55 protein-coding genes, 1 tRNA gene and 1 pseudogene (1 of these 57 running past the window's edge) are annotated in these 57,671 nt (G+C 38.7%); 21 read left to right on the top strand and 36 right to left on the bottom strand.

Going from position 1 to position 57,671, the window contains the following annotated elements:
• Window positions 1-586 precede the first annotated feature (586 nt).
• From BM107_RS07410 to BM107_RS07435, 6 genes are all read right to left on the bottom strand, one after another.
• On the bottom strand, window positions 587-1,513 hold the full coding sequence (locus BM107_RS07410) for a hydroxypyruvate isomerase family protein (RefSeq protein ID WP_090981843.1): 927 nt from the start codon (window positions 1,511-1,513) through the stop codon (window positions 587-589).
• Window positions 1,514-1,533: 20 nt separating this feature from the next.
• A complete protein-coding gene (locus tag BM107_RS07415; RefSeq protein WP_090981845.1) occupies window positions 1,534-2,529 on the bottom strand; it encodes an FAD:protein FMN transferase in 996 nt (331 codons plus the stop codon).
• A gap of 10 nt (window positions 2,530-2,539) precedes the next feature.
• Entirely contained in the window at window positions 2,540-3,859 is a 1,320-nt protein-coding gene (locus BM107_RS07420; protein WP_090981846.1) for a Gfo/Idh/MocA family oxidoreductase, read from the bottom strand.
• Window positions 3,860-3,895: 36 nt separating this feature from the next.
• Window positions 3,896-4,861 carry a formylglycine-generating enzyme family protein gene (locus BM107_RS07425; RefSeq protein WP_090981848.1) on the bottom strand — a complete coding sequence of 322 codons (966 nt, stop codon included), beginning with the start codon at window positions 4,859-4,861 and terminating at the stop codon, window positions 3,896-3,898.
• A gap of 639 nt (window positions 4,862-5,500) precedes the next feature.
• Window positions 5,501-6,778 (bottom strand): type IX secretion system plug protein, encoded by a 1,278-nt coding sequence (locus BM107_RS07430; protein ID WP_090981850.1) that lies wholly within the window; start codon window positions 6,776-6,778, stop codon window positions 5,501-5,503.
• Between the two features lie 361 nt (window positions 6,779-7,139).
• Entirely contained in the window at window positions 7,140-9,047 is a 1,908-nt protein-coding gene (locus BM107_RS07435; RefSeq protein WP_090982343.1) for an ABC-F family ATP-binding cassette domain-containing protein, read from the bottom strand.
• Window positions 9,048-9,381: 334 nt separating this feature from the next.
• Between BM107_RS07435 and BM107_RS07440 the strand changes: the two genes are divergently transcribed.
• The 3 genes from BM107_RS07440 (at window position 9,382) to BM107_RS07450 (ending at window position 11,819) form a co-directional block, all read left to right on the top strand.
• The gene (locus BM107_RS07440) at window positions 9,382-9,795 is read left to right on the top strand and encodes an Rrf2 family transcriptional regulator (protein WP_090981852.1); all 414 of its coding nucleotides are present in this window, start codon (window positions 9,382-9,384) and stop codon (window positions 9,793-9,795) included.
• A gap of 71 nt (window positions 9,796-9,866) precedes the next feature.
• The gene (locus BM107_RS07445; RefSeq protein WP_090981854.1) at window positions 9,867-10,517 is read left to right on the top strand and encodes an NAD(P)-dependent oxidoreductase; all 651 of its coding nucleotides are present in this window, start codon (window positions 9,867-9,869) and stop codon (window positions 10,515-10,517) included.
• Window positions 10,518-10,790: 273 nt separating this feature from the next.
• Window positions 10,791-11,819, top strand: coding sequence for a quinone-dependent dihydroorotate dehydrogenase (locus BM107_RS07450; protein ID WP_090981856.1), 1,029 nt, complete (start codon window positions 10,791-10,793; stop codon window positions 11,817-11,819).
• A gap of 327 nt (window positions 11,820-12,146) precedes the next feature.
• Here the strand turns inward: BM107_RS07450 and BM107_RS07455 are convergent, their stop codons facing one another.
• The 3 genes from BM107_RS07455 to BM107_RS07465 all read right to left on the bottom strand — a co-directional run bounded on the left by BM107_RS07455 (window position 12,147) and on the right by BM107_RS07465 (window position 13,242).
• Window positions 12,147-12,317, bottom strand: a complete 171-nt coding sequence (locus BM107_RS07455; protein WP_029275070.1) for a hypothetical protein — start codon at window positions 12,315-12,317, stop codon at window positions 12,147-12,149.
• A 35-nt stretch (window positions 12,318-12,352) separates the two neighbouring features.
• Window positions 12,353-12,426 (bottom strand) — tRNA-Cys (locus BM107_RS07460).
• A 69-nt stretch (window positions 12,427-12,495) separates the two neighbouring features.
• Complete coding sequence (locus BM107_RS07465; protein WP_090981858.1) at window positions 12,496-13,242, bottom strand: TrmH family RNA methyltransferase; 747 nt, start codon at window positions 13,240-13,242, stop codon at window positions 12,496-12,498.
• On the opposite strand from BM107_RS07465, the gene tamL reads away from it, so the two are divergent.
• A complete protein-coding gene (gene tamL / locus BM107_RS07470; protein ID WP_244278758.1) occupies window positions 13,227-15,656 on the top strand; it encodes a translocation and assembly module lipoprotein TamL in 2,430 nt (809 codons plus the stop codon). The two genes, BM107_RS07465 and tamL, sit on opposite strands and share 16 nt — an antisense overlap.
• Here the strand turns inward: tamL and BM107_RS07475 are convergent, their stop codons facing one another.
• The 7 genes from BM107_RS07475 to BM107_RS07505 form a co-directional block, all read right to left on the bottom strand.
• The gene (locus BM107_RS07475; RefSeq protein ID WP_090981860.1) at window positions 15,657-16,223 is read right to left on the bottom strand and encodes a 2'-5' RNA ligase family protein; all 567 of its coding nucleotides are present in this window, start codon (window positions 16,221-16,223) and stop codon (window positions 15,657-15,659) included.
• A gap of 1,104 nt (window positions 16,224-17,327) precedes the next feature.
• Window positions 17,328-17,858 carry a hypothetical protein gene (locus tag BM107_RS07480; protein ID WP_090981862.1) on the bottom strand — a complete coding sequence of 177 codons (531 nt, stop codon included), beginning with the start codon at window positions 17,856-17,858 and terminating at the stop codon, window positions 17,328-17,330.
• Entirely contained in the window at window positions 17,855-20,119 is a 2,265-nt protein-coding gene (locus tag BM107_RS07485; protein ID WP_244278759.1) for a patatin-like phospholipase family protein, read from the bottom strand. The genes BM107_RS07480 and BM107_RS07485 overlap by 4 nt, the downstream gene beginning before the upstream one ends.
• 83 nt (window positions 20,120-20,202) lie before the next feature.
• A complete protein-coding gene (locus BM107_RS07490; protein ID WP_090981864.1) occupies window positions 20,203-20,676 on the bottom strand; it encodes a TspO/MBR family protein in 474 nt (157 codons plus the stop codon).
• 45 nt (window positions 20,677-20,721) lie between these two features.
• Window positions 20,722-22,071: a M28 family metallopeptidase gene (locus BM107_RS07495; protein ID WP_090981865.1), complete on the bottom strand. Its 1,350-nt coding sequence runs from the start codon at window positions 22,069-22,071 to the stop codon at window positions 20,722-20,724.
• 201 nt (window positions 22,072-22,272) lie between these two features.
• Entirely contained in the window at window positions 22,273-22,770 is a 498-nt protein-coding gene (locus BM107_RS07500) for a hypothetical protein (RefSeq protein WP_134203926.1), read from the bottom strand.
• A gap of 252 nt (window positions 22,771-23,022) precedes the next feature.
• Window positions 23,023-23,643: a peptidase M16 family protein gene (locus BM107_RS07505; RefSeq protein WP_090981869.1), complete on the bottom strand. Its 621-nt coding sequence runs from the start codon at window positions 23,641-23,643 to the stop codon at window positions 23,023-23,025.
• A 475-nt stretch (window positions 23,644-24,118) separates the two neighbouring features.
• Between BM107_RS07505 and BM107_RS07510 the strand changes: the two genes are divergently transcribed.
• From BM107_RS07510 to BM107_RS07525, 4 genes are all read left to right on the top strand, one after another.
• Window positions 24,119-24,784, top strand: a complete 666-nt coding sequence (locus BM107_RS07510) for a heme exporter protein CcmB (protein ID WP_090981872.1) — start codon at window positions 24,119-24,121, stop codon at window positions 24,782-24,784.
• Window positions 24,785-24,865: 81 nt separating this feature from the next.
• Window positions 24,866-25,528: a cytochrome c biogenesis protein CcsA gene (gene ccsA, locus BM107_RS07515; protein WP_090981874.1), complete on the top strand. Its 663-nt coding sequence runs from the start codon at window positions 24,866-24,868 to the stop codon at window positions 25,526-25,528.
• Window position 25,529: 1 nt separating this feature from the next.
• Window positions 25,530-25,751, top strand: a complete 222-nt coding sequence (locus BM107_RS07520) for a CcmD family protein (protein WP_166672315.1) — start codon at window positions 25,530-25,532, stop codon at window positions 25,749-25,751.
• A 430-nt stretch (window positions 25,752-26,181) separates the two neighbouring features.
• A complete protein-coding gene (locus BM107_RS07525) occupies window positions 26,182-27,603 on the top strand; it encodes a Glu/Leu/Phe/Val family dehydrogenase (protein ID WP_090981877.1) in 1,422 nt (473 codons plus the stop codon).
• Between the two features lie 142 nt (window positions 27,604-27,745).
• Here the strand turns inward: BM107_RS07525 and BM107_RS07530 are convergent, their stop codons facing one another.
• The 4 genes from BM107_RS07530 to BM107_RS07545 form a co-directional block, all read right to left on the bottom strand.
• A complete protein-coding gene (locus tag BM107_RS07530) occupies window positions 27,746-29,350 on the bottom strand; it encodes a Na+/H+ antiporter (protein ID WP_090981880.1) in 1,605 nt (534 codons plus the stop codon).
• 106 nt (window positions 29,351-29,456) lie between these two features.
• A complete protein-coding gene (locus tag BM107_RS07535; protein ID WP_090981882.1) occupies window positions 29,457-30,851 on the bottom strand; it encodes a hypothetical protein in 1,395 nt (464 codons plus the stop codon).
• 90 nt (window positions 30,852-30,941) lie between these two features.
• Window positions 30,942-32,975 (bottom strand): hypothetical protein, encoded by a 2,034-nt coding sequence (locus BM107_RS24630; RefSeq protein ID WP_090981885.1) that lies wholly within the window; start codon window positions 32,973-32,975, stop codon window positions 30,942-30,944.
• Between the two features lie 60 nt (window positions 32,976-33,035).
• Window positions 33,036-33,716, bottom strand: a complete 681-nt coding sequence (locus BM107_RS07545) for a hypothetical protein (RefSeq protein ID WP_090981887.1) — start codon at window positions 33,714-33,716, stop codon at window positions 33,036-33,038.
• A 254-nt stretch (window positions 33,717-33,970) separates the two neighbouring features.
• On the opposite strand from BM107_RS07545, the gene BM107_RS07550 reads away from it, so the two are divergent.
• From BM107_RS07550 to BM107_RS07590, 9 genes are all read left to right on the top strand, one after another.
• A complete protein-coding gene (locus tag BM107_RS07550) occupies window positions 33,971-34,405 on the top strand; it encodes a cytochrome c maturation protein CcmE domain-containing protein (protein WP_090981889.1) in 435 nt (144 codons plus the stop codon).
• A gap of 5 nt (window positions 34,406-34,410) precedes the next feature.
• Window positions 34,411-36,876 (top strand): heme lyase CcmF/NrfE family subunit, encoded by a 2,466-nt coding sequence (locus BM107_RS07555; RefSeq protein WP_090981891.1) that lies wholly within the window; start codon window positions 34,411-34,413, stop codon window positions 36,874-36,876.
• A 3-nt stretch (window positions 36,877-36,879) separates the two neighbouring features.
• A complete protein-coding gene (locus BM107_RS07560) occupies window positions 36,880-37,644 on the top strand; it encodes a Rossmann-like and DUF2520 domain-containing protein (protein ID WP_090981893.1) in 765 nt (254 codons plus the stop codon).
• 40 nt (window positions 37,645-37,684) lie between these two features.
• The gene (locus tag BM107_RS07565; protein ID WP_025143142.1) at window positions 37,685-38,017 is read left to right on the top strand and encodes a 2Fe-2S iron-sulfur cluster-binding protein; all 333 of its coding nucleotides are present in this window, start codon (window positions 37,685-37,687) and stop codon (window positions 38,015-38,017) included.
• A gap of 97 nt (window positions 38,018-38,114) precedes the next feature.
• Window positions 38,115-38,357 (top strand): Fe-S cluster assembly protein IscX, encoded by a 243-nt coding sequence (iscX, locus tag BM107_RS07570; protein WP_090981895.1) that lies wholly within the window; start codon window positions 38,115-38,117, stop codon window positions 38,355-38,357.
• 77 nt (window positions 38,358-38,434) lie between these two features.
• Window positions 38,435-38,962, top strand: a complete 528-nt coding sequence (locus tag BM107_RS07575) for a KdsC family phosphatase (protein WP_090981898.1) — start codon at window positions 38,435-38,437, stop codon at window positions 38,960-38,962.
• 172 nt (window positions 38,963-39,134) lie between these two features.
• Window positions 39,135-39,965 carry a universal stress protein gene (locus BM107_RS07580; protein ID WP_090981901.1) on the top strand — a complete coding sequence of 277 codons (831 nt, stop codon included), beginning with the start codon at window positions 39,135-39,137 and terminating at the stop codon, window positions 39,963-39,965.
• Window positions 39,966-40,065: 100 nt separating this feature from the next.
• On the top strand, window positions 40,066-40,455 hold the full coding sequence (locus tag BM107_RS07585) for a Spy/CpxP family protein refolding chaperone (protein ID WP_090981903.1): 390 nt from the start codon (window positions 40,066-40,068) through the stop codon (window positions 40,453-40,455).
• Window positions 40,456-40,524: 69 nt separating this feature from the next.
• The gene (locus BM107_RS07590; RefSeq protein ID WP_090981905.1) at window positions 40,525-41,091 is read left to right on the top strand and encodes a Maf family protein; all 567 of its coding nucleotides are present in this window, start codon (window positions 40,525-40,527) and stop codon (window positions 41,089-41,091) included.
• 259 nt (window positions 41,092-41,350) lie between these two features.
• Here BM107_RS07590 and BM107_RS07595 read toward each other — a convergent pair whose 3' ends face one another.
• From BM107_RS07595 to BM107_RS07605, 3 genes are all read right to left on the bottom strand, one after another.
• A complete protein-coding gene (locus tag BM107_RS07595; RefSeq protein WP_090981907.1) occupies window positions 41,351-42,265 on the bottom strand; it encodes a Ppx/GppA phosphatase family protein in 915 nt (304 codons plus the stop codon).
• Window positions 42,266-42,511: 246 nt separating this feature from the next.
• Window positions 42,512-43,225, bottom strand: a complete 714-nt coding sequence (locus BM107_RS07600; protein WP_090981910.1) for a DUF72 domain-containing protein — start codon at window positions 43,223-43,225, stop codon at window positions 42,512-42,514.
• 30 nt (window positions 43,226-43,255) lie between these two features.
• Window positions 43,256-43,558 carry a hypothetical protein gene (locus BM107_RS07605; RefSeq protein WP_139222280.1) on the bottom strand — a complete coding sequence of 101 codons (303 nt, stop codon included), beginning with the start codon at window positions 43,556-43,558 and terminating at the stop codon, window positions 43,256-43,258.
• Window positions 43,559-43,724: 166 nt separating this feature from the next.
• Here BM107_RS07605 and BM107_RS07610 point away from each other — a divergent pair, with 166 nt between their 5' ends.
• Complete coding sequence (locus tag BM107_RS07610; protein WP_159435211.1) at window positions 43,725-44,675, top strand: YiiG family protein; 951 nt, start codon at window positions 43,725-43,727, stop codon at window positions 44,673-44,675.
• A gap of 314 nt (window positions 44,676-44,989) precedes the next feature.
• On the opposite strand, the gene dnaJ is transcribed toward BM107_RS07610, so the two are convergent.
• From dnaJ to BM107_RS07645, 6 genes are all read right to left on the bottom strand, one after another.
• Entirely contained in the window at window positions 44,990-46,153 is a 1,164-nt protein-coding gene (gene dnaJ, locus BM107_RS07620) for a molecular chaperone DnaJ (protein WP_090981919.1), read from the bottom strand.
• An 88-nt stretch (window positions 46,154-46,241) separates the two neighbouring features.
• Window positions 46,242-46,823: a nucleotide exchange factor GrpE gene (locus BM107_RS07625; protein WP_090981921.1), complete on the bottom strand. Its 582-nt coding sequence runs from the start codon at window positions 46,821-46,823 to the stop codon at window positions 46,242-46,244.
• A 127-nt stretch (window positions 46,824-46,950) separates the two neighbouring features.
• Entirely contained in the window at window positions 46,951-47,634 is a 684-nt protein-coding gene (locus BM107_RS07630; protein ID WP_090981923.1) for a cell division ATP-binding protein FtsE, read from the bottom strand.
• Window position 47,635: 1 nt separating this feature from the next.
• Entirely contained in the window at window positions 47,636-47,839 is a 204-nt protein-coding gene (locus BM107_RS07635) for a hypothetical protein (protein ID WP_057932355.1), read from the bottom strand.
• A gap of 51 nt (window positions 47,840-47,890) precedes the next feature.
• Window positions 47,891-49,834 (bottom strand): T9SS type B sorting domain-containing protein, encoded by a 1,944-nt coding sequence (locus BM107_RS07640; RefSeq protein WP_090981925.1) that lies wholly within the window; start codon window positions 49,832-49,834, stop codon window positions 47,891-47,893.
• Window positions 49,835-49,899: 65 nt separating this feature from the next.
• Window positions 49,900-50,916 carry an acyl-CoA reductase gene (locus BM107_RS07645; RefSeq protein WP_090981927.1) on the bottom strand — a complete coding sequence of 339 codons (1,017 nt, stop codon included), beginning with the start codon at window positions 50,914-50,916 and terminating at the stop codon, window positions 49,900-49,902.
• Between the two features lie 79 nt (window positions 50,917-50,995).
• Between BM107_RS07645 and BM107_RS07650 the strand changes: the two genes are divergently transcribed.
• Window positions 50,996-51,346, top strand: a complete 351-nt coding sequence (locus BM107_RS07650; protein WP_090981929.1) for a 4Fe-4S dicluster domain-containing protein — start codon at window positions 50,996-50,998, stop codon at window positions 51,344-51,346.
• Between the two features lie 294 nt (window positions 51,347-51,640).
• Here the strand turns inward: BM107_RS07650 and BM107_RS07655 are convergent, their stop codons facing one another.
• Window positions 51,641-52,093, bottom strand: a complete 453-nt coding sequence (locus BM107_RS07655; RefSeq protein ID WP_090981931.1) for a universal stress protein — start codon at window positions 52,091-52,093, stop codon at window positions 51,641-51,643.
• 107 nt (window positions 52,094-52,200) lie between these two features.
• Between BM107_RS07655 and BM107_RS07660 the strand changes: the two genes are divergently transcribed.
• Window positions 52,201-52,986 (top strand): C40 family peptidase, encoded by a 786-nt coding sequence (locus BM107_RS07660; protein WP_090981933.1) that lies wholly within the window; start codon window positions 52,201-52,203, stop codon window positions 52,984-52,986.
• A gap of 40 nt (window positions 52,987-53,026) precedes the next feature.
• Window positions 53,027-53,749, top strand: a complete 723-nt coding sequence (locus BM107_RS07665) for a carboxypeptidase-like regulatory domain-containing protein (RefSeq protein ID WP_090981935.1) — start codon at window positions 53,027-53,029, stop codon at window positions 53,747-53,749.
• Between the two features lie 6 nt (window positions 53,750-53,755).
• On the opposite strand, the gene BM107_RS07670 is transcribed toward BM107_RS07665, so the two are convergent.
• The 6 genes and pseudogenes from BM107_RS07670 to hisH form a co-directional block, all read right to left on the bottom strand.
• Window positions 53,756-54,652: a WD40 repeat domain-containing protein gene (locus BM107_RS07670; RefSeq protein WP_090981937.1), complete on the bottom strand. Its 897-nt coding sequence runs from the start codon at window positions 54,650-54,652 to the stop codon at window positions 53,756-53,758.
• An 81-nt stretch (window positions 54,653-54,733) separates the two neighbouring features.
• A complete protein-coding gene (gene hisIE / locus BM107_RS07675; RefSeq protein ID WP_090981939.1) occupies window positions 54,734-55,336 on the bottom strand; it encodes a bifunctional phosphoribosyl-AMP cyclohydrolase/phosphoribosyl-ATP diphosphatase HisIE in 603 nt (200 codons plus the stop codon).
• 61 nt (window positions 55,337-55,397) lie between these two features.
• A complete protein-coding gene (gene hisF / locus BM107_RS07680; RefSeq protein WP_244278770.1) occupies window positions 55,398-56,195 on the bottom strand; it encodes an imidazole glycerol phosphate synthase subunit HisF in 798 nt (265 codons plus the stop codon).
• 9 nt (window positions 56,196-56,204) lie between these two features.
• Window positions 56,205-56,594 (bottom strand): annotated as a pseudogene (locus BM107_RS25060) (endonuclease domain-containing protein); the annotation flags it as partial.
• 42 nt (window positions 56,595-56,636) lie between these two features.
• Window positions 56,637-57,386 (bottom strand): 1-(5-phosphoribosyl)-5-[(5-phosphoribosylamino)methylideneamino]imidazole-4-carboxamide isomerase, encoded by a 750-nt coding sequence (gene hisA / locus BM107_RS07685; protein WP_090981944.1) that lies wholly within the window; start codon window positions 57,384-57,386, stop codon window positions 56,637-56,639.
• Between the two features lies 1 nt (window position 57,387).
• Window positions 57,388-57,671, bottom strand: partial view of an imidazole glycerol phosphate synthase subunit HisH gene (hisH, locus tag BM107_RS07690; protein ID WP_090981946.1) — the 3' end only. The gene runs 310 nt beyond the window's last position; only the last 284 of its 594 coding nucleotides appear in the window; the start codon falls outside the window, past its right edge — the gene reads right to left on this strand; it ends in the stop codon at window positions 57,388-57,390.

Genomic DNA, 57,671 nt, shown 5'->3' on the forward strand with positions numbered 1-57,671 from the left:
GTCGAAGATTGGGGAATTCATTAACATTTGTGTTGTCATCCTGAGGGATAATTTATGATATAAAAATCAATATGATTGACGTTTTTTCCTTCGCACAATTCTTGCCTCGGCTCACCGCCGCCGAAGGGCTCTTACTTTTTGGCATCAAAAAGTAACAAAAAATGCCGGCTGAAAATTTTTCTTTTAAAGCCAGTGTTATGGCTAGAACAGTGCAGTCCGAAAAATTTATTAGGCCGGTTTTAAGTAGAACGGTGATACGGTGCTATGGCCTAGCTATACGGAAATGCATGATGCCGCATTCTGCTCATTAATAGGTAATTACAAAATAACGTCAATGGTAGTGCAGCGAAGGATCTTTATAAAATAAATTGTATCATAACAGAGCTCTAAGAATGGCAAAATTGAAGCCCTTATGTTAAGGATTCTTCACTGCGTTCAGAATGACAGATTTTTTAAAAGGTTCTTAAAGAGTACCGAAAGAGATAAATCGTCATTGCGAGGAGGAACGACGAAGCAATCTTACAACGGTCGCTAGTAGCCAGCGCATTAAGATTGCTTCGTGCCTCGCAATGACGAGACGTCGATACTACAAAAAATTATCCTCAACTCTGTAAGCCGAAATAACAGCCATTTCGCCCTCTTTTCCACTTTTAGAATTACCATGCTCCATACCCATTACCCCTTTATAACCTTTGCTATGCAGGTGTTTAAACAGGGTTTTATAATTGATTTCTCCGGTTGTAGGTTCTTTCCGTCCCGGATTATCTCCAATCTGGATGTAGGCAATTTCATCCCAGCAACGGTCGATGGTTTTAATTAAATCGCCTTCCGTACGCTGCATGTGGTAGATATCATATAGAATTTTACAGGAGGGACTGTTCACCGCTTTACAAACGGCATAGGTTTCATTCGTTTTTTGCAGGAAAAGCTCTGGCGTATCGCTCAGGGTTTCCAACACCATAATCAAACCATGGGGTTCAAAAATCTCAGCACCAGCACGCATGGCATCAATTACATTGGCAAACTGATTGCCATAAGGCAGGTTGCGCTCATAAAACCCAGGCACAACGGTAAGCCATTTGGCATTACAGCGTTTGGCAGCTTCTACAGATTTTTTGCAGGTTTCCACAAATTTATCTTTAAACTCTTTTTTCCCGGTTGTTAAAGAAGTTTTCCAGTTATCGCCACCATCTACCACGAAAACGCCCATGCGCATGCCTAGTTTCGCGAGTAAATTTCCGATTTTCTCCTGTTCTTCAACAGAACGGCCCAGGTAACCGTTATCTTCAATAGAGCGGAAACCTTTATCGTACATAAACTGGATCTGATCTAAAAAGCTTTTGCCTGCATGATTTTGGAACATGCCCTGGTGCGGTGCATAATCGAGGTTGAAAGTTTTATCGCTTAATGTATCATTTGTTTTTTCAGCAGCAAAAGTATTGTTCAATCCTGCTCCTGTGGTTATTGCTCCTGCAGTTAACAGGCTATTTCTTATAAACTCACTTCTTTTCATCGGTTTAGTTTTAACAGATATTAGTGTGTAATTAATTTTTTGAGTCCTGTAGTTAGCGTATCAGCTACTGTACCATCTTTTCGGTGGTATACAAAATAAGCTTCGAGGTTTTTTCTGCTTTCTACAAATGCCATGGCATCTTTAAGGTGCATCGCCATTAAGGCATTATCATATCCATCGGCTGTAATGGCATCATTAGCATAAACGGTAACGCTGATCATTTCATTATCTAAAGGGTAGCCTGTTTGAGGATCAATCAGGTGTGAAATTTTTTTCTTTCCACTCTGGTGGAATTTCCGGTAGTTGCCAGAAGTGGTAATGGCACCAGCATTTATCGCGGCGATATGCCTGATTACCGGTGTTCCATCTTTATCCGGACCTTCAATGCCAATTTTCATGGTTTCTCCACTGGGTTTAGGTCCTGAAATGCGGATTTCACCGCCCAGTTCGGCTACATATTGCTTAATTCCTTTTTTCTCAAGATACGCAGCAATTAAATCTACACTATAACCTTGTGCAATTCCATTTAAATCGATTTGAATACAGGGTTTTGATTTAGTCAGTACCCTTTCTTTTAACTTTAGCTTCTGCATACCCACACAAGCCAATATTGATTTAATTATTGCCGGATCGGGTTCATTTTTAGCCTCTTTTGGGCCAAAACCCCAGGCTTGGACCAATGGCGCAACGGTTATATCGAAAATGCCTTTTGTATCTTGATTGATTTCGAAACTTCGTTTAAGCACGTCGTTCATGAAACGATCGGTTTTAATTGCTTTTTCGGCTGCATTAAATTGATTTATCAATGATCCCTTTTTGTAAAGCGACATCGATAAATCAATTTCGTTTAATAAGCTATCTATGCCCGCTTTAGTCGCCACACTATCAATAGCATAGTACATAATGGCATAATCGGTTCCCTGTGCAAAACCATTAATTTTATACTGCTTTAACTCTTTTTTCAGGGAGAAAGCCAATATCAATGGTAAAATAAAAAGCAAAAGCCTATAGCGCATCCATTTAGTTTTAGATCACCTTGGTTTGTCCGGGCATGGCGATAGGATAAAGGCCTTTTTCATCAGGCATTAACTTTGGATTAGCATCCCATGCAAAACGATCTGGCATTAAACTGATGTTCGAAGCTAAAGCCTCATCCCATTTGATCGTCTGGCCAGAGTAAGTAGCATAACGGCCAATAATAGACGAAAATGTGCTGGTTGCAGCATAATCTACATTACTGAATTTATATTCTCCTTTAGAAACCGCATCGAAAAGTTCATCATGTTCAGTTTGGTATGGATTGGCGTTTCCTTTGGTATTGTGGTTATACAATTCTTTGCCGCTGTAATCTTTCATAATGGCCTGGTTACTGCCTGAAAGGTAAATTTTGCCTTTTGTACCCTGAAAAGTTTCATCCACACGGTTACTGATCCCTTCGAAATGGCGACACTGGCTATTGATTACCGCACCATCGGCATAGGTTAATTCGATAGAGTGGTTATCATAAATTTCTCCATAGTCTTTTCCTGTTCTCCAGGCACGGCTACCTGTTCCCTGCACCGAAACCGGATGTCCGTTTTTAATCCAGTTGGCGATATCGATATTATGCACATGTTGCTCCACAATATGATCGCCACATAACCAATTGAAATAATACCAGTTTCTCATCTGGTATTCCATTTCGGTCTGGTTTGCTGTACGCGGACGTACCCAAACGCCACCGCTGTTCCAGTATACCTGGCCCGACATGATATCGCCAATGGCGCCATCGTTAATGCGCTTCATCGATTCGCGATAGTTGGTCTGGTAGCGGCGCTGTAAACCGACTACCACATTCAATTTTTTCTTTTTAGCTTCTTCGGCTGCGGCCAATACTTTTCTGATGCCCGGTGCATCTACAGCAACCGGTTTTTCCATGAAAATTTGTTTATTCTGCTTAACCGCTTCTTCGAAATGGATAGGGCGGAAGCCTGGAGGGGTGGTTAACAGCACCACATCGGCTAATGGAATGGCTTTTAAATAAGCATCGAAGCCTACAAACTGGCGTTCTTTCGGAACATCCATTTTTGCTGCAAATTTAGAACTTAACGATTGATAACTGCCATCTAAGCGATCCTGAAAGGCATCGGCCATGGCCACCAGTTTTAGATTAAATTTAGTGCTTAGCGCCTGGAAAGCTGCTCCGGTACCACGATCGCCACAGCCTATTAAGGCAATTTTAATGGTGTCTGATCCTGAGGCATATGCACCGGCCAGTGGAATACTGCTGATCATGGCCCCGCCGGCCAGCATGGCGGTTGCTTTTAAAAAATCGCGACGATCTTGTTGGTTGATTGGTTTTTTCATGTGTTTAGTTTTTTATTTTGGTTAGATAGTGTAGGGTTAAAAGTCTTTTATAGGTTGTTTGTTATAATAGGCATCTATTTCAGCTTTTGAAGGGGTTTTTACCGGGCGTACCAGGCGCATCCCAACAAAAGGCGCTTCAGGGAACCACCAGTTACTTTTTGGAATCTGCGGATCTAATTGTTTCCATGATGGATCAGAAGCTAATCTTGCTGTAGAGGTTAAATTGTTTGGTGTTTCGTCATAAGAACCACCGCGCACTACATTTGGATATAGTTTTTCGGGTATGGCAACCGGGTTTTCTACTGTTTTATCTTTGCTCTTACTATAAAAATCAGGAAAGTATTGGTCGTAAGTCCATTCGCTCACGTTTCCATACATATCAAATAAACCCCATGGATTTGGTTTTTTTTGGCCAACCTGGTGTGTTTTGTTATCGCTGTTATCTTTATACCAGGCATAATCACCTAACTTAGAAGCATCATCACCGAAAGAATAGTTGCCTTCCGTTCCGGCTTTACAGGCATATTCCCATTCCGCTTCTGTTGGCAAACGATAAAAAACACCTGTACGCATATAAAGCCATTTACAAAACTGGATGGCGTTATATTGTGTCATGGCTACTGCAGGCTGGTTCGCTTTACCCATGCCAAAAGTCATATCGAGATAGGGTTTTGTGGGCCTGGTAACGGCGTCTACTTCAGCCGGAATAGCGCTTGTACTGGCTTGTTTTTCATAATCGCGGTAAAGAAAAGGCTCAAAAATATCCCAGGTTACTTCATGTTTCCCCATCCAGAAGGCATCGAGTTTAACCTCATGAACGGGTTGCTCATCTGGTTTTCCTGTTTTACTGCCCATTTTAAATTTGCCTGCCGGTATAGCCTGCATATCGAATTTTAATTTGGTTCCATTGATGGATTGTGTGTACGATTCGTTGGTGGTTTGTGCTAAAATCTGCGCGCAAGGATAGATGATTAATGCTACGGCAATTAACTTTTTAAACATAATTATTGGTTAGATATGCTTGATCTGCTAGTGTTTATCTGGTGACTTTCTGAAACACTAAAGTAAATAACCACATTTAAAACAAAGAAATTTTATGTAACAATAAAGGTAGGTATAGTTATTTAAAGGTCAATTTGACAATTAAAACCAATGTCAATTCTGAGGGAATTTTTTATAAAAATCAATGACAGGAGAATTTAAATGAATAGTATCGTCCTTTCGACTGAAGCTAACCGATTTTTCATCGGTAGCGTAATGGAGAAATCTTTTAAATCTGATTCAATAATCTGGTTTAAAAGATCTCTCCACTTCGCGTCGCTCCGGTCGAGATGACGATTATTCTATTAGAATCTGTCAATGGTAACTTGCTTCTAGATCTATTTGGTTATAATTTTTAAGTTGATCTTAACTGCACTTATTTAAAGCGTATTGGCGAAAGGGCTTTTACCATATAAGGAATATAAGGTCATTTAGCTCCTTCTTAGCTGGAAAGAAACTGAAATAAATTGAGGGTGACGACCGCTTTAAATTTAAAGCAAATTTAAGCTGCCAAAAAGTAATATAATTACCGGAGCCATGCTTATAATTATTTATCCATTTGATATATTATCATGATAGAGCGATCTTGCAATGGTACTGCTACCTTCTGTCTGAAACTTTATTGCTTAAATTGGTAAAACCGACCAGTGTATCCCAGCGTGCGCCCGGGCGTCGGTAATAAACAAAAATCTGATAACTGTTTTCGGTCTGGAAGAATGCGCCCTCAAAAGGTTTGGTTTCCAGTGTTTTGGTGTCATTGTTATACCAGGCAAATTCATAATCGTAAAGGCCTTGTTTAAGGATCACGTTGCCATAAAACTGTTTCCTGTTTGCATCATAAAGCAGTTTGTTTTCATTGCTCATGGTATAATTGTTAAACCGGCCAACTACATAAGCATCGCCATTAGGGCCAGGTGCAGGCGCATTCAGCGTAAATAAAACACTCATATACTCTGATTCTGTTTTATCATCGCGCCCGTCGGTATTGCGGATAAAAAAGTTTCCGTTTTCATCAAACTGGTTGGCAAAAGCACCTACTGTTCGGGGTGCATCCTGAAAAAGTATCACATTCACGGATGAGTTATCGCGGTAAATATCTTTTACGTTATCTGCTTTGTAGCGTAAACTTCTGGTATCAAACTTTCTAAACTCATTATCACCCCAAAAATCGTTGGTATTAAGGTCGTTATAAGCCAGTTGGTTTGGTCTCACGAATGCTGGTTTCGTATTAACCTGAATGGTATTGGTATTAAAATTCTGCATCGCTACCGCTTTTACATCCTGATAAGGATTAGGAATGGGGAAGGTATGATTAATGGTAAAATTGATTTTTTGTTTGTAGTTCCGGTTCTCCACCTGCATGGAATTGGTTATATCTGCTGCAACCGCCACCTGATTATCGAGGATGTAAAACCGCTGTGAAATAACCGGTTTGTTTTTATCACCATCTAAATAAACTTTTAACACATAATTTCCACCAATTTTAGGCTGAATTTGGGTATTCGGTAAGCTGATTTCGTAATGGGTATATTTTCTTACCGTGTTGGATGAATAGCGGTAATTGATGATACGGTCGTCGTTGAAACTTTCTAAATAATCGATGCTTGAGATTTTGGAAGTTTCCCATTCTGCCGTACAATGCTCAATGGTATACCAGTAGTTTTGGGTGCCGGCAAGTAGATCATCAAAGGAAAAAGTTATCGTTTCTGACGAATTTAGCATAATAACAGGCAAACTCTGCTCTTTATTGCTGTTATAGCAAAGTACAGTTTTAATATTGGGGAGATAGATTTTGTTCTCGTTGGTAAACGTTTTGTCGTTTTGCGCAAAGGCGGATATAGAGATGAAAAATAAAACCGTAAATACTATTTTCTGCATGGCTAAAAGTAAAGTTTTATTGGGAAGGGACAAAATTGGGTTAGCGTTTGGTTGCCACGGAAACACTGATTAACACGGAAGTTTTTTGATGCGTCGGTAGAGGGATTTTATCGTGGTGTCAGATATTACTATCTGACACAAGCTTATTTTCAGTCTGCACATAAATTCTATTTCTAAGAATTTACTTAAGGTCAGATGGTAACATCTGACTGCACATTAATAGGTTGCAGATGCTTCGTGCCTCAGCATGACAGAAAAAACGCTCTCCGTGGTTTTGTGCTTCCGTGGCAAAAAATAAAAAAGAAAGCCGTCCCGATTTTACATCAGAACGGCGTATATCTAAATAAATCTGTGTTTAAAACTAACCTTCCAGCTCCATAATCTCAGCAGCCAGTGTTTCCCATTTAGTTTGGCTGTTATCTAAATCTTGTTTAGTGGCCAGATAACGTTTGTTGGCTTCAGCCAGTTTTTCGGCATTGCCATAAACATTTTCATCAGCCAGTTCTGCTTCAATACTTTTTACGTTTTGCTCCAGTTCGGTAATCAGTTTTTCTGTTTTTTGCAGTTCGTCATTCAGTTTTTTTAACTGGTTGGCCGTGTTGGGTGTAACCGGTTTTGGCTGTTCTTTTTTTTTCTCCGGCATTTTAACCGGAATAGGTTTAGCTGCGGGAATTACCCTTTTGCTGTTCCATTCTTCGTATTCGGCATAAGTACCTGGATATTGTTTAATTTTTCCGTTTTCGATAAACCAGATTTTATTGGCTACATTATCTAAGAAATACCGATCGTGGGATACGGTAATGAAAGTACCTTCAAATTGTTGTAAGGCCTGGATCAGGATATTTACCGATTGGATATCCAGGTGGTTGGTCGGCTCATCCAGAATCAGGAAATTTGAATCTGTTGTTAATGATTTAGCCAGGGCCACACGTGATTTTTCTCCTCCGGAAAGCACTTTGATCTTTTTGAAAACGTCATCACCGGTAAATAGGAAACACCCTAAAATACTCCGCAATTCGGTATCAGTATGTTTGGGTGCAAATGCCTGTAACTCTTCCAAAATGGAGTTCTCCAGATGAAGCGACTCCAGCTGGTGCTGTGCGAAGAAAGTGGTGGTTACATTATGACCGGTTTCGCAGATGCCTTCAAATTTTTCGGTTCCTGCAATCATTCTCAATAAAGTAGATTTACCTTTTCCGTTTGCACCGATCAGGGCAATTTTATCACCTTTTTCGATTACTCCTTCTGCGTCATCTAAAATATGAACATTTGGATAACTTTTATGGGCATGCTCTATCCGTACCACATGTCTGCCCGATGGTTTGGAGAATTTGAAAGCAAAATTTACAGTTGGGTTGTCATCATCCACATCATCAATACGCTCCATCCTGTCTAAAGCTTTCATCCTCGACTGGGCCATTTTAGCTTTGCTCGCCTTGGCTTTAAAGCGTTCAATTAAACGTTCTTCCTGTTTAATTTTGGCCTGCTGGTTCTTAAATTCGCCCTTTTGGATTTCGCCACGCAGGGCTTTTTCTTCCACATAGAAGCTGTAGTTACCGGCATAAACGGTTAATTTACCTTTGCGCGATTCGACAGTACGGTTTACAATCTTATCCAGGAAATATCTATCGTGCGATACAATTACAATGGCACCTTCAAAACTCATTAAATAGTTTTCCAGCCACTTAATGGAAGGTAAGTCCATGTGGTTGGTCGGCTCATCCAGTAATAGGATATCTGGTGTTTGCAACAAGATTTTCGCGAGCATTACCCGCATCCGCCATCCCCCAGAAAAAGTATTTAGCGGTCTTAGCTGATCTGCCGGACTAAAACCTAAACCAGCCAGAATTTCGTTTGCCCTATATTCGATGTTATAACCGTCTAAAGCTTCAAACTCCTGCTGTTTATCACTTAATTTAAATAAAACCTCTTCGCTGTAATCTGTTTCGATTTTTTTTAGCAGTTCTTCAATTTCATCATGCAACTGGTTCTGGCGCTCAAAAGCTTCCATGGCCACGTGCAAAATGCTATGGTGCGATTCGTAAGAAAGTAAATCCTGGTTTAAGTAGCCAATTTTCAGGTCTTTAGACATGGAAACCGTACCCGAACTTGGTGCGTACTCGCCTACAATTATTTTTAAAAGTGTTGATTTTCCTGTTCCATTGGCACCAATTAAACCAGCTCTGTCGCCAGGTTTGATGTGCCAGTTTGCGTCATCGTATAAGGCCCTTGAGCCAATCAGGAAAGTTAAATTATTTATTGAAATCATTTCGGCTGCAAAAGTACGAATTTTAAAGGCTTTTTTCAGGTAGAAAGTCAAATAGGGAAAACTGTTATTGTGATCAATATTAGTGACAGAAGAATCCTAGCGAAATGATCAGCCGCGAAAAGTCGTCATTTCGACCGCAGTGGAGAAATTTTTCTGCATAGTTCAAAGATTTCTCTCCCGAACGTTCGGGACTGCGCTACAGTCGAAAGGACGGAGATTTTTAAAATCAGTCAACGGTAGGGAAGTGAAGAGGCAGTTGTTGTGGAATTGAAAAATAAATTTTGATTTCTATAAATCCTTTCTACCTTTGTACTGTAATAAAAATAATTACAGAATGAGCACCAGCAGGTTTCCGATTGCCTTACACATTTTAACCTTATTAAATGAGGCGAAAGGTAATGTGGTGAGTTCAGCATACCTGGCCGGAAGTATCAATGTCAATCCTGTTCTGATACGCAAGGAAATCATGAATTTACGTAAACATGGTTTCGTGGAGAGTAAAGAAGGTAAGGGGGGAGGCTCGTTTCTGGCTAAAAATGCCAAAGATATTAATCTGGGCGAAGTTTATCAGTCGGTTAGAAGTGGCAATATGTTGTTGGGGCAGCATAAAAATGAACCGAATCCTAAATGTCCGGTCGGCAGGCAGATTAACCAACATTTAGATACGCTGTACAGCGCTGCAGAGCATGCGCTGATCGCAAATTTATCGAAACAGACATTGGCAGATTTTGCGGCCAGGTTTGAATAATTTTTTTTGCATATAACTGTAATAAAAAACATTACAATTTGTAATAATACATAAACTAAAAATTAAATAACATGAAAGTAGCATTAATAGGCGCCTCCGGATTTGTAGGCAAAGCGATTTTAAACGAACTGGTAAGTCGTGGAAATGAAGTGATTGCCATTGCCCGCGATACCGCAAAAATTGAAAGTAACAATGAAAAAGTAAGTAAGACCGCAGTCGATGTTTTGGATACTGAAAAGTTAGCAGCAGTTTTAGCTGGTGCAGATGCCGTAGTAAGTGCTTTTAACGCGGGCTGGACCAACCCAAATTTATACAACGATACTTTAGCAGGTGCTAATGCCATTCAGGCGGCAGTTAAATTATCAGGTGTTAAACGTTATATTTTTATAGGTGGGGCAGGTACCTTGCAGATCGATGGTCACCAGATTGTAGACGGACCGGATTTTCCTGCCGAAATCAAGCCAGGCGCAACCGCAGTAAGGGATTATTTTAACACGCTGAAACAGGAGAAAGAACTGGATTGGTTATTTTTTAGTCCGGCAATTGAGATGCATCCAGGCATTACTACTGGCCGTACCGGGAAATATCGTTTAGGTAAAACCAGTCCGGTTTTTAATGAAGAAGGCCGTTCAATTTTATCCGTAGAAGATTTGGCGATTGTAATTGCTGATGAGCTGGAAAATAACGCGCACCACCAGGAGCAGTTTACGGCAGCATACTAAGTAGTTCATTAGTCATTAGTTCATTGGTCATTGGTTGATGCACAAGTTCGCTAGGAATGATGGTTAACTGGTTAATGGTTTGATCGTTCATGGTTGATTGCCCAATGTTATTGATAAGTGCTCGTATTTATGTTATAGTCAATAACGCGCTGGGTTATAGCTATTGGCTATCAAACCATCAACTATGAACTATTGCCGGGACTAATGAACGAATGGCTATTGAACCAATTAACCTTTTTTCCATATTTACCTATAAGTTCTTATCTTCGTGGCATGTATCGCCTTATTAAACCAATATTCTTCAAATTTGACCCTGAAAACGTACATTATTTTGTAGTCAAACGGTTAAAATGGTTTAATGATAATTTTCCGCTGGGCAAAACCATTATCCGTAGCAGTTTTGATGTACATATCAAAGGTCTGGAACGGGAAGTTTTTGGCATAAAATTTAGAAATCCTGTTGGTTTGGCTGCCGGATTTGATAAAAATGGCGAATACGTAGAGCCACTTAGTAATCTGGGCTTTGGATTTATCGAAGTAGGTACGGTAACACCAATGCCACAGCCTGGAAACGATAAACCCCGGATGTTCCGCCTGCCTAATGATGAAGCCTTAATTAACCGGATGGGCTTTAACAATAAGGGGGTTGATGTAATGGCAGAACGTTTGCGTCTGCTAAAAGATAAACACCCTGATATTGTTGTGGGTGGAAATATCGGTAAAAATAAGGCAACTCCAAATGAAGATGCGGTAAGCGATTACATTAAATGTTTCGACCGTCTGTTTGATGTGGTAGATTATTTTGTGGTGAATGTAAGTTCGCCTAATACGCCAGGCTTACGCGAACTACAGGAAAAAGAGCCCCTTAAGAAAATTCTGAATACCTTACAGGAGCGCAACCGAAAAAATGATATTTCTCGTCCGATTTTATTAAAAATTGCACCTGACTTAACTGACGCGCAATTAGATGATATCATCGAAATTGTCGCAGAGACTAAAATAGCAGGTATTATTGCCACCAATACCACCATCAGTAGGGAGAACCTGGCTACGGAGCAGCATTTAAAAGCCGAAACAGGGGGATTGAGTGGGAAACCAGTTAAAGAACGCTCTACTGAGGTGATCCGCTATCTTTCAGAAAAATCGAATAAAGCTTTCCCGATCATTGGGGTAGGTGGTATACACTCGGCCGAGGATGCACGGGAGAAACTGGATGCAGGCGCCAGTCTGATTCAGTTGTATACCGGTTTTATTTACGAAGGACCGGGGTTGATCAAAAGTATCTGTAAAGCGCTGGTTTAGTCGCAATTCGGCTTTGTCTCTCCTCACAGGGTCGTCATTGCGAGAAGGCTTTTTCAGCCGACGAAGCAATCTTTAAAGTAATATTTTCCGGTATAAGATTGCTTCGTCGTTTCTCCTCGCAATGACGAATAGATTGTAACCAGTAAATGGTAGCGCGTTAAAGAATTTATTTAATGTGATATTCCATTTTATAGCCACCCTTCCGGTAATATGTCCTGATTAAGCTTTGTCAGTCTGAGCCTGTCGAAGACCATTAGCAGCCGTAAACAAAAAAAGCATCCTTTGATCAGAAGGATGCTTTAAATTTTTTAGAAGAATTTCTAAAAACTATTTTGCCAAAGCAGCTAAAACAGCGTTGTTTTTAGCTAATTGATCGTTTTTAGGTTGTGCAGAGCGGCTTCCTAACTCAATGTTAGTTGCTCTTTTTAAAAATGCTACCTCTTGGTGAGCTGTATTTTTATTTCTTCTGTCTTTTCTTTTTAATCTGGTAACTGCCATGGTAATAACCTTTTTAATTATTTTATTTGTACAAATGGAGGTCGAGAGCGGATTCGAACCGCTGTAGAAGGTTTTGCAGACCTCTGCCTAGCCACTCGGCCACTCGACCTTAAATTCAAGGCTGCAAAAATAGCAATTATTAGTTAGCGCGCAAACATTATTTTAATAATTATCTAATTTAATTGCGAACTCGCACTAATTCAGCACAAAAGATTGCTGCACTTACTGCTACGTTTAATGATTCGGCTGCTCCAACTCTTGGAATTGTGACCGGCTTATTTATTTTTTTGATCACCTCTGCCGATATGCCCTTTCCTTCATTACCTAAAATTACCAGTCCTTCCGTTCCCCATTGCGTTTTGTAGATCGATTCGCCATCTAACAGCGCACCGAATACAGGGATGGTATTGTTCTCCAATAATGCCGGTAAATCTGCTTCATGGATATTTATCCTGGCCAAAGAGCCCATGGTGGCCTGTACCGTTTTCGGATTGAATACCTCTACACAGTCAGGAGAACAGATGATATTTTTAAAGCCAAACCAATCTGCCGTACGGATAATAGTGCCCATATTGCCCGGATCCTGAATGCCATCTAATACCAAAGTAAACTGATTTTCTAGCTCTTTTAGTGCCAATTCTTTATTTTTAGGAATGTGAACAAGCGCTAAAAAGCCCTGTGGTGTTTGCAGCGTACTAATCTTCTCTAATTCGGCGTTCTTTACTTCAAATAAGTTTATATTTGCAGGCAATTTGGGTAACAAATGATATTGCTCGCTGTTATAAAATATAGTGTGGATCTGGTAGCTTGATTGAAAAAATTCTTGTATGGATTTTATACCTTCAACAATAAACAAACCATGTTCTTTACGATATTTTTTTTGATGTAACGATTTTATAAAACTAATCTGTGATTTTGAAAGCATACCAAAACTCAATAAATATTAAACTGAAAAGCACTGCAATATTACTATTTATTATTGTTTTAATTCAGGCCTGCTCATCAACTAAGTATATTGCAGACTATCAGTCGATAGTGAAAAAGGTAACTATCGATAGTGTGGATGCTAAATTTGAAGAACAGGCTTACAATTATGTGCAGAAAGATATCAGACCGGCTTCTAAGCTAAGTATCCAGGTACCATTATACAACCTGTTTAATACTAAAGATGGCCGGTATAAAACGAGCGATATCAAACCCTTTGGTACGCCACCCGCCATTCTGGATAGTACGCTGGTCGAGATTTCGAGAACACAGATACAGAAGTTTTTAAAAAGCAAAGGCTACCGCCGGGCCGATGTAAAGGCAGCGATAAAGGTTGCAGATAAAAAAGCCGAAATTGTGTTCACGGCAAAACCAGGACCTGCTTATTTTTTAGATAAAATTTCCGATTCGATACCCAATGCGAACATTAAAAACCTTTACGAATCGAATAAAGCGAAAATAAGCCATCTGCACACCGGGATGCAGTACGATGAAGATTCTTTAACGTATGAAAGGGAACAGATTTACCGCATCATGAAAGAAAACGGTTATTTCTATTTCTTAAGACCATATGTTAATTTTGATGTTTATGGTGCCGAACCTACTTCAAAAACCAATAAAATTGACCTGAACCTGAATGTAACCAACCCTAACAACGGCGAACATAGGCAGTTCAATATTGGATATACGCATATGATTATTGCGCCTAACCCGGATGGCTTCCCGGATTCGGTACGTTATAAGCTCAATAAAGACACCATTAACGGTATCATTTTTACCGATTTTTCTAAGCGCTACCGCAGAAACCCTATTGTAAGGTATGATTTTTTGAAACAGGGCGATCTTTATGATATCCGAAATGAAAACCTTACTTACGATCGGTTGTATGAACTCAATATTTTTAAAAATGTAAAGATTGATTATTACCGTAGAGATAGTACTTCAAACAAAATAAATACGGTAATTCAGCTTATTCCACAAAAGGTGATGAGTAACCGCGTGGAAGGGGAGGTGCCTTTTAATGGCGGTACGGTAGGTTTTACCATTGGAAATACGTATACCAATAACAATATTTTCAGAGGGGCCGAACGATTTGAACTTCAGGTAAAAGGTGGTTTGCAATCAAGGATTGGCAACGGTGCCAAACCCTTTAGCGATATTTATCAGCGTGATTTTTCAATCAGTTCGAGTATCACCGTACCACGGTTGATGATTCCTTTCTATAATCCGGTTTTAGGAGGGAACGGCATGCCGCACACTACTTTTGCATCAAGCTACATTTATGCGCTGCAGAAAGATGTATCGGTTAGAAGGATCTTTATCAATTCAATTACTTACGATTGGTTTGAAACCAAATCTAAATTACATTCGTTTACGCCTTTAAATTTCGAATACCGTTTTGGCTATTTAGACCCTAATGTTGATCAGCAAACCGTATTGAACAACCTTTATTATTCCACCTTATTAGGCCGTAAAGATTTAACACTGGGCATGAAATATACCTATACCCTAAATGCAAATAAATTAAATGAATACCGGTCTTTTGTTTATTTACGGGCCGGAATGGACATCGCAGGAAATATGTTGCAGGGAATATCCGGATTGATCGGGAAAAAAGGTGATCCTGCAAACAACAATCCAGCAAGAATACTGGGCCTGCCATTTAACCAATACATGCGTCCTGAAGTTGATTTAAGGTGGTATAAACATTTAGGCGGTGATCGGCAGTTTATTGCGCGTTTAAATGCAGGCGTAGCTTATGCTTATGGAAATTCAGTATTAACCGGTATACCTTTTGAGAAGCAGTTTTTTGCTGGTGGATCAAGCGGGATAAGAGCCTGGCAGGCGAGAACCATCGGGCCCGGTAACTATGATAGAGGTCTTTTACGGAGTGATACGCTAAGGAGGGCATTTTTTGGACTCGACCAACTCGGAACCATGCGGATTGAAACCAATTTTGAATACCGTTTTACCGTTGCGAAGAAGTTTCTAGGTGCGACTTTAAAAGGTGCTGCATTTGTTGATATCGGTAATGTATGGAACCTGAGGAAGGGCGAGTCAATTCTTGTTGCCAATCCTTCACTTGACGAGCAAACCATATTTAGATTGAGTAAATTGGCGCAACAGTTAGCCGTTGGTACAGGTGTAGGGCTGAGATATGATGTGCAATATTTTGTTTTCAGGTTTGATGTGGGATTAAAACTTAAAGATCCCCAGTTCGCAGGTTCGGATCAATGGGTCATCGGCAAGTTTTTATCCGGAGCAAGGGATTTTAAAAATACTTATAACGCCACGCATGGGCCTGATACCTATCGTTTTATACAATACAATTTTGGTATCGGAATGCCGTTTTAATTAATCAAAAAGCGTTAAAGTTTTAGGTTTTGTATCGGGATCTTTAAAAGGCAATTCTTTAAAGGGTTGCCATCTTTTATCCACGTGCTTATAAACAGAAAAAGATGAAACCTCAAATTCCCGTTTAAATTTGCGGTCTTTAAATTCCGCGCAGATCTGTTTGAAAACGGGTTTTATGTCCCTGAATGCCAAAGTTAAATGTGGATTGAATTTTTCTTTTTTCCCGATCAGTTTTAAAGGTTGTAAGGTTTTGGTTATCTGTTTTTCCAGCAACATCAATCCTTCGTTTTGTTCAACATCTAGGTAAAAGGTATGTTCGGGGAAGGAGTTAAAATTTCGGAGTACCTGTGTAAATGGCTGATTAAAGGAGGCATCTGTCAGCGCTTTGAAAAAACGCTCTTCTGCATCATATCCTGAAAGTTTTACCGGAGGATATAAAGTAATGTGTGGCGGACGCTTTAATGATTCACGCACATTAAATTTATCTGCAATGTAGGTCCTAATCTCGTCGATATCTTCTGCAATAGAAACAGGAGGAACTAGGCATATCAAAAAAAGATTTTCCATAAAGCAAATTTACTAAAAATTTTAGTAAAAATTGGATGGTTTTATGAAATGTTTATTGGCGCTTAAAATAACCAATTCCGTGGTCTGTGTCCTCACAGATTACTTAAGTTTTTAGCCGCGGAAACACGGATTGGCACGGAGAAATTCGATAGCATAACAAACTCAAGTTTAATAAACCAGACCGACAGCGTTACCCCGATTTTATTGGAATTTAATTATAGAACATTTATCGGGGTTAAGCAAAGGGCGGGGCTAGCGAAAACGAAGTGTCACAGGTATTGCTGTTCTATAAAAGATGGAGATTGTATTAGACCTTTTGTAATAAGCAATGAAGTTAATCGTTAAAAGCGATTTGCTATTTTCACACTCGTTGGAAACGAGCGTGAGCATGAATTTTTATTACTACCATGGTTCTTGTCTTCACGAACCATCTTATTTTGAAATAACTGACCTTGATTTACAACCTAATTGAATGCCCAACTTTTTTACTAGCTAATTGCTGCTTTTTGTGTCAGATGGTAACATCAGACACCACGAATATTGCTTTTGTGTCAGTTGGAACAATCTGACGCCACAAATGATTTTTGCCACGGAAACACGGATTAGCACGGAGAAATTTTTATATCAATGGTTTGGTCCCATTCCATGGTTTGTGTCTGCACAAACCCTTTTTATTTCGTTAACTGACCCGTGTTAACTAAACCCGACCGGCAGCGTTACCCCGGTTTAAGCGGAATTTAATTTATCCAAGATTTACCGGGGTTAAGCAAAGGGCGGGGCTAGCGGAACCGAAGCACCATAGGTACTGCTTTTCTAAAAAAAATAGAAACTTTCGTAATAAACAATAATGTTAATCGTTAAAAGCGATTTGCTATTTTCACACTCGTTAAAAGGAGCATGAGCATGAGTTTGTGATGATTATAACTGTTTTTGTGTCAGTTGGTAACAACTGACACCACAAATAAAAACTAAAGTCTAATGCTGTGGTCTGTATGCTCACAGATCACTATTCAATAGATTTTTACCGGAAGGTAATCTCTTTTTGAGCTTGTGATGGTTATAGCTGTTTTTGCGCCAGATGGAAACATCAGCCACCACAGATCGTCAGACCAGATTCTTCAAGCCGTCAAAAATACTTTCGAAAAAAGTAGAAAGATTTAATCCGTTACTATGGTTGAAATATACAAATACCAGGAGCACGATTATCACAAATATGATAAGTTTACGGAAGGCGAAAGCGATGATAATCAGTGCGATAGGGATGATGAATAACCATAAACTGTTGATGGTGTAAGGACTTAAATCGGTATCTTTTTTATAAACATACACGAGTTTGCTATGTGTACCGGCGTCGTTTTGGTGTTTGATATAAACAAAAGTAGATTTATCGATCGGTAAAGGCAGCACCGCTATGCCATCATTAAATTTTAATACCTGGGTAAAGCCACTTACACTAAAGGTATAGGTTCCGTTAATGCTCTCGTTGGGGTTGTTCAAAGAATCGGCTGCTATGATGGCCAGTTTACTGTTTTTTAGCAAATTCTCTTTTACCAGGAAATTATTGATTGATGCGTTTTGTGCAAAGCCGAAAAGGCCGTTTATACACAGCAAAAACAAGAGTACGATTCGTTTCATTCGATAGAACGTTTATTGTAAATTAAATAACCGATATGCAATAATACGCCATTTCTTTTAATAGCATCATTATATAAATTATAACTTAGGCTAACCGGGCCCAGAGGTGAATGATAAACCAGACCAGCGGTACCTGCATAACGTAATTTTGTAATGGCCTTTGCATAACTGATGTCCTGGAAATTATTCAGCTCAAATTCTTTATGCGGTAAAAATAAATAACCCTCTAATCTAAAATCAAGGTTTTTTTTAACATTATAAATGTTTTTTATTCCGCCAGCGGCATAGGTGGTCGCCCTAAATTTATCCAGGAACAGCGAGCGGCTATCTTGCAGTGGGTAAAAGGCCGGAGCGGTTAAAAGCGTTGCGTAATAGTTGCTAAATAAGGGCTGATTCGAAATTACACCTTCAACAATGTAACCCAGCGTATATTTGTTGAGGTGTAAAAAATAGTTCTCCTGCGTAAGCTTAATACTGGCCCAATGGCGTAGCTGGCTACTGCCCGGGATTTTCACAAAACCAGGGGTATTCCGGAAAATGTTACCGGGATTATAATTTTCGCGACCGGTGGTGTAATTAAAACTTAACGAAAAGCTTTGGCCATTGGTGGCGTATTGTTTTCTGTTCAGCGAATTCTTTTCCAGGTTTAACGAGCCCCTGAAGCCATTAAATATAGTTTGATCTAAGAAATCGCCTACTGCAAAGGTATTATTTGGACTGTACCGGTCATTATTGTTGATAAAGTTAGCATGGAGCACAATTTTGGTGTTGTAATTTAATGGCATTCCCATCATCAGATCGATCTTCCGGTCTGACTGTTCGATATAAATGGGGCGTGGGTTTTCAATAAAAATCTGACTGGTATTATAAAAATTCCAGTGGTTATAGGTTAGCTCTGCGGCAAGAAACAGGGGGAGCCTGGTTGGATAATCTACCCGTCCATTCACTTGTACTGATTCGTAAAAACGACCGGAGTAAAAGCTGGTTCCGAAAGTGTAGGATTTGCGGTTGAGGTAATTGTATTGCGCACCTAAAAAAACATTACTGATGGGCCTGGTTGAAATATTGCCACCCAACTCGAGCTTAAAACTCTTTTTGGGCTGTGCCACTACTTCAAAGGTATAGCTGTCTGTTGCAGCCTGATAAGAAATTTTGGGATATACCGTTTCAAAAGTTTGGTCGGCAACAAGTTTGTAATACCCACGTTTAACATCTTGCAGGTTAAAAGTAGTTTTATCGCTTTTGAAAAGCCTTTCTACATATCTTTTTTGCTGGTTGTTTACACCGGTTACGATGATACTACTGAATCTGAGATCTGGTTTTTTCGAATTGAATTTTTCCCTTTTCTGCGCCAGTTCTTCATCGCTCACCCTTCTGCTGATCAAAGCTTTAATCCTTGGCATATCAGCCATGGTGGCATCATATCCTTTTTTGATCAGCTCTGCTACCGGAGCGAAGTTGGTTACGCTGTAAGTGGCTAAATCTGGCTGGATATATACACCGTTTTTACCGATCATGGTAGAGTCTGATTTAGATAAGAACATGTATACCAGAAAGCGGTTCATTAAACGATCGTCGATGTTTTTAGGATATTCGTTATAGGTTTTGGAAGAAACATTGGCCCCAATCATATAATCGGGCTTAAAATCTCTTTCCATTACGTCTGCCGGGAAATTATTGTAAAGGCCACCGTCAAAAACATACTTGCCATCTAATTTAATTGGCCTGTAGATAATGGGTACCGTCATGGTGGCCCTTACGGCTTCAGCCAAACTTCCTTTACTTACCGTGATGCTTTTTTGCGAAAGCACATCGGCAACCATACAGCGATAGGGAACAAACAGGTTGTCGAAATTATCTTTGGAAACGGCTGAGGCCTGTGAAAAAAGCTCCAGAAAAGCAAAATTCAAGGGAATATCATTAATCAGATTGGAACGGAAGCTAAAATGAAAACCCGTATCAATAGCCACTTTTGCGGTAAGCATGGAGGCATTGGGTGTATTTTTCTGGAAATAATACGTATAATCACTTGTGTAACGTCCGTTTACCCAGTTCTGAAAGTCGTTACTCAGGGCTATTTCCTCAATCTGTTTTGGACTATAGCCAGCCGCATACATGGCGCCAACGATCCCGCCCATAGAGGTGCCGGTAATGTAATCGATTGGAATGTGGTTTTCTTCAAGGGCCTTTAGCGTACCAATGTGCGACAATCCTTTAGCACCACCGCCACTAAATACGAGACCTACTTTTTGCGCCTGCAATTGGCTACAACACAGAACGAACAGGATCAGCAAATATCTTTTAAAAGTTACCACCCCTAAAAATAAGTGTTTTTCTTTTAAAATCAGTTCAATATGAAAATGTTATAAGTTAAAAATGTAGCAAAACTTACCCACATGATGTATGGGATAAAAAGTATTCCGGCCCATTTATTGATTTTATAAAAAGTGATGGCATTAATAACGATCACAAGCAACAGTAAAATGATTTCTGCCAGCGCAAAACCTATTTCATGCAGATAAAAGAAAATGAACGACCAGGCGAGATTCAAAATCAGCTGGATGAGGTAAATGGCTACAGTACGAGGGAAATGAACAATTTTATCGCGTCTTACCCAAACGAGATAGGCCGCAATACCTATTAAGATATAAAGGCTGGTCCAAACCGGTGCAAAAAGCCAATCTGGCGGATTAAACGATGGTTTATTTAATGTTGGGTACCAGGTTTTGACCGATTGAGCAGTAGCCCATCCGCCTAAGGCGCCAACACCCAGTGTAATGGCAATGTTAATAATAAAGGCCAGCGGTTTGAATTTCATGTGATAAATTTGAGTTTAAATACGGATAAAACCAAAATATTTTAATTATCTGCCTATACCGGGTACTACGGGTAAACTCTCATTACCATCATTTCCAACACTCTGAACGGCGAATAAATAATTGTCTTTACTGTAGGGCAATCTTAATTCAGTAGCGGAAGTGAAAAATTTCTTTTCCCAGACAGCGCTACTGGTTTCGCGCATTAATACATAATAGCCTTTCACCGTACCAATAAGGGGGGCTTTCCAATATAAAAGGGTAGAGTTGCTCAGGTTTTTAACGTCAACCTTTACTTCGGTTGGGCTTGAAGGGGCTTTGGCCAGATTGGCTAAAACAGCAATATTTACACCTGTGTTTTTGCGTAAATATTCAAAATCCATAAATTCCTGCAGATCGCCATACCGCACACCATTTTCTGTTCTCAGGTCTTGATGCTGGTGATCGAAGTTTTCGTTCATTTCGGTGATGCGTACGGCTGTAAAACCATTTTCTACGAATGGGGTATGGTCTCCGCCACGTAGAAACCGGTCGTTTCTGTAAATTAATTTAACTTCTAACTGATCTACATAACGCTCGCCTATTTCTTTAACATAACGTGCCAACTGACGGCTTTTACCATCGTTCTCCAAGCCAAACTGGCGGATACTTTTGGCATTTTTATCCAGATCGAAACTGGGTAAACCCTCGCTAAATACACGCAGCCTTGTATTATCAATAATTTGTGTTTCGCTGCTATTGTTACTGCCAATCATATCATTGTTCAGCATGGCATCTAAGCTCCAGTTTTCTTTTTTAGCTTTCGATGCCATAAAACCAGAACCCAGTAGAGATTGTTCTTCTCCGCTTACGGCTACAAATATGATGGTTGCCGGAAATTTATACTGACTCATAATCCTGGCGGCCTCTATTACGCCTGCTACTCCGCTGCCATCATCGTTAGCGCCCGGCGCATCACTGGTTCTGTTCATCACATCCGTAACACGGCTATCCAGGTGTCCGCTTACTACATAAACCCGTTTATCATTGGCATCCGTGCCTTTTAATATCGCTACGGCATTGCCTAAAAGTGTAGGCTGATCTACTCTTTTACCGTCAGGTTTGAGGGTAATGGTATCCAGGTACGCAGTAAGCCTGCCATCACTTTGCTTTGCAAACTGGTTAAATTTACTCAGCACCCAATTTCTTGCGGCTCCAATTCCTTTTGTTTTACTTTTAATGTCGCTAAGCGTATTTCTGGTTCCGAAAGAAACCATTTTACTGATATAAGATTTTAGCGAATCGGGATTTACAGCCTTGACCATTTTATCGATATCCTGATTTCGGTTAACCACAACCTGGGCCTGTAGCGATAAACTAATGGCAATAAAAGTAAGTAGGATATAGGCTCTTTTCATTTGAGGAGGCTTTTTTGGAAACTAATGATTTTATTTATAACGAAGATATTAAATGATTGCCGGAATGTGAATGGCTAAAAATTAAAGGCATGTAACAATTCGGCGTAAAAAAGCCCTTTGAAAATGATTCAAAGGGCGTTAACTTATACAAAGTAATGATTTTTCGTCTGAGATATACTATAATATTGTAGATCAGTAATATCAATTATATTCTTTTTTGTCGTATTGAATAACAATTGTGTCCAGATTTAAATACCCTTCTGGATCTGTAGTTATGTTGCCAATTATTTTGGGGATGGCATAAACATCGATCATTTTTGAGTTATTATCTGATGATAAAACGATAACAACTACTTTCACCTGCACACCCTTATAACCTTTAGAAACTATCTCGGAATAATCCAGTTTAGCGATCTTCGTTTTGTCAAGAAATACAGCATCGATAAGAGGATTATTGATATTTACATCCGAATTAATTTTTCCAGCTATTTTTTTTAGCGCCACTGCTAGGGTAAAACTATAAACCGCTGTTGAGTCTTTAAGTTTATTGAATGCGATACAGTTATCAATTATTTTACTAAAACTGGAAATATCTGCTTTACGTTCCTGGGCATTTAATGAACCGACCCCAAGGAATATCGCCAAAAAAAATGTAAGTATTGATTGTGCAGCGGTTTTCCTTTTTGGTTGACGATACATTGCGTACTGTTCAGATTTACAACTTGGTTTTATCATTAATGGCATCACTCCTAAGCAAATGGACAGCAGAATTGCTTAGGCTAATTCTCATCATTTTATGCTTGGATTAACGAAGGATACAAAATACATTATATGTGCAAGTTAGTTAATTAAACCATCAAAAAATAAAGCTTTTTATTTTTAAAAAAGTAGCATTTGGACCTGAAAAAGGCCCTTTGAAACGAATCAAATGGCCTTGACTTAATTTCAATATTACTTTGTAACAGCTGATGTTAGTTCGTGTGTCCGGCTCCAATTGCCAAAAGCTTTTTTTGCTGAAGCTTTAGCTGTATTTAAATCAATATCGCCTGCAATGGTCAGAAATGTTTTTTCAGGAGAAATCTGGTTATAAAAGTTTTTAACATCGGCCAGTGTTAAGGCGTTGATCGAATTTTCATTTACCGTTTGATCATAATCATGATCTTGTTGCTTGATGCTGGCCATCAATTTAGTTTTTGCCACTTCAAAGGTAAGTTGATCAAAGCTAGCGTTTTGAATTACCGAAGCCATCTGTATCAGGTCTTTCTCCAGGTCAGTATTTAACGTAGCCAGCTTACCACTGTTGTCTTTAAAACTGATGTTCGGGCTTTTACTTTCATTTTCATTTAGCACGGCATTTAATAGCTCAACTATACCATCTTTTTTAGTGTCAAATGCTTTGATATCCAAGGTGAAACTGGAATAAGCCTTCGGCGATTTATTATTTTCTGAAATAATAATGTTCATGCCATTCTTAAGTTTGTAACCCACCGGCTCTTTAAAAGTCTGTGCTTCGACTGTAAAAACGGAAAGGACAGCAACAGTAGAAAGTACAATTGTTTTGATTTTGTTCATTTTGTTTTTTTATTGATAATAAGGATAATCGTCAGTAGATCTTTTGGCATGACAAATCATTGATTTTTCAATGAATTGAGCATAAATGGTGAGATTTACAAGAACTGGCCTATATACGTTGCTACATCCGCAATGGATTTTGGCAAACGGATATTTTATTCATTTCGTTCATTATGCTGTTCTGAATTATTTGCGCGCACTAATTATATTATTTCAGACAGCGACCTTTAAGGTTCATAGTTAGCAAAAAGTTGATTCGCCTTTAGAAACTGGTTGACAAAGACGAAATATCAAGAGGACGGGAGGAGTCGGGCTACTATAGCGCGTACTGTGCATCCCTGTTATTGGATAATGGAATATTAACAATAGGTTGTTTTTCCAAAGGCAGGAGGATTGCCTGGTTCATTCAAACAAAATTACAACAATACAACAATTTAGGCGCGCAATATTTATCAATAAAAGTATCTTTGCGGCTATGCAATTGGCCAAAGAGGTTAAATATTTAATTCACAAGGAAGTATTGTTAGAGTGGCGCTCCAAATATACCATTAACGGTGTATTGCTTTATGTGGTCTCTACCATTTTTACATGTTACCTCTCTTTTGTTAGCCTTGGCGATAAATTAACCTGGAACGCACTCTTTTGGATCATTATGCTTTTTGCCTCGATTAATGGCGTATCGAAAAGTTTTTTACAGGAAACCAAAGGTCAGCAGTTATATAGTTATGTATTGGCCAGTCCGGCTGCAGTGTTAATATCCAAAACGGTGTACAATACAATACTGATGTTGGTGCTTACTACTATTGCTTTAGGTTTTTACACTTTGGTTTTTGATTCTTTTACGCCGCCCGATTTATTGATGTATTATGTAGCTGTATTATTGGGTAGTATCAGTTTTTCTACTGTATTTACCATGGTTTCGGCCATAGCGAGCAAAGCGGGTAATGGTGGGATGCTGATGGCTATTTTAAGCTTTCCGATCATTATCCCGGTATTGATTCTGCTAATTAAACTGGCTAAAAATGCGGTTGATGGTCTGCCATGGGAGAATAGTTACGATGAAATAACGATGTTGCTGGTGGTAAATGTACTTGTGGTGGCAACCTCTTTACTGTTATTTCCTTACCTTTGGAGGGATTAATATGGAAGATGGGAAATGGAAGATGGAACAAAGAAACATTAACTAATTCAATCATTTAAAATTCGATAATTAAATATAAATATGCATAAAACTTGGTGGAAAATTTTAGGTTCGGTTTTGGTAATTTATACGGCAATTGCAGGTTTATTACTTCACGTACCGCGTTTACCAATATTAAATGAAACGATTAGAAATCTGTATTTTCATGTGCCCATGTGGTTTTCGATGATTGTACTTTTTTCGATCTCAGTCTTTTATAGTATAAAATCGTTGAGTACGAAAAGTGAAATTGATGATATGAAGGCTGTAGAGAGTGTAAATGCAGGAATTATTTTTGGTCTTTTGGGTTTGGTTACCGGCGCCATCTGGGCTAAATATTGCTGGGGAGAATTTTGGAGCTTTGACCCCAAACAAAATTTTGCCGCTATTTCTGTTTTATTATACTTTGCCTATCTCATTCTCCGGAATGCAATTGACGAAGAACAAAAAAGAGCAAAGATTTCTGCCATTTACAATATTTTTGCCTTTCCGATGATGGTGGTCTTGCTTTTTGTTTTACCCCGGCTAAAAGATTCCTTACATCCGGGCAATGGCGGTAACCCTGGTTTTAACAGTTACGATTTGGATAGTCGCATGCGCATGGTGTTTTACCCTGCCTGTTTGGGCTGGATCCTGATTGGCTATTGGGTATATACCATCCGTTTCAGAATACGTACTATTGAGAACAAACAACAACATAACTAAAATGAAGAAAATATTTTTCTCCCTGATATTAATGATGGCTACTATGCAGTTATTTGCACAAGATAATGGCGTAGAAATGGCCGATAGTCTTCGTAGCAATGGAAAAATTTACGTGGTGGTTATCTGCATCGTAATTATTCTGGTAGGTTTGCTCGCATACCTTTTCTCCATCGATAGAAGATTAAAGAAAATCGAAAAAGAAAACCACATCAGTGATAAATAAAGGATCGTAATTGCGATAGTCCGGATAATTTTTCAGAGGAGATCAATATCAGTTGATCTCCTTTTTTATGTCTTGTTTTTTGGTCTGAAATTATGATATTGATAATTTCAGCTGTTTTTTTGTTTATTGATTAATCAGTATCGTAAAAAAACAGACCTGTGGATATTTTTTTTATAATTTTTTTTCGTCAGATTAAGCCACGAAAAAACCTATTAAATTAGTCGTTTTATTCCTGTCGAAGGATGGGTATATAGCTGTTTAAACCTATTTAAATATCGTTTTTGAACAGACCTTCATCATCGGTATAGCGCCTTTTACATGCGCTATATAAGGTGGTGTTAGCTGTACACTAAGTATTTTTGCATTTGGATATGTGCATTTTTTTTAGGCAATTTTGCACCGAAAACTTATTCAATATAAAAAATAAATAATGGCTAATCTAGCAGACGAGAACAAGTTCTTTGCAGATGTTTGTAAGAACTTTGACAGTGCGGCTCAATTTACCAATCATCCTGAAGGTTTATTGAACCAGATTAAAACATGTAATAGTGTATATCGTTTCCAGTTCCCCATCCGCCGTGGAAATGGTTTTGAAGTAATTGATGCCTGGCGCGTAGAACACTCTCACCACATGAGCCCTACAAAAGGGGGGATCCGTTACAGTGAAATGGTAAACGAAGATGAGGTTATGGCGCTGGCTGCCCTGATGACTTACAAATGTGCTATTGTTAACGTTCCATTTGGCGGTGCAAAAGGCGGTATTAAAATCAACACCAAACAATATAGTGTTGCCGAACTCGAAACCATTACCCGTCGTTATACTACTGAATTAATTAAGAAAAACTTTATCGGTCCCGGCATTGATGTTCCTGCTCCTGATTATGGATCTGGTGAACGCGAAATGAGCTGGATTGCCGATACTTATATGACCATGAATCCTGGTCAGCTCGATGCTTTGGGCTGCGTTACCGGTAAGCCGATCGCTTTGCACGGTATCCGTGGCCGTAAAGAAGCTACCGGTCGTGGTGTAGCTTATGCCGTACGTGAATGTGTTGAAGTTGCAGAAGATATGGCTAAGTTAGGCTTTAAAGCCGGTTTGGGCGATAAAAGGGTAATTGTTCAGGGATTAGGTAACGTGGGTTATCACTCTGCTAAATTCTTGTCTGAATTTGGAGCAACCATTGTAGGCCTTTGTGAATTTGAAGGTGCGATTTACAATCCTGATGGATTAAACGTTGATGAGGTTTTTGCACACCGTAAAAACACAGGTTCAATTTTAGATTTTCCAGGTGCCACCAGCTTTAAAAATTCAATGGAAGGTTTAGAGCAGGACTGCGATATCATTGTTCCGGCAGCTTTGGAAAACCAATTTACAGAACTTAATATCCGCAACATTAAAGCGAAAATTATTGCAGAAGGTGCTAACGGACCAACTACACCAGAAGCTGAAGCCATTTTTACCGAAATGGGTGGTATCATCATTCCTGATATGTATTGCAATGCGGGCGGTGTTACGGTTTCTTATTTCGAATGGTTGAAAAACCTTTCTCACGTAGCTTTTGGTCGTATGGAGAACCGCTATGCAGCTAACTCAAATGCGAATCTGATCAATACGTTAGAAAACCTGACCGGTAAAACCATTCTTCCTGAACACCGTTTGATGATTGTTAAAGGCGCATCTGAAATGGAACTGGTTAATTCTGGTTTAGAAGATACGATGATCCATTCGTACCACGAAATCCGTGAAACGTTGATGACAAAACCTGGTACCAAAACATTAAGAACGGCTGCTTTTGTTAATTCGATTGATAAAATTGCGGTTTCTTACATGAATCTAGGTGTTTGGCCATAAGGGCGCAAAGCTGAAAGACTAAAGCTTAAAGCGAAAATCCCTGCAGATGTAACATTTGCAGGGATTTTTTTTACTTGCCAGTTTTGCTTACTGTTCTTTAACAACCAGACGTTTTCTATTTAGTCGGCTTTTAAAACAAGCACTAAGAAATAATACTCAACTCTTCTAAATCCAGCCTCCATTCTTCTTTTCTGATCACTTCGTCATCGTATTTTTTGTTGCGTTTTAAATGATGTAACTCATCGCGCTGAATTTGAATTAAGGCCAGCACGATTTCCCGGTAGGCTTTTAAATCTTCTTTATCAATCTCGCCTCTTCTATAAGCGTGGATATTATCCCTTTTTTCTTTTAAAGCATGTTGTAACTCTGCTTTTAGGTTAACCATTAACTCATTGTGAGTGCATTGGTGCTGATAATCGGCATTTAATTTATCTAAGGAAAGGTCAATCAATTTTAGTTTAATCTGATTTGTCTGCTCCTGTTCCGTTAATTTGCTCTTAGGCTCCGGAATTTTGAGCCATTTGATTACCAGGGGAAGGGTAAGTCCCTGCAAAACCAACGTAATGAAAATGACCACAAAAGTGATGAATAAAATCAGGTTCCTTAAAGGGAAAGCCACCGAATCAGAAATCATAACCGGAATGGAAAGTGCCGCGGCTAAAGATACCACGCCTCTCATCCCCGCGTAAATGATCACTACATATGAATGCCAGGTCATATCCCGGTAACGTATTCGTGTTTTTTTATTAAAGAGCAGTGTTATCTGAGCGGTTGAAACCAACCATATCATGCGGACAAAAAGTGCCAGTATACTAATCCCGAATCCGTAACCGATAGCTTTGGTTATCGGATAGTCAGGCCCCAAGCCGTTTACAATGTCTGGTAGGGCCAGGCCAATTAATATAAATACAACACCGTTGAGCATAAATATTAATGATGACCATACGTTAACCGTTTTTATTCTGGAACTTGAGGTTAAGATGATATGTGATTGACTGGAGAGTAACAAGCCTCCTGATACAACTGCCATTACGCCAGACGCTTCAAAATGCTCGGCAGTGATGTACATAAAGTATGGTGTAAGTAAGGTCAGTACGGTATCAATATTATCGGTTGTTGGTAACCAACGGTGGATCACATAAAAAATGCCGCCAACAGCAAGACCGATTAAAATACCAAGGCCAGCAACAGTAACGAAGCTTACCGCGGCATCCTGCATTACAAATGTGCCGCTAACTATAGTAGCTAATGCAAATTTAAACACAATTAAACTGGAAGCATCATTTACCAAACTCTCTCCTTCCAGTAAAGTACTTACCACCTTTGGAATCTTCATGCCTTTTAATACCGCTGCTGCGGCAACGGCATCTGGTGGCGAAACAATGCCCCCCAATAAAAAACCTAACGCCAGGGTAAAACCAGGTATAAACATTACAGATGCATAAGCAACAGCCACCGAGGTAATAAAAACCAAACCCACGGCCATTAAAAATATACCACCCTTAAATTCCCAAAAGTCTTTCCATGAGGTAAACCAGGCAGCTTCATAAAGTAAAGGCGGTAAAAAAAGCAGGAAAACAAGATCGGGATCAATTTTGATATGTGGAATACCCGGAATAAAGCCAATAAGTAAGCCGGCCAATACCAAAAAAATAGGATAGGAGATTTTGATCTTCTGGCCAACCATTACCAACAGGGTTACGCCTAAAAGTAAAACCAAAATAAGAATCAAATTATCATGAAGCATTTAACATGTTTTTAGGTGATCAACTTACGAATATACCAACGTTTGATTAAGAAAATAAAGAACAGATACAACAGCGTATATATATGCTTTTATTTCGGGAGTGATTTTACTTGCGTGCCGGAATATCAACAGATAAATTAAAATTTAAAGAGCTGTTGAAGCCATTTTTAAACATTTTTAAAAGTTGAATGAGGGCATTGGCATCCTTGTTTAAAAATAAAAGTTCCGATTCAAGTTTAATTTTGTCTTTCCCTGCGCTTTTTGCTTTAATCTCCAACTGACTAAAAGTACCCAGTTTGTCTGCAATCAATGGTATTGATGTTTGTTTAATTAACTTTTTGAAATCTACTTTAAAATAAAAGAAATCAGCAGATGATACCCTTTTTGAATCAGGTTTAGCATCCTTAACGGTAGTGAATAAAACGTTGCCGTTACCGCCTTTAAAATAAACCTGGTACAATGGAATCATTAAACTGCTAATCTTTCCGGTAGATTGATCCAGCGCACCCAGCGATTTCAGATAATTGCCTACTGCCTGATCATCGGCACTCAGATTGACCTTAACCGAAGGAATCTTATGGTCCTGAAGTATTTTTTTCTCCACTTGCTCAAAGTTTTCATTGTATTCGTAGCCTACGATGGTATCTACCTGTGTAATGGTTTTTGTCCATTCAAAATCCATATAATCTTTGTAAAACCTGAAAAAACTATCCTTTGATAGTAACGAAGGATTTACGGTTTGATTTTTTTTAATTAAATCCGGTCTGATTTTTCCGTTTAACCATATACCCACTGTACTTTCGGAATTTAACTTCCGATGCCTGGGTTGTACAGCAGGCTCTATCCATTTATTCTCGAATTCACCGCTGAAATCAATTTTTCCATCTGTAAAATTAATCCTGCTTAAATTTTCTGCATTTTGAAAAGAGAGGTGATCGGAAAGACTGGTCATTTGTGCAAACTTGCTATCACTAATTTTAACCATATTTTTCTGATCCTGGATCTCGTACAGTATGTTTTTTACCGGCTCCTTCGCCATGGTGAAGGCGAAGCTTACAGTTGTTTTGTTAAACAGGACACAAAATGTTGAGTCTGCAGATTGAAAAAAATGGGCATCCTTTTTTAACAATATAAGCTTTTTCTGAATAAAAGTATCAAATGCCAAACTATCGGCTATTTCTAAACGGGTGTAAAAAGTATTTACAGCTTTTCCTTTTAAGTTGTATAGGTAAATGTTTGCGGGGATTTTTAAACCTGTATTTAAATCATTAATCTTTTCTCTGATCCCTTTCTTGTCCGTTCCGGAATATTGACTGGGATGTTTCAGGTAACTAACAGCCAGGGTCTTGTATAGTTCATCTACATTTATTTTTAATAAAGTCTGGGTAGTAACAGGAATTAATATTTTACCGGCCTGGATTTGCCTGTATTTAAACAAGCCAAAATAAAAAACAAGCAGCAATAGAATTATCGCTGCTGTTATTTTTAAAAATTTCTTCATGAGAATGGTTAACTGTATAATTGGTTAACTGTGTCGTAGCCAACCGGAAATTATTAACTGGCCATTGCCAACTGAAAACTGCCAACTTAATTACTTAGCTGCATTTTCAATTAACGAGAATAAATACTTCAAAGCATTTTCGTGGCCGTTCGGAATTTCTGCACTGATATCTGCTGATACCAGCTTCCCTTTGATCGGGTTAGATTTCATGTATACATTGCCCATTTTTTCCAGAGTGCTGTTGAATTTCTTCGCCGTTTCGTCTCCACCCATTTCAGAAGCAGGCACTTTTCCCACCAGGTTTTTAGCATTAAATAAAAAGCTGAAATTGTTTTTGCTCAATAGTTGCTTATGCATTTTATTTAATTTATAACTTCCGTATTGATTGTTTTGAATGCCCTGCATTTCGGTTAAAGAATTGCCAAAAAACACGATACCATCTTTAATTTGTAAATAAACATCAATCGGACTTTTCTTTTCCATTAGTTTATAAATGTTGCCCTCAGCTGTTACGAAATTTTTGTTTATACCGTATTTAATCAGTTTATTAATCAATCTGGTATCATCAGATGAGAACATGAAAAGGAAATCAGGTAACACTTCATTTTTGGTTTTTGTTACTTCTTTTTGTTTGTAATCGTCGTCATACTCGTAAGCGGTATAAGTAACTTCCTTTGTATTTAATCCATTGATTACAAATAATGCGTCGCCCTTGATTACTTTGCTTACGGCTTCTTCGTCTAGCAATAGCGAAATCAGATCGGCACCCAGGTCCATTTCTTCGTCCATTTTAGCCCCCATAAAAGAACCATAGGTTTGTTTCAATAATTTGGGGAATTCTTCCAGGTATGCTTTGGTATCGATTGAATAGCTCATGAAACCAAGTGCTTTCTCGCTGTTCACATATTTCAGAAATTTTTTGTTTAACTTTCTGTTCAGGATTTTTTTATAAGAATCTGCCTGTTCCTGTGATAGTTCTAAGCCTGTGGAGATGCGAAAGCTCTTGTTGTCCATAAAAAGTTTTGCATTCAGGCTGCCGTAACCTTTCATCAAACCTGCTTTACCATAAGTACCAAAACCCGGCGCGATGATATTGTATGCATCCTGAAGGCTTGAAATCCAAAGTTCTGCAATAGCCTTGTCATCTAAACTTGCTGCGTACGATTTATTGTTTTCGATAGATTGATAATTTCCATTGAAAATTTGATCAGCCTGAGCGGTCATCCAAACTAGCGCGAGCCTTTTTTTCTTGGCATCCTGTTCTGCACGTTCTTGCTGATACGTATCATATTGTGCATCAATATTAACTTTGGCGGTTGCAGTAGAATCAACAACTTCTTCGCTGGGATCTGCTTCCATTTCAAACTCGACGTTCTGCGTCCATGTTACTTTCTTTGGTTTAACAGCTTTTTTCTTTCCTGTTTTTTTCTTTATGCTTCTTTTTTTTGATGTTTTGCCAGGAGACGCTTTTTTCTGAACTCTTGCTTTTTCAATAATTGGGGGGGCAGCTACCTCTACCATCGGTTCGGCTGTGGTGGTGTAAACAGTATCTGACACAACAACACTACTATCTGCAATGGCTACATCGTCATAATTGTTCTGAAACCTGATTTCTTTTATTCCATAACGTGCAGATTTGGTAGAATCGGAAAAGAAAGAACTGTTAATGCTGCCTGCTACAAAATAGAGCATGTCGTTATTCCATTTAATTATGCTCGTGCTATCGGGCAAAACCATTGTACGGATATCACCCTGTTGGGTAAATTTTTTCTCTTTGTTTTGAATCAGGCTTTCAAATTTCCTGGCGTCCTTTATCGGGATCAGAAAACAGTTGTAGGTAATACTATCGCTTAACTGGTTAAAGTAATACATGTTTTTCTCCACGTTAATTCCAAAATCTTCTATGCTGGTAAAATTTTGATCAAGTGATTTTGATGTTTCGGTCAGCAATTTCCTGCCCAGAAAAGATTCGTTAAAATCCTTAACAAACATGAGCTTAAAAACATTATCGCCTTTAATGGTAGCCACAGTGAAAGCATTTAAAGGGATTTTTTTAACCAGATCTTGTGCCCGGGTCACATTAAACGATAAAAAAAGGAAGATAGCAATTAGAATTTTTTTCATTTAGATAGATTTTAGAGATAAGCCCATGCATTGCCTGTTCGACAAAATACAGGGGGAAGTTTATTTAGAAAGTTGGATAGTATTGGATACGTTAACTTTTCCATTTATTAAATCGGTAATGCTGCTTTTTAACATGACTGCTTTTTTAGATTTAGATACATTTGATGCCGGATTGCTGCTACTTGTTACAGCCGACTCGAAACGATAGATGCTGGTGTAGGTGGCGCCGTTAAAAACAGATTTGTCTTTTGCTTTTAACTTATTGAATGCTGTTTTGGCATTGCCGATGGCCTGGTATTTACGGCTAAAGGTTTTGCTGGCCTTATTATAGAGGTAAGGTGAAGTATTGGTTGCCTTTATTTTTTGCCTCGCCAGAATGTTTTTGGTGATGTTGTTGATATTGGAAACATCTTTGAAAGAGAAACTAACGGTTGCAATGTAATTATTAAAATCGCTTGTGCTTTTTACATTAGCAATACCTTCAGATTTTTTTAAATAAGCCACGGCTTCGTTTAGTTCCTGCTGTATTTTTTGTTTACTGGGTACTTTGTAACCCTGTACACTATCTAACAGCATGACCGAAGCTACTTTGGTTTTACTTTGACTTAGGTTGATAGTCAGCACAACATCTCCGGTTCCATCGTTTTTTATCGAAATCTCTTCAATTACCTCAAAGCACGAGCTTAAAAGCGGTATCAAAGCAATAAAGAACAAAAGTTTATAAAACTGTTTCAAGTTCATATTAATCCGGTTAATGTTTTACGGTAAAATGCGCAAAGAAATGGTTATCTGAAAGGCCAAACTTAATAATTTCGATACAAACTTTTAAATGATTTCAAATATTCGTTTAGATTGATTATAAATACCTGGTCCGGAAAAAATATTTAGTCTCAAAAATCAGCTGATTGTCAATATAAAGACAAGAAAAATGTAAAAGAATGCTGGCTAAGCCTATTTTTCTATCTTTGTTGCCAGTTTTTACAACCAGTATAACCATGAAAAAAAGTGCCATCATTGGATTGATTACCATCGCAATTTCTGTAGGAATTTTATTTAGCTTGAATGCGAATACTGATACCTATTCTAATTTTAAACAGGCAGCCCTTTCTGAAAAAGAAGAGCACGTGATGGGCTATTGGGTAAAATCGATGGGTACGCATTATGATGCAGTACAGGATGCGAACCGCTTTTCTTTCCATATGAAAGATGAGAAAGGAGAAGTGAGGGAGGTTGTTTACGCAGGTACCAAACCGCAGGATTTCGAAAAATCAGAAAAATTGGTGCTTATCGGTAAAATGGATAAGGACAAATTTTACGCTTCAAAAATTTTAATGAAATGCCCTTCTAAGTATAATGATAATCTGGTAGAGATTAATAAAGATGGCAAAGTAGACACTGTAGGTAAGTACGGCGAGAAAAAATATAACTAATTTTAATGGATATTCAATTTGTAGGCGAGCACCTGTTACCAGGTAAAATCGGGCAGTTTTTTATTGTACTGGCTTTTAGTGCATCATTACTATCAACTATATCGTACTTTTTTGCCAGTCGCGATAAAAACTTAACAGAAAAATCCTGGCGTAACTTAGGCCGGATAGGATATCTGATTAATTTTGCCAGTATTATCTGCATCGGTGCCGTGTTATTCTACCTGGTACTTGGTCATTATTTTGAATACTATTATGTTCAATCCCATTCTTCTAAACAACTTCCGGTATACTATATCATATCCGCCTTTTGGGAAGGACAGGAAGGTAGTTTTTGGCTTTGGGCTTTCTGGCAATCCTTTTTAGGTACATTATTGATCTGGAAGGCTAAATCATGGGAAAGCCCTGTGATGACCGTTGTTGCTTTCTCTCAGGTTTTTTTAACCTCTATGCTTTTAGGTGTAGAGATTTTTGGCGAGCGCATCGGAAGTTCTCCATTTATCCTGTTAAGAGATGCATTAGATTTAAAAGCACAGGCACCTGTAGTTTTTGCAAATCCTGAAAATTATAAAAACTACCTGAAGTTCATTACCGACGGAAAAGGGTTAAATCCATTGTTGCAGAATTATTGGATGGTGATTCACCCGCCAACCTTGTTTTTAGGTTTTGCGAGCATGGTTGTTCCTTTTGCTTACGGGATTGCAGCCTTGTGGCAAAAAAGATATAAAGAATGGATCAAGCCTGCTATGCCATGGACGCTTTTTGCGGTGATGGTTTTAGGAACAGGTATTATCATGGGCTCTTTCTGGGCTTATGAGGCGTTAAACTTTGGTGGTTTCTGGGCTTGGGATCCTGTTGAAAACGCTTCATTGATTCCGTGGTTAACCTTAATTGGTGCAGTACACGTGATGATTGCGTATAAAAATACCGGGCACGCTTATTTCACTGCAATTGCTTTGGTATTCCTAAGTTTTTTATTGGTATTGTATGCGTCTTTTTTAACCCGAAGCGGAATTTTAGGAGATACTTCAGTTCACTCATTTACCGATATGGGGATGTTTGGCCATTTGGTGTTATACAATGTGGTTTTCGCGGTTTTAGCTGTTGCTTTGATTATCAAGCGTTGGAAAGAATTGCCGATCACGACCAAGGATGAGGAAACCTATTCGCGCGAATTCTGGATGTTTATTGGTGCTTTGGTGGTAACCATTGCTTGTATCCAGGTTATTTTTTCTACTTCGGTTCCGGTATTTAACAAGGCCTTTGGTACTAATTTTACCCCGCCTGTTGATGCTGTTAAATATTATAATCAGTGGCAGGCACCTTTCGCAATGGTAATTACCCTGATTTCGGGTTTTTCTCAGTACTTAAAATACAAGAGAACCGATCCGCGCAAATTTTATAGCAGTCTGGTATCTGTAATTGCTTTTTCTATCGTATTAACAGCAGGTTTAGTGTATGTGGCTGAAATTTACACCAATACCATGTACATCCTGATTACTTTCAGCTGTTTATTTGCGGTGCTTTCAAATGCTGGCGTATTGTACCAGGCCTTTGGTGGCAAGGCAAAGTTAGCAGGCTCGGCGATTGCGCATATCGGTTTTGCTTTCCTGATTCTGGGTGCTTTAATTTCTGCTGCTACGAATAAACCTTTATCTATTAATGCCAATAATTTTATTCCGGTAAAGGATTTTGAAAAAACAGAAAAGCCTGGAGAGAATATCATGTTGTATAAAAATGAGCCTAAAAAAATGGGCAAGTACACGGTAACTTATGTTAGCGATACTACTCAGGCTCCAAATACTTTTTATACACTTAATTTTAAGGTTGTAGATAAAGACGGTAAGATTAAGGAAGATTTTAATTTGCACCCTCATACTCAGGATAATGAAAAAATGGGTTTAATTGCTTCTCCTGATACCAAACATTATCTTACCTATGATGTGTACACGCACATTACCAGTGCAGCAGTTAAACAAACTGCTCATGACGATCATGAAGGACATTCTGATGATGAGAATTATAAAGCACCACGTATTGTTAAGGTTTCGGTAGGTGATACCATTCATACCTCCAGCGGAGTGGTTACGGTTAAAGATTTGGATAGAAAACCAACAGCCAAAGATTTAGCACTTGCACAAGGCGATTATGCTGTGGGTTTACCTTTAGAAATTAACGCTGCAGGAAAAATTTATAACACAGAGCCTATTTTCTTAATTAAAGGCAACAATACTTTTGATTTTGCACGTAAGATAGATGAATTAGATCTGAAATTCCGTTTCTCGAATGTATTACCTGATGAGAAAAAAGTAGAGCTTCAAATTTTTGAGAAACCACAACAGGCTAAAGACTGGGTAGTTTTCAAAGCCATAGAATTTCCTTTTATCAATTTATACTGGGCTGGAACCATTGTAATGGTGGTGGGTTTCTTGCTTTCAATTTTCAGAAGGAGAAAAGAGGCCAAAACTGTATAAACCATGAAAATCGTTTTATTGGGGTCGGGTAATGTTGCCACAAACCTGGCAAAAGCACTTAAAGCAAATGGTGAAGATGTAATACAGGTGTACAGCCCGAATTTAGACCATGCAAGATCATTGGCTGATTTAATAGGGGCTGTTGGTATAAACGATCTCACGGAACTTGAACAACAGGCTGATTTGTATATCATCTCGGTAAAGGATGATGCGATTGAAAGCGTTGCAAAATCATTGAAACATGTTACGGGCTTGGTGGTGCATACCTCTGGTACTACCGATATCGATATTTTATCATCACAAGTTCAGCACGCCGGCGTTTTTTATCCCCTGCAAACTTTCTCAAAAGATAGAGAAGTTTTATTTGAAAACGTTCCGCTTTGTATTGAAGCAAACGGCGAAAAGCAATTCATGATTTTAAAAAATCTCGCAGCTAAAATGAGTCGGGAGGTGTATGAGTTAAATGGAGAGAAGCGGAAAGTATTGCACCTTGCGGCGGTTTTTACCTGTAATTTCCCTAATCACCTGTACGCCCTCGCCAATAAAATTTTAAGCCGGAATGAGTTGGACTTCGAAATCATCAGGCCACTGATTGCAGAAACAGCCAATAAGGTAATGAGCAACCTGCCGGGAGATGTGCAAACCGGGCCAGCAATCAGAGCTGACGAAAGTACATTAAATAAGCATTTGAGCATGTTAACTGATATGCCCGAATTGCAGAACATTTATCAAACATTGAGCAATAGCATAAAATTAACGCTGAAATAGCATAATTACGGCTTTTGCTTATTACTTTTGCAAAATAATTATGAGCATTTTTAAACTGAAAATAAATTTTGAAGAAGCAGATCACGAATCTATTGAATTACCAATAGCCGCAGGAGAATCTGTTTTAGATGTTTGCCTTGATAATGGGATCGAATTACAGCACAACTGCGGAGGCGTTTGCGGTTGCAGTACCTGCCATGTGTATGTAACTAAGGGAATGGATAATATCGAAGAGATTTCTGATAAGGAAGAAGACTTTATTGATAGGGCTGTTCGTCCGAAAATTACTTCGCGTTTAGGTTGCCAGTGTGTGGTAATAAACGGCGATATTGAAGTAACCATTCCAGATCAGTCTGGTTTTATGGGACACTAGTTTTAGTCCTGAGTCCAAAGTCCTTAGTCGGTAGTCGATTAGCCAATTTAAATAGTTAACCGATTAACCAATTTCAACAATTAACCAACAAAACAAGATGAATAACGATAAATTTGCTTTACCTTTTTACTGGAATGATTATGAAGACATTGCCATGTCTTTATATGAGAAATTCGGTGATGATTTTACAGAAGCCAGGATCTACCGCGTTCGCTTTACCGAACTTTTAGAATGGGTTTTATCTTTGCCTAATTTTAAAGGAACCCGTGAAGAAAGCAACGAAGGCCATTTGGAGCAAATTCAATCTGCCTGGGTTTACGAATGGAGAGATAACCAGTAACTTAGTTTGGAGTAAAGAGTTTGGAGTCTAGAGCGCCATTCTACTCTTAACTCCAAGCCCCAAACTCCCAGTTAAATATGTTTCTTCAGAAATTAAAAGAAATCACCACTTTCATTTTTGACGTCGATGGAGTGCTTACAGATGGATCAGTTCAGGTTACTGATAGCGGTCAATCTTTACGCACTTTTAACATTAAAGATGGTTATGCCCTGCAGCTGGCCGTTAAAAAGGGCTATAATGTTTGCATTATATCTGGTGGCGATGGTATCGCCATGGGAAAGCGTTTCTTAAATCTGGGTATCACCGATGTTTTCCTGGGGACGGGAGATAAGGTTGCCGTTTTTAATCAGTATCTTCAGGATAAGAACATCACTTCAGGGGAAGTGCTTTACATGGGCGACGATATTCCTGATTTAAAAGTGATGAAACTGGTAGGCCTTCCAACATGCCCGGCTGATGCCGTGGAAGAAATAAAAGCAATATCCACATTCATTTCTCCTTACAAAGGCGGCAAAACTGCTGTGCGTGATATAATCGAAAAGGTAATGAAAGTTCAGGGCAGATGGCACGACGAAAATCCAAATGCTGCCGATTCAGGAAAATAGAATGATTAACCATTGTTGACTTCAATTTGATCGTTACAAAGGTAGAATGACGCTACCATTATAAATCTCTACATCCAAAATTTGCAATACATCACATTATAAACGAAATTTGTTTAATCAATTTAATCAATCGATTGATTAAATTGTGTTTTAAAAACGTAATTTTTATGATATGAGTAAGTACCTTGTACCTGTCGATTTTTCCAAAACAGCCGATCATGCTGCGAAATATGCGGCCAGATTAAGTTTCGCAATGGCGAACGCTAAAATTATACTGCTTAATGCTTATTATGTTTCGACATACGAAAGCATCCTGCCGACCCCGGATTTAATTGTCACCACAGACGAAAATATTGCTGATGAAACGGCACGCAGGCTTGAAGCGCTTGAAAAACTGAAGTTAAAAATGTTGGAGATTAATCCAGATGCGGAAATTGAGGTTTCTTTAACTAGGGAAACCATATTGAGATCAATCATCAATCGGGTTAATAAGGAAGAAATAGATTTGATTATTATTGGCAGCAATGGAAAAAAAGCCAAAGATGAGAGTGATATAGGTTCTAATGCCATTAAAATCTCCAAATCCAGCCCGGTGCCGGTTTTGGTCGTACCGCCTAAAGCCGATTATCATTCTATCCGTAAAGCTGTTTTAGCCTGCGATTTTAAAAAAGTTAAAGAAGTAATGCCTGTACAGTCGTTAAAAAATATCTTAAGCAAACACGCCCTAAAACTTCTGGTACTCAATATCAACTCTGGTCAAGCTATTGACTTGCAGGAAGAACATATTTTACATGAAATGTTAAAAGATTTTTCACCTGATTACCATTACGCCGATCATCAGGATACCATTAAAGGAATTGTAAAATTTGCAAAAAGCGAAGAAGCGCAGTTGATCATTGCACTTCCAAAGAAATATAGTTTTTTTGAAAGCCTGTTGCACGAAAGTGTATCACAGAAGTTAACTATTAAGTCGCACGTACCCGTGTTATTGTTAAAAGATTAGCCTTTTTTTGCAACAGCTAAGTTACATGTTGTCGTTAAACTTTCATTTTCTTTTCCACTCCAATAAACTCAATTTGAACCAAAAATAACAAAAGAACAAAATGAAAAAATTAATGATGATTTGCGGACTAATGCTAGGTATAGCGGGTTTCGCTAATGCACAACAAGGTGGTGGACCAGGTAGAATGATGATGAAACCTGAAGAAAGGGTAAAACTGATGGATGAAAAGTTAAAGTTATCTGATGATCAGAAAACGAAACTCACCGCTGTTTTTACCGAGCAGGCCGAAACCATGAAAAAAATGCGCGAAGAAATGCAGGGTGGTGGCGATCGGGATGCAATGAGAGAGAAAATGCAAAAAATGCGTGCTGATAATGATGCAAAAGTAAATGCAGTATTAACTGATGATCAGAAAAAGACTTACGAAGCCTGGCAAAAAGAACAACGTGCTGAAATGGAAAAACGTAGGCAAGGTGGTGGAAATAACTAATCCTGGTAAAATATCAAATAAGAAAAGCGGCTTTATGTCGCTTTTCTTATTTTAGCAGAAAAATAAAATATGCCAGTTCAGTTTCCGCCAATCATTTTAGCCTCTAAATCGCCCCGCAGGCAAGAACTTTTAACACTTATGGGCTTAAATTTTAAAGTTGAACTGAAAGATGTGGACGAAAGCTATCCTGGTGATTTAAGCCCGGCAGAGATTGCGGTTTATATTGCTGAAAAAAAAGCAAAAGCCTTTACAGCTGATGGCGAAATTGTGATCACTGCTGATACCATTGTGGCCTTAAACGGTGAAATTTTGGGTAAACCAGCGGATAGGAAACATGCACAGGAAATGTTAACTAAGCTATCGGGCAGTAAACACGAGGTTTTTACCGGGGTAACGCTTGCCAGGGAAGGCCAGATCCATTCATTTTATGATCGTACCATAGTTTACTGCAGGGCCGTTACAGCCGCAGAAATTGATTTCTATATCGATCATTATAAACCTTTTGATAAGGCGGGTAGCTATGGCGTACAAGATTGGTGGGGTATTGTCGTAGTGGAACGCATAGAAGGCTCGTATACAAATGTAATGGGCTTGCCAACAGAAAAGCTTTATAATGAACTCCTGAAGTTTATTTAAAAAGCCTTTGTGAAATTTTCTTGAGATTTCATCATATAAGAAAACTACAGCATGAAAACTATAGATTTGATAAAATGATACGTTCATCAATATATAATTGTAAATAAAGTTAAAGGTCGATTCAGAAGTTTTGGAACGAGTTGTCGAAGTATCTCAATTGAATTGAATGTATCATATCAAAGTACTTTCTCCATCTTGTTCTGCTCACTATAGACTAAGTTTAACGCGATATTATAGGCGGAATTATGACTTTTGATATTTACATCATGCTGGCAAGAATCCCCATTTTTAAATCATAGGAAGAGAGCATTAGCCGGTTTATTTTAGCTCTTCCCAATACATAATTCGTAATTAAGGCCGCTATAACGATCATATCAACCCTTAATGGAATGATACCTGGCATTTCTACGCGCTGCTGGTGTGTAGAGTTGATCAGCTTTAATGAAATATCAATATAATCATCATAGTTAAACAGGTACGTTTTTAACTGCTCAACGGCGATATTTTGGTGATGCTTTCCGGAAACCAATTCGGCAAATGTTTCGAATGCACCTGCTGAGCCAATTAACATTTGTGGTTTATATTTTTCGCAGATTGCGAAAAGATCTGTCAGTTGTTGCTGGATGTGAAAAAGGATGTGCTGTTTATCTGTATCGGAAAGAGGATCAGAATTAAAGAATTTTTGCATTAACCTTGCTGCACCGATGTTATAACTTTTCTTCCAGATTAATTTTTCGCTGTCGCACAGAATAAACTCCACACTGCCGCCACCAATATCCATAATTAATGATGGCTGCTGTATAGCACCGCTCAGTTTTACGCCTTGATAAATCAGTTCAGCCTCCTCATCACCGCTAATTATTTCGATCTTTATTCCGGCCTGTTCTTTTACGGCATTAACAAAATCTTTCCCGTTTTCAGCGCTCCTGACGGCTGATGTTGCCGTTGCCCTCACCAAATCAACCTGATAGTTAACAATGGTTTTGCTGAAATCTTTAAGGCAATCAATTCCCCTTTTAAACGCTGCCGGAATGATCGTGTTATCGTTGATTCTCCCTTCTCCTAATTTGACAGGTACATTGGTTTTATATAAAATTTCTGGCTGCTCTTCTGCCGTTTCAGCAATGAGTAGGTGGAAGGTATTGGTTCCAAGATCGATAACGGCAACACGCATATTTTTTGTTTTATTTTTTAGAAAGCAGTTACAGTAATGCTTCGGTTTTGATAGTCCTGCTATCCGTTAAATTTCGTTAATGTTCGTGCTAAATTAAGGTTTAGTAAAGCGAAATACCACTACTATCAGGTTTATTTTATGCGGGTTTGTGGGTTTTAGGCAAAAATAGCCGGGTACCTTCTAAAATGCTGCTTTATTCATATGATCGAAGGAGCCAAATAGTAACATCTAACGCCACAAACAGGCCTATTTCACTAAGTCTTGCAATTGTTTTGCATTATGCAATGCCCCAAAACCCCAGGTATTGTTAAAATAAACAAATACTTCATTACCATCATTAATCTGATTTTTGAATTCCTTAATTGTGTTCAGATCATATTCAGATTTGTACAATACAGGTTTTCCGTGAAAACGGTAATAAATAGTGTCTGTATTCTGGATTGTCTCGTCTGGCAGGGCAGAAGGATAACTCTGTCCGCTAAAGGTAATGTTGTTTTTTGCTAATTTTTGATAAATTTCTTCATCAAACCAACTGATGTGACGAAATTCTACCACATTTTTAAAATCGGTTTTTAAATTTTCAATTAATAAATTTAACCGTTCTACATTGTACTCAAACTTTGGTGGAAACTGAAAGAGTACACAGCCCAATTTTTGCTTTAGTCCGGCTTGAATCGTCTCGTAAAAATCAATTAAGAGTTGTTGGCATTCATGAAGCTGTTTGTAATGTGTAATTAATCTCGGGACCTTAATCGTAAATAAAAAATCATCCGGACTTTCCTCGTACCACTTACTGAACGATTTTTGAGTGGGCATTTTGTAAAAAGTGGAATTAATTTCTATGGTGTTAAAATGCGAACAATAGTATTTAAACCAATTTTTTTGTGCCAGGCCTTTTGGATAAAAAACCTCTTTCCATTCACGGTAATAAAAACCTGAACAACCAATTCTCCATTTCATATGTAGAAAACAGGCTTTAGAAAGAAAGGTTTATAAGCCGTTAGATATAGCCATAAAAAGGGCAGAACTGATACCAATATAAGCAGATAGTTTTAAATAAATGTTGTTTTTTTTACCTGTAAAACCTAAAGTAAGATTGATAAGGAAGTAAAATACAGATACTGTAAATAGTCCTGCAGTAGGATTGTGCTGACCTTTCTGATACGTAAATTTTTCTGATGGTGCATCAAGAAAAACCATACCGGCTAAGGGTAAAAGCCATCCAACAACAAAAATTATAAATAGTGTCCAGGCAATGGGATGCTTTTTAAAGGCTTTGCAAAATTCTTCCATATTCATTAATACCCTCTTGCCGTTTTAGTAACCTTAATCGTAATCAATTTAAATAATTGGAAGACAGCAACAAGATACCAAAATCATAAAACTCTTGATTTTTTACAGCTTTTTGGTTTAAAAATTGCTTTGATCGGGGATCAGATTTATGAAAACAATTTATACTATGAAAACGATCTTAAAATTAACAGCGCTTGCGCTTACCCTTTCTTTTACGGCCTGTAAAAATGATAAGAAAAAAGACGATAATGCTAAAACTGCTTACGCCGAAGCAGATGAAAAAGATGTAAATGCCATTATTGAATATAATAATGTAATGGTAAGTTTTACCGATAAAAACAACGATTACATCAAACGTATCGAAAATAACATCGTTAAAATTGAAAAAGGGCTGCAAAATCCAGGCGATCATTTTGCTTTCATTGGTTTAATCCAGCCTTTTTCGATACCAACAATCAGCAGCAACAAGCTAAAGCCTGATACCCCGCCTAATGCGCTAAATAAAGATGATCAGAAATTTTTTAAGGAAAATGTAACCGCGATGACCAGTTTATTGGATAAGATCAAAGAAACGTACAAATCTTTAGATGAATACATCAAGGCAGAAGACTGGAAGGATGATAAAGGGACTAAGGGAAAGACCTTGGTAGATTCTATTTACAGCATGGGTAAAAAGTACTATACATATGATGATTTGGTTTTGGCCAAGCTAAACCTGATCGGAGATGATGCAGAGCGGGTAATTTTAAAAACGCATCCCTTAAAGGAATATATATATGCGCTGAAGGACGACCGTAGTGCGACCGCTGCGTTTACCAAATTAATGGCAGGCACTAAAAATTATAAATCCATAGAGGCCAGGGCTAAAGCCGCTTATCAGGCCCTTGAGGAACAGCATCAAAAACATGCTGCTATGGCTGCACCAGATGCAACAAAATATCCTGGGAAGGATGGCTATTTTAAAAATTTTAATGAACGATTAAATGACTATTTAATTGCTGCACGAAAAATGATGCGCGATGCTTCCGCTTCTGGTCAGCTAACTGATTACAATATCGAAGAATTGGTTCGCCACCAGGATAATATGCGTTCTGCTTACAACAATTTTGTGGATTAGCCTTTAAAAAAGATTGGGTAATAAATCCTGCTTCCTGATAACTTTGTTATGTTATCGTTAGATTACACTGAGCTTGAAGAAAAATTTAAAACTCTTAAAAATGAAGTTAAAGCAAGCTACGAATGATAAACTTAGATGGGATCGTCCTCTCGATCGGGCAACGCGGAGTGGAGAGATCTTTGTACTGAGTTATCCAACGAATTTAAAAGATTTTGCTTCGCAGCGTCTTCCGGCTTACAATAAAACTTTTAAACATAATTTAAAAACAAAAAGCCGATGCTAAAAACATCGGCTTCTCCATTATATTGGATTAATTACTCAAAGTATTCTTTCATTCTTTCGAAAAAGCTCTTATCATTTTTACCTGGCTGAGGCTTAAAGTTTGGCGATTCGCGTAATTTCTCCAGAACATTCCGTTCATCGCTGCTTAAAGCTTTCGGTGTCCAGATATTGATATGGATAATCTCATCGCCTCTATGGTAAGAATTAACCTCTGGTAAACCCTTGCCTTTTAAACGCAATAATTTTCCGCTTTGGGTACCAGGGTCGATTTTAATTTTGGCTTTACCATCAATAGTTGGTACTTCGATGCTCATACCTAAAGCAGCATCAACAAAACTTAAATGCAAATCGTAAACTACGTTATTACCTTCGCGTTTTAAAGTTTCGTGTGGAATTTCTTCAATTAAGATAATTAAATCGCCCGGAATGCCGCCATTTGGTGCCGCATTTCCTTTGCCGCTCATGCTAAGTTGCATACCTTCACTTACACCTGCAGGGATATTGATGGTAATGGTTTCTTCGCCACGCACAACACCGTCGCCATGGCATACATTACATTTGGCAGTAATTTGCTGGCCGCTTCCGTTACAGGTAGGGCAGGTAGAAGCAGTTTGCATCTGACCTAAAATGGTATTGGTTACCCTGCGTACCTGGCCGCTGCCACCGCAGGTGCCACAGGTACTTACAGACGATTTATCTTTTGCTCCGGAACCGTCGCAGGTTTTACAAACGATCAGTTTATTAACCTTGATTTTCTTTTCCGCACCATGGGCAATTTCTTCAAGCGTTAATTTAACTTTGATGCGCAGGTTAGAACCTTTAGCTACTCTACGTCCGCCACGTTGCTGGCCACCGCCGCCGCCACCAAAAAAGCTCTCGAATGGGTTATGGCCACCAAAAATATCTCCAAAATTACTGAAGATATCATCCATGTTCATGTTTCCACCGCCGTAACCGCCCGAGGCACTGCTGCCTACACCGGCATGGCCAAACTGATCATAACGCTGTTTTTTTTCAGGGCTGCTTAACACTTCGTATGCTTCTGCAGCTTCTTTAAATTTATCCTCAGCAGCTTTATCTCCCGGGTTTTTATCCGGGTGATATTTGATCGCCATTTTACGGTAAGCCTTCTTAATCTCGTCAGCACCTGCGCTTTTGGTTACGCCCAATACGTCGTAATAATCTCTTTTACTCATCTTTTTTTATAAAATGATTGAATGATTGAGTGATGGAATGAAAGAATATCAATTCAATCATTCAAATTCGGTCATTCAATAATTATTTTTATGCTCCAACTACTACTTTCGCGAAGCGGATCACATTATCATTTAAGGTATATCCTTTTTCAACCTCGTCTATAACTTTACCCTTTAAATCTTCGGTAGGAGCAGGGATATTGGTAATAGCTTCATGGAAATCCGTGTTAAAAGGCTGGTTAATGCTTTCTACATCTTTTAAGCCTTTCTGTGCTAAAGTGCTTTTCAATTTATTGTTCACCAATAAAATACCTTCTTTAACAGGAGCCACTTCCGTAGCGCTTTCCATTGCCTTTAATGCGCGGTCAAAATCATCTAAAATAGGTAAAAGCGAAACAATTACATCTTTACCGGCAGTTTGTAACAACTCTACACGCTCTTTTTGTGTACGGCGTTTGTAATTGTCGAATTCTGCATATAAACGCAGGTATTTATCGTTAAGCTGTTGGACCTCCGCCTGCAATTTCTCTTCGGCGGTCAATTCCGGTGCTTGCTCAGTCTCATTTGCGGTGGCATCAGTATTTTCTACGTTTTCCGTAGCATTTTCTGATGTGTTTTCAGGATTCATTATATTTTCTTCTTTATCGTTATTTTTCTTCTTATTAAACATAATATAAGGCTGAATTTTTTTGTGTTAATCTCAACTATTTTGCCATAAACGTAAATCAGCCAAGCTGTCAGATTTATGGATGATTATCTGAACAGATTGGCTGATTAGCTGACGGATGTCAGAATTTTTATGCTATTTGTGCATCTTCATGTACTATGCCATTTTCGCATTTGATGATGCGTGAAGGAAAAGTGCGGATGATGTGGTAATCATGTGTGGCCATTAAAACCGCCGTTCCGGCCTGACTGATCTGTTTTAAAAGCGTTACGATTTCTTCGGAAGTTTCTGGATCTAAGTTCCCCGTTGGCTCATCTGCAAGGATAATTTCCGGATCGTTAAGCAAAGCCCTTGCAATTACAATACGCTGCTGTTCGCCACCAGAAATTTCGTGTGGCATTTTTTTGATCTTAGAACGCAGGCCTACTTTGTCTAAAACATCTTTAATACGCTCGCTAATCAACTTTTCGTCTTTCCAGCCGGTTGCTTTAAGTACAAACTCAAGGTTTTTTTCTATCGTCCGGTCGGTGAGTAACTGAAAATCCTGAAAAACAACCCCTAACTTACGACGTAAAAAGGGTACCTGGCTTTCTTTAAGGTTTTTAAGATCAAACCCCGCGATATTGCCATCGCCATTACCAATATGCAAATCGCCGTATAATATTTTAAGCAGGCTGCTTTTTCCAGAACCTGTTTGGCCAATCAGGAATACAAATTCATCTTTTTCGATGTGTAAATTTACATTGGAGAGGACTAAATGTTTTTGTTGAAAAACATCAACATTACTTAAATGAATTACTGAGTTGCCTGCCATATTATATTTCTAATTTTGCAATCTGCCCGAAAGGCAAATCTTTAACCATTTCCATAATGTATTCTTGCTTGTCGCCAAGTCCCAGTTTTTCCAGCGATTTATCAGGTCTGTCTACCCTAAAATAAGCTAAAAGTGTAAACTTGTCATCTCTTAACTGTACGTAATCCGGAATTTTGGCTATGCCTTTGACTTTTACGATATACATTGTGCCCAAAAATAGCATTTCCAAATGATAAGCGGAAGTTTGAATCCTTTTTTATCTGACTAACATAAGCCACCCTGTGTAGGTTTGAAATTTTTCATTTAAATAAACCGAATAATAATACACCGCAGGCGGAAGGTCTTTTCCGTTCATTTTGCCATCCCATGGTTTAAAAGGGCCGGTACTTTGGTACACCACGCTGCCGTAGCGGTTAGTAATTTTAATTTTGGGGTTTGGAAATAATGCCGCTGCCGGGATATTCCAGGTATCGTTTACGTTGTCGCCATTTGGAGAAAAAGTATTTGGAATAACTACTTGTGGATAAACGGTTATATTTACCTCGTCGCTACTGCTGCTACAGCCTGATTTGGAAGTGGCCTGTAAGGTATAGGTGATATTGCGTGGTGGCGTGGCAATTGGATTCAGTTTGGTAGGGTCGTCCAGATAGCTGGCAGGTGTCCATGTATAAGTGACATCGCCTGATACTTTCCCATTTAAGGTTATTTTTTGTCCGCTTACGATTTCTTGGTCAGCACCAGCATCTGTCGTCGCATTTTTATTGACCTTTACCGTGATTTGTGCGGTTTTGGAACATGCACCTTGACTAACAGTTACTGTATAGGTAGTAGTTTCGGTCGGGGCAGCAATGGGATTGGCGCTTTTGCGATCTGAAAGACCATTTGCCGGCGACCAAAGATACGCCGTTCCACCTGATGCACTTAATTGCACTGATTTACCTTCACAAATGCTAATTTCCTGAACATTTGTGCCAATCGATATCGGGTCATTGACCTGTACATGGGTTATTGCATTTAATGAACAGCCATTTGTAGTGACGGTAACGATGTATTCACCTTCCATGGCTTTAGTTGCATTGATGATTGTTGGGTTTTGGGCTGTAGAGTTATAACCGTTTGGCCCTCTCCAGTTATAGCTTGTTCCTCCAGATGCCTGTAACTGAATATTGTTGCCTACGCAGAATGGGCCAGAATTATTAGCTTCTGCAAGGGGTAAGGGAGTTACGTTTACGGTGATGGGGTCTGAAACTGCTCTGCAGTTAACTTTGTCTATATTACCGTTAATGGCCGTAATTAAACGATATAGATAAGTACCTTTAGGCTGGTTTAAGAAGTTGATGGTTGCCTGCTTTGTTGTTGCCCCAACGATATCAACCCAACCGGTACCTTTGTTTTCCTGCCATTGATAAACCGGATTGATATACTCCGGCAAAATATCAGCGTTTACTATAAAGCTTTTGGTGTTTCCCTCGCACATATTTAGTGATGTATCATCCAGGTTAAAAAAAGGTGTGATGTAAGGACCACAGGCCTGTACCGTAATGTCATCCAAAGCAAAATCGTTACCGCTGTCGGTAGAGGTATCATTAACGAGTTGCAGGGTCACAGTAGAGTTGTTTCCGTTGCTAAAATCAAGCGTGTATTGGTGCCACATCCCATCTGCTGTTACATTGCCGGTTGATGTATTGCCAAGGAAGTTACCATTGGGGTCAATCACCTTTAAAATCATCTTTGGAGGTGGGGCATTTGCTGCTGCTGAGTTGGTGTTCAGTACCCAGATCGATAAACGCAAAATTGTATTTGGGCAAAGATTGTCCATTTTCTGTTCGAAAAAAACAGTAGGGGTCGAAATGCCATCTATCAAAAGCATTAAGCCATTGCTATCTCCGGTATGATCTGTATGGTGCTGCCAGTAAATGGGGTAGGGATTGTCAGGTGTAGCAGGCGTTTTAACTAAGCCCGACTGGTTTGGTGCTAAAGCTCTTGGGTTTTGCCCCGGAGGCCCCTTAAAAGTGGTAAAGGTAGTTGCACCCGGAGCATATTGTGCTAAGGGACCATACCAGTTATCCGCATTGTTGCCCTGCCCAAAAGTCTGGTTAATTAAAGGTTGTCCGAAAGTGCCGGTACATACCTGCGCCCTAACAAAATTCGCAAAGATCACGATATAAAGAAAGGATAGCGCTTTTATTAAAGGATACATTGGCTGCGTCAAGTCAACACGCTAATATCCAAATAAAAAAAGTGTAATCCAATTGCTTATGGCAATCAATTTAGCGAGTTTAAAAAACTGATGGTATTTACATTATCCGCATAATCCCAAAGTTTTGGGTGCTGGCTTTGGCCAAAATCAAAACTCATAATGTTTATTGGCGATTTGGTAACCACACACTGAATATCTGCTGTTTTATCATTCAGTTTATTTTCTACGTCTTTCAGGTTTTCGTATTCTTCATAGTAAAGTACAGCCAGTGGCGAAGCTAAACTCTGATCTTCTTTTAACAGCAAAAAACCATTATCAAAATGTTTGGCAGCATTTACCAGATAAATGGATTTATTGTAATCGTAATTATTCTGATATTTGAAATGGTTAATAATGGGCTGAAAACTTTCTATGCCCTCGTAGAAATTAGCAATCTCATATCCTTTTGGAAGATACAGCTTGGAAACATTTCTGCAGCCCAGTCCAAAATAATCAAAAATATCGTTTCCCAGGCTTTGGATTTCCTCTTTAGTTTCTGTACCATCTAAAACTGCTACACTATTTCTGTTTTTCCGTATGATATTGGGCACTTTACTAAAATAATAGTCAAAATACCTGGATGAATTATTACTTCCGGTAGCAATTACAGCATCGAAATCTTTTAAGCGTTCCACGTATTCAATGTGATCTGCAAAAGCCGGTTCAATATTGATCAATTCAGCAAGAACAGTTTTAATCAATTGATCATCTGAAGACGAAAGTTTGATTAAGGCTATGTTCCCTGTCGCTAAAACGCATAAAACATCATGTAGGCCCACCAAAGGAATGTTTCCTGCTAAGATCAAACCAATCTTTTTTGGAGATGTATTGAATTGAATTGATTTGAACCAAAGAAGCAAATCGGTCTCATTTAACATTTCTGCAAATGATAGGATAGACTTTTTAATATTTTCTTCAGTGAACCATGCATTAGCGTTTCCGGCACTATAAAGTATATTTCCTAGTATGTCAGCAGGGCTTGTAAGCTTTTGGCCGAGTTTACCGAATGCAATTATTGCTTTTTCTTGAGTTAATGCTGACATATTTAGAATTATTATTAATGGATTATATCTTATATTTGCAGGCGCAAAGGTAAACTAAGCAAAAGAATTAGACGAAAACATGGCAATTAAAATAACAGATGAGTGTATAAATTGTGGGGCATGTGAACCAGAATGTCCAAATAACGCGATTTACGATGCCGGAACTGCATGGCGTTTTTCTGATGGTACGAATTTAGAAGGTATCATTGATTTTGGTAATCAAAAAATTGAAGCTGATGCTGCTCAGGAGGCAGTTTCAGATGAGGTATATTATATCGTATCCGATAAGTGTACTGAGTGTAAAGGTTTTCATGATGAGCCACAATGTGCGGCAGTATGCCCGGTTGATTGTTGTGTAGATGATGAGGATATCCGCGAAACAGAAGAAGAATTATTGGCTAAGAAAGCCTGGTTGCACCAGGAAGGATAGTCTTGACCAGATATTAAGAAGGAGGTCTCGCTTAAGGTGAGACTTTTTTTATTTGTGAAGTTTTGGTTTGATGCTACAGACTCCACTGGTTTGCTCGTCATCTTGACTGTAGCGCAGTCCCCACATTAAGTCAGAAGAGAGATCTTTGAACCAAATTATTAAACGCTAGTTTAAAAGATTTCTCCACTGCAGTCGAAACGATATTTCGAGAAGATTCTAACTCTTTATACCCTGTAATTTATTTTTTTGTAAACTAATTTTTCTTAATGAAGACAATTGTTTAGGTTAAACCAATTAATCAACATCGCTCTTATTAGGAATAATCAAAACCGGGCAGGCAGATTTTCTCGCTACGTGTTCGGCTACGCTTCCCATTAAAAAGTGGTATAAACCAGTTCGGCCATAAGTGCCTATCACGATTAAATCCGATCCCCATTCGTCTGATTGTTGGATGATACCATGTGCAGCGGTATCAATAACGCTTAGGTAAGTGGTAGCTATCCCGTTTCCGTATTTAGTCTCCATTTCTTTTAGTAAAATGTGGCTGTTCTCTTCGCTGTTATCATAAGTTTCCAGGAAAACAGGGGCCAGCGTTAGGTCTGCATTCACATTGGCTGGTACAGGCTCAATAATGTTAACCAGTGCTACTTCCGCCCCAAATTTTTCAGCCATATCGTAACCGGCTTTTGCCGCTTTTTCTGAGCAGGTACTATTATCAACAGCAATTAATATTTTTTTAAAATTCATGGCGGGCTTATTTAAAAATGAACACCATAAAAATAACAAATTTGTATGGAAAATGTTAGGTAATAGCGGTAATTTATTAGTTTTACATCATTTCACGAGCAGATTATATGGAAAATCAATATGGTATTTGTAGAGTAGCAGTAGCCCCTTTAAGAGCAGATGCATCAGACCGAGCAGAAATTGTTTCACAATTGTTATTTGGTGATCATGTTGAAATTATCCAGAAAGAAGAACGTTGGTGGCTGATTCAGAATGGCTATGATGGTTATCAGGGCTGGATAGATTTCAGGCAGCTGGCCGCCATTAACCAGGACCAGTTTGCGGAAATGCAAGATTGTCATTTGTTGGCGCCTTTAAGTTTCAATAACGTGTTAACCGCCAATGATGGAAGTTTATATCATTTAAGTCCGGCAAGTAATCTACCCTTTGTAAAAGATGGATATTGTTATGCGGGAGAAGAAAGATTTAAACTGAATTTTGAACCATACGATAACAATACGGTGAATTTTACGGATAAAGTAACCGAAACAGCCAAATTTTTTCAGAACATCCCCTACTTATGGGGCGGAAGGCATTTATTTGGCTTAGATTGCTCAGGTTTTACGCAAACCGTTTTTAAAATGTTGGGTGTAAAGTTAAACCGCGATGCTGCTCAGCAGGCGGAACAAGGTGAACTGGTTGGTTTTCTCGCCGAGTGTAAGCCAGGTGATGTTGCGTTTTTCGATAATGAGGAAGGCCGGATTACACACGTGGGTATTATGTTGAGTCCAAGTGAGATCATCCATTCCTCTGCAAAGGTTAAAATTGATCCAATTGATGATCAGGGGATTTTTAATAAAGAACTGGGAAAATATTCTCATAAATTGAGAATTATTAAACGTTTTGTGGAATAATGGCTAAAAATGTATCTTATTATAAGCAATACATTTCTTTATGCCATCTAAATTTAAAATTAAAATCCCTGATCCTTGCCAAGAACAATGGGAAGTGATGCAACCACATGAAAATGGTAAATTTTGTGATTCCTGTCAAAAATCAGTTATTGATTTTACCAATTTCTCTGATCGCGACCTACAGGAGTGGTTTACCAAAAATCAGGGAAATAGCTGTGGAAGGTTAAAACCGGAGCAGCTTGACCGGTTAATACACGTGAAATCGAATTTTGCAATTTGCCGATTTAAGCCAAACCTGATTGCAGCGTCTTTATTTGCTTTTTTGAGTTTTCCGAAATTTGGTAATGCAAATATTTTTTCCTCGTATCCAACCTTTCAAACCTATAATAAAAAATCTTTAACAGATAATGTTTTAGAAGGAAATTCTGAAGATGGATTTGTTACGGTACAAGGCATGGTTACTGATGGGGATGAGAAACTTCCAATTATAGGTGCAACTGTAACGATTACAGGTTCGAAAATTACAACCGTTACAGATCGAAATGGAAAATTCGAGTTTAAGCTGAATAGAAAGGAATTTAAGAATAAGATTTTCCTGGATTTAAGATATATTGGCTATGAAACTAAACATGTAAAAGTAAAGCTGGTGAGAGATGGAGTTATTTTTATAAAAATGAAGATGGATAGTTATGTTTTAGGAGGATTGGCCATTATTGAGCAACCTACATTTTTAGAGCGAATAAGTCAGTTGTTAAGTGGCTAGTTAAACCTACTCCATCTCCCAAACCATTATCTGTCGGTCATCACCTGTAGAAATGAGGTGTTTACCATCATGGCTCCAAATAATTTTATTGATAGAATGGGTATGGCCTATACCCGCTTTTTCCAGGCTTAATATTTTGTAGAGTTTAAAATTCTCTGCATCCCAAAGTTTAATGCTTTTATCTTGGCTGCATGTTGCAAAATAGGGTAGAGAAGGGTGGAAAGCAATATCATAAATGGTAAACATATGTGCCGGTACGGTTTCCCTTAACTCGTAATTTGGTATATCCCATATCTTTAATTGTGCATCCCGGCTCCCTGAAATCAGGTATTTACCTGTTGGGTGATAGGCCAAAGACGTAACCGGAAGTTTATGTCCTTCGAGATTTTGCTTCAGGCTATAATCTTGGAGATTATAAATTTTAATCAGTTGATCTTTACAGCCAAATGCAATTTCCGTTTCGTCAGGAGACAAGGCAATGGTTCTTACAGTGTCGTAAGCTGTCTGAAAGCGGTAAATTTCCTTAAAATCATTTAACGACCAAACCGCTACGGTTCCATCTTCGCCAGTGGTTAAAAGCTCATTTTTACTTTTTACCGTTTGTATATCGAAAATAGGTTTGATGTGTGCATTAACCCTTACAATTACCTTTTGTTCTTTCAGGTCGTAAACACTAAAAGCACCACTTCTTTCGCCAACAAATAATTGATCTTTATGGTAATGCAGACAATAAACGGAGCTTTGTACGGGCATTTTAACCTTAACAAAAGCCATTTCCGCTAACGACCATTCTACAATGCCTTTGTCGTTACCCGCACTAAAAAATAATTCATCCTGATCCGAGTGGGCAAGGGCATAAACAGGGTTTTGGTGGCCAGGAAGTGTTTTGATGTGTTTGAGCATGTGAAGAGGGTTGGAAGGAGTGGAGGTGGAAGGTTGGAAGGCCGATGGATATTCATACCCTCAACCTTCCTGCCTTCTACCTTATTTATGCCTTTTCTCTAAATTTTTTGCGATGTCTTGAATCGACAGTCCTTTTTCTTTCAATAAAAATAAGAGGTGGAAAACAAGATCTGAAGCTTCTCCGATAAGTTCTTCTTCCGATTCTGCCAATGCGGCAATTACCGTTTCTACACCTTCTTCGCCAACCTTTTGAGCAATTTTATTTAAACCTTTGTTGCGCATTTTGTTGATGTAAGAACCTTCAACCGGATTTTCATAACGATCATTAATGATGTTTTCGAGCTCGAAAATGAAATTCTGGTTGAAATCTGTTTTGAAGCAGCTGCGGTTACCGGTATGACAAGTTGGGCCAACAGGATCTGCCTTAATCAGGATGGTATCATTATCGCAATCCACAAAAAGCTCCTTCACATAAAGGAAGTTATTGCTGGTTTCGCCTTTTGTCCAAAGGCGGTTTTTGGAACGTGAAAAGAAAGTTACTTTACCCTCAGCCTGGGTTTTTTCCAAAGCCTCTGCATTCATATAACCCAACATTAAAACTTCTAAAGTTTTGTGATCCTGAATAATTACAGGTAGTAAGCCTGCAGTTTTATCCCAATCAAGGGAATTAATATCAATTATCATTTTATTTTTTTATTTCGGAAAAAGCAGACTCATTGGCATGGACTGCTGACCCCGGACTTATTTATATCCTTACCGGAATTTGGTTTCTTTTCAATTCTTGTTTCAAATCAGGAATCAGGATTTCGCCATAATGAAATACGGAAGCGGCCAATGCGGCATCAACATTTGCTTTCTGGAATACTTCAGTAAAATGATCCATGTTGCCGGCACCGCCCGAAGCGATGATCGGAATATTAATCATTTGGTTTACTTTACCTAATAATCCACAATCAAAGCCAGCCTTGGTGCCATCGTGGTCCATTGAGGTTAATAAAATCTCACCAGCGCCTAAATCTTCAGCCTGTTTAATCCATTTTTCGGTTTCCAGTTCGGTAATTAACCTTCCTCCATTTAAATGAACCATATTTTTGCCGTCTACCTGTTTGGTATCAACGGCCAAAACCACAAACTGTACACCGAAGGCTTTGGCCAGTTCTTCAATCAGTTTAGGATTGCGTACGGCTGCAGAGTTAATACTGATTTTATCGGCACCTGCATTTAAAAGTGCATCAGCATCTGCGATTTCGGTGATCCCACCACCAATGGTAAAAGGGATGTTTAGCTGCCTAGCCACCGATTTAATCATTTCGATCATGGTTTTGCGACGCTCGTGTGTTGCGGTAATATCGAGGAAAACCAATTCGTCCGCCCCTTGTTGCGCATACTGCGCAGCCAGTTCAACCGGGTCCCCTGCATCGCGTAAATCAACAAAGTTTACGCCTTTTACCGTACGGCCGTCTTTAACGTCTAAACAGGGGATTATTCTTTTTGAAAGCCCCCCGCCCCCTGAAGGGGGAGTAGCAAATTGATTTGCCGATATGGCATCTTTTATCTTTTCCAAAACTGAGTTTAAATTATTATATAGTTCAGTATTCTTAAATCTAATTACCGTTATTCCAAATGCTTCGAGTACCTTTTGTCTATTAATGTCGTTATTCATAACCTCTGGTAGATCATGTATACTTCCATCTAATTCAATAATTAATTTTGCTTCATGACAATAAAAGTCAGCTATAAAACATGAAATCGGGTGTTGTCTTCTAAATTTAACTCCTAATTGTTTATTGCTAATTACTTGCCATAATAAACTTTCTGCCTCGGTTACCTTGATTCGTAATTTCTTAGCATTTTCAAAAATTATGGGTGATGCTCCATAAAACATATTAGGCTCGTTGAGTTCAAAAAAGTCTGAATCATCCCTATCTATTTTATAGTTCATACGCCATTATTCTGATTAGCTCCCCCTTTAGGGGGCGGGGGGTTATATGCTACTTAGCGCCTTCAAATTCCACTCTTTAATTTCTTCAATAGTAATCCTGTCTTCGTAAATGGCTTTTCCAACTACTACACTTCTAATTGGATATTTGGCCAGTTCGTAAATATCTTCCATTGAGCTTACACCACCAGAAGCAATTAATTTGATCATTGGTGAGTGTTCCAGTAATTTTTGATATAATTCAATCGCTGCGCCACCTAATTTCCCGTCTTTACTGATATCGGTACATAAGAAGCGGAAAAATCCCAGCGAAAGGCATTTATCTACGTAATCCATTAGCTTAATAGGTGAGCTTTCCATCCAGCCCGAGTACTTAATCACTTCGTCTAAAACGTCAATTGCAATAACAATGCGGTTGGCATAATCGTCTTTTTTAGCAAAAGCCTCGCTCAACTGAGGCAAGAAATCAGGGTTGGTAATGGCTTGTGTACCTACAATTACCCGATGGATCCCGGCATCAAGCAAGTTAGTCACTTGTTCAATTGTTCTGATACCACCACCATACTGCACCTTCATGTCGGTTTTTTTGATGATTTCAAAAAGTGCTTTTTGATTGCTAAAATCACCTTTAGCCCCGTTTAAGTCAATAATATGGATAAAATCTGTACCATTAGAGCGGTATTTTTCTATCATTTCGGGAATGGAAACATCATATTCCGTTTTCTGGTTGTAATCTCCTTCACGCAGACGGACCACTTTTCCATCCAAGATATCAATAGCAGGTATTATGTACATTTTATAAGCTTAAGTTTGAAAAATTTTTTAATATTAGTTCGCCGGCTTTTCCCGATTTTTCGGGATGAAATTGAACGCCGTAAAAATTATCTTTTTGTACCGCTGCCGAAAACTTTAAACCATAATCAGCAGATGCGATATCAAAAGTAGGGTTATATTCAATAAAGTACGAATGCACGAAGTAAAATTGTGTATTATCTTCAACACCTTCAAATAAAGAATTGCTTTTTGGGGTCACGGCATTCCAGCCCATGTGTGGGATTTTGATGTTCAGCGACTTATCGA

Origin of the sequence: Pedobacter suwonensis (assembly GCF_900111825.1) — a bacterium.
Lineage (GTDB): Bacteria > Bacteroidota > Bacteroidia > Sphingobacteriales > Sphingobacteriaceae > Pedobacter > Pedobacter suwonensis.

Excerpts from the sequence above, each read along its gene's own strand:
- BM107_RS07410 (WP_090981843.1), bottom strand. The coding sequence starts at position 1,513 with ATGAAAAGAAGTGAGTTTATAAGAAATAGCCTGTTAACTGCAGGAGCA.
- BM107_RS07415 (WP_090981845.1), bottom strand. The coding sequence starts at position 2,529 with ATGCGCTATAGGCTTTTGCTTTTTATTTTACCATTGATATTGGCTTTC.
- BM107_RS07420 (WP_090981846.1), bottom strand. The coding sequence starts at position 3,859 with ATGAAAAAACCAATCAACCAACAAGATCGTCGCGATTTTTTAAAAGCA.
- BM107_RS07425 (WP_090981848.1), bottom strand. The coding sequence starts at position 4,861 with ATGTTTAAAAAGTTAATTGCCGTAGCATTAATCATCTATCCTTGCGCG.
- BM107_RS07430 (WP_090981850.1), bottom strand. The coding sequence starts at position 6,778 with ATGCAGAAAATAGTATTTACGGTTTTATTTTTCATCTCTATATCCGCC.
- BM107_RS07435 (WP_090982343.1), bottom strand. The coding sequence starts at position 9,047 with ATGATTTCAATAAATAATTTAACTTTCCTGATTGGCTCAAGGGCCTTA.
- BM107_RS07440 (WP_090981852.1), top strand. The coding sequence starts at position 9,382 with ATGAGCACCAGCAGGTTTCCGATTGCCTTACACATTTTAACCTTATTA.
- BM107_RS07445 (WP_090981854.1), top strand. The coding sequence starts at position 9,867 with ATGAAAGTAGCATTAATAGGCGCCTCCGGATTTGTAGGCAAAGCGATT.
- BM107_RS07450 (WP_090981856.1), top strand. The coding sequence starts at position 10,791 with ATGTATCGCCTTATTAAACCAATATTCTTCAAATTTGACCCTGAAAAC.
- BM107_RS07455 (WP_029275070.1), bottom strand. The coding sequence starts at position 12,317 with ATGGCAGTTACCAGATTAAAAAGAAAAGACAGAAGAAATAAAAATACA.
- BM107_RS07465 (WP_090981858.1), bottom strand. The coding sequence starts at position 13,242 with ATGCTTTCAAAATCACAGATTAGTTTTATAAAATCGTTACATCAAAAA.
- BM107_RS07475 (WP_090981860.1), bottom strand. The coding sequence starts at position 16,223 with ATGGAAAATCTTTTTTTGATATGCCTAGTTCCTCCTGTTTCTATTGCA.
- BM107_RS07480 (WP_090981862.1), bottom strand. The coding sequence starts at position 17,858 with ATGAAACGAATCGTACTCTTGTTTTTGCTGTGTATAAACGGCCTTTTC.
- BM107_RS07490 (WP_090981864.1), bottom strand. The coding sequence starts at position 20,676 with ATGAAATTCAAACCGCTGGCCTTTATTATTAACATTGCCATTACACTG.
- BM107_RS07495 (WP_090981865.1), bottom strand. The coding sequence starts at position 22,071 with ATGAAAAGAGCCTATATCCTACTTACTTTTATTGCCATTAGTTTATCG.
- BM107_RS07500 (WP_134203926.1), bottom strand. The coding sequence starts at position 22,770 with ATGTATCGTCAACCAAAAAGGAAAACCGCTGCACAATCAATACTTACA.
- BM107_RS07505 (WP_090981869.1), bottom strand. The coding sequence starts at position 23,643 with ATGAACAAAATCAAAACAATTGTACTTTCTACTGTTGCTGTCCTTTCC.
- BM107_RS07510 (WP_090981872.1), top strand. The coding sequence starts at position 24,119 with ATGCAATTGGCCAAAGAGGTTAAATATTTAATTCACAAGGAAGTATTG.
- ccsA (WP_090981874.1), top strand. The coding sequence starts at position 24,866 with ATGCATAAAACTTGGTGGAAAATTTTAGGTTCGGTTTTGGTAATTTAT.
- BM107_RS07520 (WP_166672315.1), top strand. The coding sequence starts at position 25,530 with ATGAAGAAAATATTTTTCTCCCTGATATTAATGATGGCTACTATGCAG.
- BM107_RS07525 (WP_090981877.1), top strand. The coding sequence starts at position 26,182 with ATGGCTAATCTAGCAGACGAGAACAAGTTCTTTGCAGATGTTTGTAAG.
- BM107_RS07530 (WP_090981880.1), bottom strand. The coding sequence starts at position 29,350 with ATGCTTCATGATAATTTGATTCTTATTTTGGTTTTACTTTTAGGCGTA.
- BM107_RS07535 (WP_090981882.1), bottom strand. The coding sequence starts at position 30,851 with ATGAAGAAATTTTTAAAAATAACAGCAGCGATAATTCTATTGCTGCTT.
- BM107_RS24630 (WP_090981885.1), bottom strand. The coding sequence starts at position 32,975 with ATGAAAAAAATTCTAATTGCTATCTTCCTTTTTTTATCGTTTAATGTG.
- BM107_RS07545 (WP_090981887.1), bottom strand. The coding sequence starts at position 33,716 with ATGAACTTGAAACAGTTTTATAAACTTTTGTTCTTTATTGCTTTGATA.
- BM107_RS07550 (WP_090981889.1), top strand. The coding sequence starts at position 33,971 with ATGAAAAAAAGTGCCATCATTGGATTGATTACCATCGCAATTTCTGTA.
- BM107_RS07555 (WP_090981891.1), top strand. The coding sequence starts at position 34,411 with ATGGATATTCAATTTGTAGGCGAGCACCTGTTACCAGGTAAAATCGGG.
- BM107_RS07560 (WP_090981893.1), top strand. The coding sequence starts at position 36,880 with ATGAAAATCGTTTTATTGGGGTCGGGTAATGTTGCCACAAACCTGGCA.
- BM107_RS07565 (WP_025143142.1), top strand. The coding sequence starts at position 37,685 with ATGAGCATTTTTAAACTGAAAATAAATTTTGAAGAAGCAGATCACGAA.
- iscX (WP_090981895.1), top strand. The coding sequence starts at position 38,115 with ATGAATAACGATAAATTTGCTTTACCTTTTTACTGGAATGATTATGAA.
- BM107_RS07575 (WP_090981898.1), top strand. The coding sequence starts at position 38,435 with ATGTTTCTTCAGAAATTAAAAGAAATCACCACTTTCATTTTTGACGTC.
- BM107_RS07580 (WP_090981901.1), top strand. The coding sequence starts at position 39,135 with ATGAGTAAGTACCTTGTACCTGTCGATTTTTCCAAAACAGCCGATCAT.
- BM107_RS07585 (WP_090981903.1), top strand. The coding sequence starts at position 40,066 with ATGAAAAAATTAATGATGATTTGCGGACTAATGCTAGGTATAGCGGGT.
- BM107_RS07590 (WP_090981905.1), top strand. The coding sequence starts at position 40,525 with ATGCCAGTTCAGTTTCCGCCAATCATTTTAGCCTCTAAATCGCCCCGC.
- BM107_RS07595 (WP_090981907.1), bottom strand. The coding sequence starts at position 42,265 with ATGCGTGTTGCCGTTATCGATCTTGGAACCAATACCTTCCACCTACTC.
- BM107_RS07600 (WP_090981910.1), bottom strand. The coding sequence starts at position 43,225 with ATGAAATGGAGAATTGGTTGTTCAGGTTTTTATTACCGTGAATGGAAA.
- BM107_RS07605 (WP_139222280.1), bottom strand. The coding sequence starts at position 43,558 with ATGGAAGAATTTTGCAAAGCCTTTAAAAAGCATCCCATTGCCTGGACA.
- BM107_RS07610 (WP_159435211.1), top strand. The coding sequence starts at position 43,725 with ATGAAAACGATCTTAAAATTAACAGCGCTTGCGCTTACCCTTTCTTTT.
- dnaJ (WP_090981919.1), bottom strand. The coding sequence starts at position 46,153 with ATGAGTAAAAGAGATTATTACGACGTATTGGGCGTAACCAAAAGCGCA.
- BM107_RS07625 (WP_090981921.1), bottom strand. The coding sequence starts at position 46,823 with ATGTTTAATAAGAAGAAAAATAACGATAAAGAAGAAAATATAATGAAT.
- BM107_RS07630 (WP_090981923.1), bottom strand. The coding sequence starts at position 47,634 with ATGGCAGGCAACTCAGTAATTCATTTAAGTAATGTTGATGTTTTTCAA.
- BM107_RS07635 (WP_057932355.1), bottom strand. The coding sequence starts at position 47,839 with ATGTATATCGTAAAAGTCAAAGGCATAGCCAAAATTCCGGATTACGTA.
- BM107_RS07640 (WP_090981925.1), bottom strand. The coding sequence starts at position 49,834 with ATGTATCCTTTAATAAAAGCGCTATCCTTTCTTTATATCGTGATCTTT.
- BM107_RS07645 (WP_090981927.1), bottom strand. The coding sequence starts at position 50,916 with ATGTCAGCATTAACTCAAGAAAAAGCAATAATTGCATTCGGTAAACTC.
- BM107_RS07650 (WP_090981929.1), top strand. The coding sequence starts at position 50,996 with ATGGCAATTAAAATAACAGATGAGTGTATAAATTGTGGGGCATGTGAA.
- BM107_RS07655 (WP_090981931.1), bottom strand. The coding sequence starts at position 52,093 with ATGAATTTTAAAAAAATATTAATTGCTGTTGATAATAGTACCTGCTCA.
- BM107_RS07660 (WP_090981933.1), top strand. The coding sequence starts at position 52,201 with ATGGAAAATCAATATGGTATTTGTAGAGTAGCAGTAGCCCCTTTAAGA.
- BM107_RS07665 (WP_090981935.1), top strand. The coding sequence starts at position 53,027 with ATGCCATCTAAATTTAAAATTAAAATCCCTGATCCTTGCCAAGAACAA.
- BM107_RS07670 (WP_090981937.1), bottom strand. The coding sequence starts at position 54,652 with ATGCTCAAACACATCAAAACACTTCCTGGCCACCAAAACCCTGTTTAT.
- hisIE (WP_090981939.1), bottom strand. The coding sequence starts at position 55,336 with ATGATAATTGATATTAATTCCCTTGATTGGGATAAAACTGCAGGCTTA.
- hisA (WP_090981944.1), bottom strand. The coding sequence starts at position 57,386 with ATGTACATAATACCTGCTATTGATATCTTGGATGGAAAAGTGGTCCGT.